Here is a 57,671-nt window from a genome sequence, read left to right on the forward strand (position 1 = left end):
CTCCGCCGCGCGATCGAAGCGTCCGCGCTGGCGGTCGGGGCGATGACGCAGAAGCTTGGCGCAGAGCATCGGCGCGAGCGAGAGAGAAACGAAGGCGGAGATGACGATGGTCACGGCCAGCGTGACGGCGAATTCATGAAAGAGCCGCCCGACGATATCGCCCATGAACAGCAGAGGCACGAGCACCGCGACGAGCGAGACGGTGAGCGAGATGATGGTGAAGCCGATCTCCGCCGATCCGTGCAGCGCCGCCTCCAGCGGGGCGACGCCCGCCTCTATGTGGCGGGAGATGTTCTCGATCACGACGATCGCGTCGTCCACGACGAAGCCGGTCGATATGGTGAGCGCCATGAGCGAGAGATTGTCGAGGCTGAAGCCGAAGAAATACATGGCGACGAAAGCGCCGACGAGCGACAAGGGGACCGACAGGCTCGGAATGAGCGTCGCCGGCAAATTGCGGAGAAAGGCGAAGATCACCAGGACGACGAGTGCGACGGCGAGAAAGAGCTCGAATTCGACATCCTCGACAGAAGCGCGGATCGTGGTCGTGCGGTCGCTCAGCACCGATATGTCGATCGCCGCGGGAAGCGACGCCCGCAGCTGCGGCAGCATGGCCTTCACGTTCTCGACAACCTCTATGACATTGGCGCCAGGCTGACGACGAATGTCGAGGATGATCGCCGGCGTCGAATTGGCCCAGGACGCGATGCGGTCGTTCTCTGGACCATTGCGCACCTCCGCGACATCAGAGAGACGAACCGGATTGCCGTTGCGATAGGCGATGACCGTCTTGCTGAACTGCTTTGGATCGTCGATCTGATCATTGGCGTTGATCGTCGACGATTGCTTCGGCCCGTCGAAGCCGCCCTTGGGCGCATTGGTGTTGGTGTTTGCGATGACGGTGCGCAGATCGTCGATGTTCAGCCCGTATTTGGCGAGCGCGGTCGGATTGAAGCTGACGCGAATCGCGCGACGCTGGCCATGGCCCATCGCCACGAGCCCAACGCCCGGCAGCTGCGAGAGCTTTTGCGCCAGCCTCGTCTCGATAAAATCCTCCACCTCGATCAGCGGCAGCGATTTCGATGTGACGGCGAGCGTCATGATGGGCGCATCGGCCGGATTGATCTTGGCGTAGATCGGCGGCGCCGGCAGATCTTGCGGCAGAAGATTGCCTCCGGCGTTGATCGCCGCCTGCACCTGCTGCTCGGCGACGTCGAGGCTCAATGTGAGATCGAACTGCAAGGTGATCATCGAGGCGCCGGCGGAGCTCGCCGAGGTCATCTGCTTCAGCCCGGGCATTTGGCCGAACTGCCGCTCGAGCGGCGCGGTCACGGCGGAGGTCATCACCTCCGGGCTCGCGCCGGGATAGAATGTCTGCACCTGGATCGTCGGATAATCGACGGCCGGGAGAGCGGAGAGCGGCAATTGCCGATAGGCGAACAATCCCGCGAGCAGGATGGCCGCCATCAGCAGGGTCGTTGCGACCGGACGCAGGATGAATATCTTGGATGGATTCATGTCTCAGCCTCGGCTCCGCCGAATGGATGCGCGTCGACGCGCGCTCACTGCGTTTCCGAAGGCGGCCGCTGCTGACGGCGTTCGCGCGCGCGTTCAGAGCCGTCACGGCGCTTCTCTTGGGATGGCGCGCCCGCTTCGGTCGGCTCGGGCCGCGGGCGCCGCGTCGCATCCGGCGCGCCCGCGCCATCGCCGCCGGCGACGATCCTGACATCCGCGCCGTCACGCAGACGATCCGCTCCGTCAGTGACAACGCGCTCGCCCTCGGTCAGCCCGCGCGCGATCTCGACCATTCCGCTGTTGTATCCGGCGAAGTCGTCGTAATGCTCGCCGGCGGACGGCGTTATCTGCTGCATGACGACGCGATTTTGATCCGTCACCTTGTAAACGAAGAGGCCGGAGGCGCCCGATCGGATCGCCGTCTTGGGAACGACCAGCGCCTTCTCGTGAATATCGACCAGCAAGTGAACATTGACGAATTGATTGGGATAGAGCTTGTCGTCGGCGTTGACGAATTCGGCGCGGCCGCTGACCATGCCGGTCGTCGGATCGATGGAGTTGTCCAGAGTCTGCAGCCGCCCCACAGCGATCTGCCTGGTGTCGGAGCGGTCGAAGACGGTCACCTCGAGCGCGCCGCGCTTCTTCTGCGCGCTCGCGATCTCGGGAATATAATCTTCGGGAACGCCGAAGATCACAGAGATCGGATCGATCTGCGCGACGAGGGCGATGGCGTCGCCCGTCGACACATAGCTGCCCGCGTCGATCTTCCTCAGTCCGACGCGTCCGCGAATCGGCGAGACGATGTGCGCATAGGTCAAATTCAGGCTCTGATTATCGACCAGCGCCTGATCCGCCTTGACGGCGCCTTCATATTGCTTGACGACCCAGTTCTGGTTGTCCGCCTGCTGGCGCGCGATCGAATCGAGCTTCTTCAGCGATTGATAGCGGCGCAAATCGTCGCGCGCCTGATCGAGAAGGCCCTGGTCGCGGAGCAGCTGCCCCTCATATTGCGCCTTGGACGCCTCATAGGGCCGTGGATCGATCTGCGCGAGAAAATCGCCTTTTTCAACGAGCTGGCCTTCCTTGAAGCCTATGTCGAGGAGATAGCCGCTGAGCTGCGTCTTGACGGAGACATTGGCGATCGGCGTGACGGTTCCGAGAAGGCCGTGGCGAACGATCTTCACATCGAGCCGCGCCACATCCGCCACTGCGACCGGCTGCGGTCCGGCGAGAGCGCGCCGCGCGGCCCGTGGCGACGCCGGCTCCTTCGTCCCGATCACGCGATAGGTCGCGTAGCAAGCCGCGACGACGAGCAAGGCCGCAGCGCCATAGAAGATCCGCGAGCGACACAAGGCGGCGAGGCCAGCGAGAATCGCAGTCTTGCGTCTACCGGGCGACGCCGCGTCGGGCTCGAGGGGAGAGGCGTTCTCGTGCATTTTCAACTCGTTCATTGCGCGGCCTCCAATGCGGCCGGAAGCGCGCTCGCGGGAACCGGAAGCGGCGGCTCGATAGCGGAGAGCGCGTCGATGGCGGGCAGGCGCGAGGCGTCCCATCCGCCGCCGAGCGCCCCGATCAGATTGACGGTCGCGACGAATAGATTCTGTCGCGCCGTCAACGCCGACTCGATGCTGGAGAGCAAAGTCGCCTGCGCGGTGACGACCGATGTGAAGGCGACCGTGCCGACCCGATATTGATTGAAATAGACGTCCACCGCTTCCCGCGCCTCGACGACCGCCCGATCGAGGCGCTTGACCTGCGCAGAGAGCGCGCGGATCGCCGCGACATCGTCCTCGACCTGCTGAAAGGCCGTGAGCACGGTCTGTCGGTAGGTCGCGACCGCTTGCCGGTAGGACGCCTCGGCCGCCTTGTGCTGCGCATCGAGCAGGCCGCCGTCGAACAGAATCTGCGTCGCGCTTCCGGCCAGCGACCAGGCCTCATGCGCCGCCGTCACCGGCCAGGGCTTGGCGGCGGCGAAACTCAGCGCCGGAGACAGGCTGACGCGCGGATAGAAATTGGCGATCGCGACGCCGATCAACGCATTCTGCTGCTGCAACTGCCGCTCGGCCGCGGCGATGTCGGGCCGGCGCTCCAGCAGTTCCGAAGGCAGGCCCGCCGGAACGGCGGGCGGCGTCCGGCTCGCCCAGCGGCGCTTGCGAATCGAGAGCTCCGACGGGCTGCGCCCGATCAGAACCGCGATCGCATGCTCATATTGCGCGCGCTGCAATCCCACATTGAGCGCGGTCGCCTCGGTCGACAGCACCTGATTGTCGGCGGTGACGAAATCCGCGCGCGAGGTGGTGCCGATCGTATATTGGTTCTTCAAAATATCGCGCGTTCGCCGAAACTGAACGAGCGTGCTTTCGATCGAGGCCAGCAGCTCATCCGAAGTCCGAAGGTTGAAATAGGCGATGGCGAGCTGAATTTGCGCGGAGAGCTTGGCATTGGCGAGATCCGCGGCGCTGACCTGCGCCGCGGCGGCGTCGGCCTCCACTGTGCGGCGTATGCGGCCCCAGACGTCGATCTCCCAATCGAGATTGGTCGCCACCGACACATTGCTCGCATAGGCCGCCGAGCCGCTCGACACGGATCGATTTCTCGATGGCGCGTAGCTGGTCGTAACTGTCGGAAACAGGCCCGCCTGGCCTTCTCGCACGAGCTGACGCGACTGATCGTAAGCGGCGGCGGCCGCCGCCACCGTCTGATTGGAGATTTCGACCTGCGCGAGAATCTTGCCGAGCTCCCCGTCCGCGAAGACGCGCCACCATTCGCCGCGATCGGCGACGTCGAGCGGCGAGATCGGCTTCCAACGCTCACGCGCGCCAGGGGCCGCGCTCTTATGATCGCTTTCTTTGAATTTGGCGGGAACGGCGTCCGTCGGTCGCGCATAATCCGGGCCCGCCATGCATCCCGCGAGCGAGGCGATCAGCGCTCCGGCCGAGCCCGCGCCCGCGAGCCGGCGCCATAGGCGCTGCGCCATTCGGCGCCTCGGCGGCGCCGACGAACCGACGTCGCGCTCGATCCATCGCCTCGATTGCCCGCATTCCATCTTCGACCCGTTCACCGACGACCGCCCTTCGCCCCTTGAACACACTGGCGGAAGCTAGACAGGTCTACAGAAACGGTCGAGTTAAAATTACTTAATTATCCCCAGGCATCGACGCTCAACGGCAGAATGCTCGGCCGAATCGGCGGAAGTTGCAGGCTCGATTGCTCTTTTACAAATAACGCAACTGAACTGATGGTGTGGACGCCCCCTTCGGCCGGCGTCGGATGATGTCGGAGAGCGCCCGGAAGGAAGCCGCGACGAAGGAGGTCATTACGACAGTTTCGCGTTCGAAACGCTTGCGAACGCGACTTCGAAGGTCGCTCCGCCGCCGGGCGTCGACGTCACCAAAATCGTTCCCGCATGTAAGTCGACGAGTTCTCGCACGATCGAGAGTCCCAGCCCGGTTCCTCGGGACTGTTCGTCCTTGCGCCAGAAGACGCCGGAGAGGGAAATCAGAAAGGTGAAAAGCGGGATGGCGCCGAACGCGATCACCTGCGCGCTCAGCAGAACGACGACGAGCCGAAGCGAGAGCGAACTTTTCACGTCGATTTCTTCAAAAGATAGCCGATCCCGCGCGCTGAATGACTCTCGACTCCGGCGCAATGATCGGACAGCCGACGGCGAAGGCGCGAGACGAGAATGTTCAAGGCGTTGCCCTGGAAGACGGGCCACGCTGCCGAGCAGGAGCGAGACGATGTCGCCGCGGCGCGAGAGGAATGGTTCGCGAGCGAACTCGATCTCAACTCGGAAAAGCTCGTCTTTATCGATGAGACGAACCTCTCGACGAACATGGCGCGGCGCGTCGATCGCATCGACGCGCCGATGACGATCAACGGCGCGCTCGGGCCAGAAGCCCAGACTCGCACACCGAAATGCTTTTGTGAATCCTATGTCGGCGTCGTTGCAATAGCTGGTCGACGGCTCGGTCGCCTGCTCCATATCGCCCGGAATTGGCTACGCCGACGTAACTCGACATCACCGTCTCGAGGCCGGTTCTCCGTGCCCATCAGAGCCTGTTGACGAAGAATAAACTGGGATGGGCAATATTCGAATTGCGCAGCTGTCACGCTGGCGATCGCTTACATCATTTGATAAGGGGGCCGAATTGATTACCGACCCAGTTGCGCGCGGCTCAGCAGCGAATGCTCTCACTCCCGGCGGGACTTCCGGCCAGCTTCAATATAACAATGGAGGGGTGCTCGACGGAGCGGCAGGGACTAATTTCGACGGAACGAATGTCAGCGCCAACAGGTTTTACGCCTATGGCTCCGGCGGCATTATATCCAATTGCGCTTACGGGAACGATTCTCTTTTGGCCAACACGACGGGTGATTATAATACGGCGATCGGCGTTTCGGCGCTCTCCTCTAACACGACCGGACAGAACAACACCGCAAATGGCTGGAGAGCGCTCTACGCCAATATAACAGGCAGCGGAAACAGCGTGTTTGGCATGCAGGCGCTCTACTCTGCCACCACGGCCTCCTATTGCAGCGCCTTCGGCGCTAATGCTGGGAAAAACAATACTAAAACCAGCTTCACAGGAATGGGCTACGGCGTCGGATTCAGCAATACAGGCGATGGATTTGTTGGCGTCGGCACCTCTGCCGGCTACAATAATACCGGCATTGATTTTGTAGGTTGTGGAAATTATACTGGCTTCAACAACATAGGAGACAGCGTAACCGCAGTCGGCAATTATGCAGGCTTCAACAACACAGGCGCTACTTCTACCTGTATTGGCGCATATGCCGGCTATAGCAACAACACCGGGTCTCTTACCGCAGTTGGGTTTAGCGCCGGAAATAGTGTAACTGCCGCAAGCTGGGGCGCTACCGTTGTTGGGGCTTATTCTGGATATTCCAATGACGGCAATGATGTAGCTGCAGTTGGAAATTACAGCGCATATACGAACAAAGGCCATAGCCTCACTGCAATGGGGACGCAATCTGCTGAGTATAATACGGGCAACCAAGTTTCTGTTATTGGTCAATACGCCGGACGAAATAACACAGGACAAGGGCTCGTCGCTGCCGGCTATCAAGCAGCGCTCGATCTCGGCTTGCCGTCGATGGCCGGTGACTTTGTCACAGGGCTAACCTACCAGATTGTTACGACGGGGACCACGGACTTCACGTTGATTGGAGCGTCGAATAATGCGGTAGGAACCGTCTTCCAGGCCACCGGCCCCGGCACGGGCACGGGCACAGCAACGGTAGTCGTCGGCGCGCCACAAACGGCGGGAAGTCTTGTCGCCGGCCTGAGTTACGTAATCATTTCTGTAGGGACGACTGACTTCACACTGATCGGAGCTAGCAGCAACGCCGCCGGAACTCTTTTCATCGCGACAGGCCCCGCGGCAGGAACTGGCGCCGCTGTCACCAGCACGAGTCCGCCGGAGTATGCCAACAGCGGCGGCATATTGGGCTTCACGAACGGCGTGCGATATGTCATCGTCACTGCGGGAACTACAGATTTCACATTAATTGGAGCGGCAGACTCGAATCCTGGAACCGTTTTTATATGCACGGGCGCCGGAGCATCCGGACCAGGAACGGGAACAGGAAGCGCAGTATCGAGCACTCCATCGGGCAACACCGCAATCGGGTGTAACACCGGTCGGGGTATAAGCTACGGCGCAAACAATACGATCGTAGGCGCTGGAGTTACCGGTCTTCCCGCTGGGCTCACTGGCGCTATCATTCTCGCGAGCGGCGACGGGGCGATCAAATACGATTTCAACGGGACAACCACCAACGTACATACGTTTGCCGGGGGTCCAATAAAAGTTTCATCCTATACGGTCGCAACACTCCCCTCCGCCGTAGCAGTTGGCGCTGGCGCGTGCGCATATGCGACCGACGCTTGCAACGTCGGCGAAACTACAGGAGCGGGCACTGGCTCTCTTGTCACGAGCAATGGAACGATTTGGAGAATCCCCGGCGTGGCGACGGCAGTGACAGCATAAATTTGGCGTGAACGGTCGATCAGACGGCACTGGTGCGAACGGGCGCGAGCGAGACATAATTCTCGGGCGCAAGCCGCGCATGGTCGCGGCCGTCGCATTGGCGAACAAGATGGCTCGTATCATCCATGGGCCATGATGACGCGCGAAAAGAATTATCGGATGGCGTGATCCGTTCGCTTTTGAAAGGAGCAAGGTGTGAAGCGCTGACAGGGCTGGCTCGACGAGGAGATCGACCGACGACATGAGGACCGGAGGCGCTCGTCGGCGACCAGGCGCGCGATCTGCTGTTGATCGTCGAGGACCGCTACGACGTCGGCTCCCTCGTCATCGCCAGCCAGGTTCCGGTGGATCATGGGAGTGTCAGGAATTTCGTGTGTGGGCGGGCATGATGGAGAAGAAGGAGATCTCCCATGGCCCGACGCAAAGAGCCCCGCATCCCTGACGCGCTTCTGGACCAGTTGCTGGCCGGCGCCGATCCCAAGACGGCCTTCGACCCGAACGGCCTGCTCGACGATCTGAAGAAGGCGTTGGCCGAGCGCGTCCTCAACGCCGAGATGGATCACCACCTTGCGACCGGCGAGGCGGCGAACAGCCGGAACGGCTACGGTCGGAAGTCGGTTGTGACCGACACCGGCAAGATCGATCTGGATATACCTCGGGATCGGCAGGCGACCTTCGATCCGCAGTTGATCGCCAAATACCAGAGGCGGTTCCCCGGCTTCGACGACAAGATCATCTCGATGTATGCGCGCGGCATGAGCACGCGGGAGATCGTCGGCCATTTGCGCGAACTCTACGGCGTCGACGTCTCGCCCGATCTGATCAGCGCTGTGACCGACGCCGTTCTCGACGAGGTCGCCGCCTGGCAGGCGCGACCGCTGGAGACGACCTATCCGCTGGTCTTCTTCGACGCGATCCGGGTGAAGATCCGCGACGAGGGCCTGGTCCGCAACAAGGCGGTCCACGTCGCCCTCGGCGTGCGGGCCGACGGCGTCAAGGAGATCCTCGGGCTGTGGCTGGAGCAGAACGAGGGGCCCAAATTCTGGCTGCGGGTCATGAACGAACTGCGCAATCGCGGCGTCGAGGACATTCTGATCGCCGTCGTCGACGGTTTGAAGGGCTTTCCCGATGCGATCCAGGCGGTCTTTCCCGAGACGATGGTCCAGACCTGTATTGTCCACCTGTTGCGGCTCAGCCTCGATTTCGTATCCTGGAAGGATCGCAAGGCCGTGGTCGCCGAGTTGAAGCCGATCTACCAGGCGCTCGACGACGAGGCCGGCGCTGCGGCCCTCGGCGCCTTCGAAGCGAGCGAATGGGGACGGAAATATCCGGCGATCGCCCAGAGTTGGGCGCCGCGCCTGGGGCGAGGTCGTCCCGTTCTTCGCCTTCCCGAAGGAGGTTCGCCGGCTCATCTACACCACGAATGCCATCGAGGCGCTGAATTCGAAGCTGCGGCGCGCCGTCCGCGCCCGGGGACACTTCCCCACCGACGAGGCCGCGCTGAAGCTGCTGTTCCTGGTCTTGAACCGGACCGAGAATGAGTGGACGATGCCGGCACGTGAGTGGAGCCTGACCAAGGCGCAATTCGCCATCCTCTTCGGCGAGCGCTTCACAAGAGCGATGGTCTGACGATGTTCAACCCGCCCGCCCACACACGAAATTCCTGACACTCCCTGGATCATTGGCACGAGATGATCGGCATACCAACAATCGCCGGGGCCCTCCTCAACCGCGTCATCCATAAGGCCTATTGGCTCGAGCTCGCTGGCGACAGCCTCCGCAAGCGCCGCTCGGCGCCCGCAAAGCTCGTACAAGCTTGACCGCCTCCACGCGACGCTCGACGCCGGTGGCCGACATCAAATCGGAATACATGGCCGGCTTCGTCAGAAGCACGCTCGACGGATATCGGGCGTCACATCGCGCGGCGCGCGAACTTTTCGCACAGCATCGAGGCCGCGCACGGACGCGAATTCGATCTGCGAAATACCTGCACAATCTCATTGAACAGGATCAAGCTCGCAAACTGCCTGACTGATGATAGGGACTCCACTCACTTGTTCCCAATGATCGGACATTGTACCAAAGACTCGCTACAAATTCGATATCGAGGGGCAATAAGGTCGCGTCTATTCTGTTGCAAGGTCGACAAGCCCTTCAGACCGATTTCGACGAGGAGTTCGAACGAATGCAGCGGATTTTCGACATTCTGCTGTCTGCTTCGGCGCTGGCGCTACTTTCACCCTTTTTGATTCTGCTCGTGCTTTTATTGAGGTTCACCGGCGAGGGAAAGGTCTTCTTTCGACAAAAGCGGATCGGCAAAGATGGCGCGCCCTTCAACCTCTACAAATTCGCGACCATGCTCGAGAATAGTCCGAACATCGGCACAGGAACCGTCACGATAAAGGACGATCCGCGCATTTTGCCAATGGGAGCTATGCTACGCAGAACAAAAATCAATGAGCTGCCGCAGCTCTTGAACATTCTGCTCGGAGATATGAGCTTGATAGGTCCTCGTCCGCAGACCGAGCGATGCTTCGACGCCTTTCCTCTCGCTCTACAGACCATCATCGTGAAGGTGAGACCTGGCCTCTCTGGGCTCGGCTCGGTCGTGTTTAGAGGAGAGGAAGACATCCTTCCGGGCGAACCCGAGAAGCTCTGCATTTACGATCAGGTCATCGCACCGTACAAGGGACAAATCGAAGCCTGGTACGTCGAGCACGCAACGCTCGACACCTACTTCGCTATTATCTCTGTGACGATTTGGACTGTGCTTTTCCCAGGCTCGGATCTGGTATGGCGAGTATTCGCTCACCTCCCCGAGCCTCCCGACGAATTGAAATCGGCGCTACACTATCCCCCCACCGCTCCGGCTCGCGTCGCCGGCTGACTGCCGTTGCGCCAATGATCACCAGCATGCATTAGGTCTGCGGCTCCATCCGCGCTTGCAAATAGACGCCGTCGGCCCAGATATGCACGGGTCATGGCGTAACGCTCCTCCGGGAGGTTTGGTCGCCGCCCCCGTTACACCGCCTTCCTCACGCCGTCATCGCCCACTTTCGTCCATAGCTCCGAGGTTATCGGCATCTTTCCGAACGTGAAGGCGATCAAGCGCCTCCTCCGCGCGTTCCTGTTGGAACAAAATGACGAATGGGCCGTCCAGCGCGACCGCTACATGACCCTGGAATCGATCATCGCTTTGAGCGATGATCCGATCGTCAAGCGGCCCGCCGTGGCCGCCTGATCAAACCGGCTGCCGCCGGAGTCCGTCGAACGGGACCGAGCTGAGCTACACCAGGTTCCGGGACGCGATCCTCAAAAAGCTATCTGACTGACGAGGGCCAGCGGCCGGTCCAGGCCTGCAGACGACGTCGCAATTCGTCGACCCACTCGGGTTCTGGGAGGCACTTAGACGATCCGCTTCTGAGTTCTGATTCGGACAGGAGACGGAGACAAGGGGATCGCGGCGAGCAAGGTCGCATCGCCGACACCATGGCAATATCCATTCCTTGGCTGGCGACCCATTGCTCCAGATCCGTGAGATAGGCGTCGAGAGCCACCATATCTATACATATAGCAAGTATTGCACGATGAGAATCGCCGTCGACCTCGCTCAAATAAGCCTGTCGTAGCTCTTTACAGGCCACATAATCCTGAGGATCAAAATAATATATGGCTCTGCTTTTCATCTATATGCTCTGCCTGGCCGCTTTCGGTGAAGCTTTAGTTAATTGGAGAAAGCGAAAAATGCGTTGCGAAAATACGACCACTTTTTCGTTTCGAGTCGATGCCCGTGCGGTCCGAGGAAAAAATGCGTGATCCGCTCTACCGACGCCGTGAAAATCAACCCAAGTCGCGGCGTAGCTGTTGATCGGCGACGGGCTCCAGGCCGACAATCAAAGTTCCGGCCCCCAGAGCGATCAAGCTCCCGTCGGGCGCTTGTTCTCACCCTGGATTTGGCCCTGCGCCGCATCTCCGCGTAGTGCGAACGACATTCCTTTTCGTCGAGGGCGCGCTCAGGGAGGATGGCGCCTGCGGTCGACAACATTGCTGGACGGGGAGCTTGCTCCAGGCAGCCCGCCAGCCTGTGCGAGCGCGAAGACCAGATCGACCCGGACATGCTTCGCCGCCCAGCGGACATGACCGTTGTCGAGAGTCTTTTTCGGCCGGTATTTTAGCGGCGTGTCGAGCCAGCGGCCGTCGGAGTTGAGCGCATGGACGACGCCGCCGATCACCCGGCTTTCGTCACCACGCGCCTTGCCTCTCGTATCGATCGAGAGGTGAGGCGCAATCTTCGAAAGCCGCGCGTCCGTCAGCCTGAATTGATTATGCCAGCCAGCGCTCTTTGGGCGCGTTGCAGCCAAACTTGCGACGGAACCACCTCGCGAACTCGTCATCTCGGCGTGTTCGACGCTCGATCTTCTGGAGCGATGACGCCTCGTCGTAACAGTTGCGTAACCTCCTCGGCAGGCACAGGACGACTGAAGTAGAAACCTTGAACGCTCTGACATCCCGCCTGAACCAGGAAATCGAGTTGCCCGACGGTTTCGACGCCCTCGGCGAGCATTTCACATCCGAACTCTCGCACGAGGCCGATCGTGGCGCGAACGATGGTTCCGCTCACCGGATCGTGCGGCAGTCCGCGCACGAATTGCTGTGCGATCTTGATTCGGTTCACGCGATAGGTGAGCAAATATTCGAGCGAAGAATACCCGGTGCCGAAATCATCGATCGCGATGCGAACGCCCAAGGCTCGAATTCGATCGATTGCCGTCGTCTCACCGCGGGAGGATTGCATGAGAACCGATTCTGTCAGCTCGATCTCGATCGTTCCCGGATCGAGATCACGCATGTCGAGCTCACGCGCGAGATCGGACTCGAATCGCGACGCAGTGAAGAGCTGGGCGGCCGAGACATTGACGCCGACGATCGGCGGACAGATTCCGAGATCGCGCCAGAGTCGGGCCTGGCGACAAACATTCGCGAGCGCCCATGCGCCGATCGGCGTGATGAGGCCCGTCCGTTCGGCGAGCGGTATGAAACCGCCCGGTCCCAGCAGCCCGCGACTGGGATGATTCCATCTGAGCAGCGCCTCGACGCCGATGATCCGTCCAGACGGCCATTCGATCTCCGGCTGATAATGGAGCTCGAACTCCTCCCTTTCGAGCGCCGAGTTGAGCTCCTCGAACAGGGTCACGCGCTCACGCACAGCGCGGTCGTGCGCCTCCGAATAGAAGCGGCGCTGATTATATCCCGCGGACTTTGCTTCATAGAGGGCGAGATCGGCGCGCCTCAACAATTCTTCCGGCCCAACGATAGCCGCTCCGAATACCGAAACGCCGATGCTCACGGAGACAGGGACTTGCTTTCCCATTATCGTGAACGGCGCCGCCACAGAATGGATTATTTTTTCCGCGACCTCCTCGACCGCCTCTCGGCGTGCGGCGTCCTTGATGAAAATCCCGAATTCGTCGCCGCCGATGCGCGCGATCGAGGCCGTATCGCCTATAGCCTGGCCGATGCGCTCTGCGGCGGCCCGTAGCAACTCGTCTCCGAACGAATGACCGAGCGTCTCGTTCACTTCCTTGAAGCGATCCAGATCGAGATACAGAACAGCGAATGACGCGCCGTCTTTTTCGCCGCCGTGAAACGCTTCGGTCACCCATTCCTTGAAGGTCTCGCGATTGGGCAGGCCCGTCAGGAGATCGGTGCGCATCGCACGCGCCATTTCCTGCTCGGCCTTTTCACGAACCTCGATCTGCTTTTCGAGATCGGCGGCGAGCGCGGCCTGCGCCAGCTCGCGTCGGGCCAACGATACGATCCAACGATTGGCGCGCACGCCCAGTAGCAGAAGCGCTAGGACAAAAGCCGCGGACATGAGGCCCATAGTGCTGGACGTCGGCTCCGGCCGGGCGAAAAAAGCCAAAATGGCCGGCATGGCCGTCGGCGTCCCGAAGCCGAGCATAGCCGGCAGAAACGCCGCGTCGATCGTCACGGAACCCGCGATCATGCCGCCCAGCACGAAGGCGATGAAAACGTGAAAAGATGGATCGTCGGTGAGCAGGAGGATCGACGCAGACAGCCCCCATAGGCAACCCGTCGCCGTAGCCCCGGCGGCGAAGCGCAGCGCCCAGCGGCGCGCGGCGTCGTTCGGCTGCGGCTCGCTCTTGTAGAGCCACGAATTGTAGAGCCGCAAGGAGATGACGACGGTCAGCGAACCCACCCATAGAAGCAATACCCATCTCGGGTACAAACCCTGCGCTACCCAGGCGGTGAGGACGGCGTTGAGTAGATTGACGGGCAATACCGCCGTGTTTCCATAAAGGACGCGAACCTGTTCGCTCAGCACCGCCGGATCGAGCGCTCTGGGATCGGCGATCTGCGCTTGCTCTTCGTACGTCATCCATCCTCCGCCAATTCGACCGCCCCCTTCCAAAATCGTCATTTGTCAGGCGAATCCTCGTCGAGGAATCGAAAGACGCTCGTCGAGCGCACGCTACTTATCTTTCATGAAAACAACAACTCCCTCTCCACAACGATGTGCCATAGTATATCTATAGTTGCAATCAATGAGCTACTATCGCCGATTAGAGGCTCTTCGCTGCTCGGCGATGACTAAAATTGGCTCATCCTCATTTTCCGTGCTGCGGATTGCCGCTTCGAATTCGAACCACTCGGAAAAGGCATGGGATATTGAAATGCGTGTCGCTCGAGAAACATGAGAACCGCGGAGGTAAGGTCAACGTGACAGCCGGAGCCGGCCAAGGCGCTGTCGCGGGTGCGATGCGACGACGTGTTCATGATGGCTCGGCTCGACCGATTGGCGCGGTCGCTGTCGCCACGATCGGAACCCCGGCGTCACGCGCTCGCTCATGCTTTCGTGAGAAGGAACCTCCAAGGACGCGTGTCCGAGCAGCCCCTCTCACGCGCGAGTGCGAATAGCTCCGGCCTTATGCGCGGAGCCAAATTTCTCACGGGCCCCGACAATCGCTCGATGATGCGCCTCGGCCCAGCCGATCAGCGCCCTCAAAGGTTCTAGCGACGGACGTCGTGCTTTGGTGGCCCCGGAACGGCAAATGGCGTGACGCCTTCACCCGGAAATGGCCAGCGAAATCGGAACGGCTGAACTACGATATCCCCCGCCTGTCAGGAGTCTTCCTTCTGCCTGTCGCTCTCGCCGTGCTGCTGTCGGGGGGCTACTTCAATCTGCCGACGCAGTTTGCTCAGTAGTCGAACTGTTCTCGCCGCTTACGAACGGCGGGTTGATCGTCAGCCAGGCGCTGACGCTCTACACGACGCCGGTCGTATACCGCGCCAGCTTGTCAGCGAACCATCTCGCTATGGCGCGGTACGGGCGGGACGGGAGGAAGGCAAGGGGCGGGATCCTACACGGCCCGTCGCTCTCAATAATTCAGCGTCGTTCCAGCGATGTGGAAGATCAGGAAGACATAAGCGATGACAAGTCCACTCGCCGCAAGTCCGCTCTGGTGGAGACACGTCCAATTCCCGCCGACCCGCCTGCGCCAGAAATCGATGGCCACGAAAACGGCGAATGCAGCGCCGACGACGCCGAGCCAGGCGAAAACATAGATCGCGATCAGCGCCGGATCGAAAGAGTCGTTCAAAAGGCTGGCGTCGTTTCGCACGGCGAGCATGATGAGAGCCCCGACGACGAGGAGATCGACGAGCAGCGCCGATCTGACGAAAGCGAGCCGATGACGATCCGCGGCCGGCAGGCGGGACGATCGCTTGCGCCAGCGCCGCCATAGGGCGGCGAGAGGCCAGACCAGCAGCGACAGCAGCGCAAATACGACGCTAGCCGCGAAGGCGGGGACGATCCAGCGAGCGTCGATCGGCCAGGGGGCGCGCTCCAGCCGCTGTGCGCCGCCGTTGAAGTAGGGCTCGGACCCGAGAACGGCCGACAAGCGCCAGCCGCTCGATCCCTCGAAGACATTGGCGCCGACGGGCTTCATCGCGCGGCCGGCGCCAAACGGCCAAAAGGCCGTCCGAAGCGTCAGGCCGCCGTCGGCCTCGACGCGAATGACCTGCTGCTCCGCCAGCGCCAAGACGCTCAGGAAATTGGTCTGCGCCCGGCGGCTTCCCTGATAGTCGCCGGCGAGACGCGGATCGGCCGGAGAGACGGCTGAGAACGCCTCTTGCGGCCCGATGCGATCCGCCAAGGCCCGCGCGATGTCCTGGGGCTGCGGCTGATCGCTGAAACCGTCGCGCGAGACGAAAACGCCGAGGCCCTTGTCGCGGAACAGCTCCAGATCGCTGAAAAAGGCCTGCGTGCCGCCACCATGGCCGGTGGCGTCGACGCCGCCAAGGCGTCGCAGAAAGAAGACGAGTCCGACCTCGGAGCCCGGCTCGGCCAGCGTCAACATCTGCTCGAGCCGAGCAGACGGTAGGATGCGCGCGCCGTCGAGTTCCCCGCCGTTCAGCAGCGCCCGCATGAATCGGCCCATATCCTCGCCCGTCGCCGTCAGCGCGCCGGCCGGGGCGGCGGCTATGGTCTCGAAATAATCGACCGGCGGCAGGCCGCGGCTGCGATAGCCTTTCGCCATCATCGGCCCGAGCGCTTCCGGCAGCGGTTGGCGGAAAGTGGCGCGCTCCATGCGCAGCGGCGCGAGAATGTGACGCTCGACATAATCGACAAAGCTCTCACCCGAGACACGCTCGACGACATAGCCGGCGAGCGCCACGCCGTAATTCGAATAGGCGGTGACGTCGCCATTAGGAAAAATTCGCGGCGGCAGAGATTTCGTGACCCAGGCGGAGAGCGGCATGGGCTCGACCGAGCGGGAAAAGAGATCCTTGAAATGCTCTTCGAAACCAGCGCGATGCGTCAGCAGGAGACGCAATGTGACGGGCCGTCCGCCCGGCGGCGTCGGAATGGAGAAACCGACATAGTCGGAGACGTCCTTATCGAGATCGAGCTTTCCTTCGTCGATGAGCTGCATCACCGCTATTCCGGTGAAGAGCTTGGAGATGGAGCCCGGACGAACCAGCGTCCGATCGGCGGTGAAGGGGCGGCTCGCCTCCTTGTCGGCGACGCCATAGCCCTTGGAAAAGAGCGGGCGTTCGCGATCCACCACCACCACGACGGCGCCCGCGCCGCCATGGTCGAGCCATTCCTTCATGATCGGATCGACGACCTCAGCGATATCTCTTTCCTCGACAGTGGCGGGCTCGGCCAAAACGCTGAGACCGGCCGCGAACAAAAAGCCAATGGCGAGCAGGAAAAGCCCCGCCATCCGCGCGAAACGAAAACGCCGCATTTTGCAAATCCCTTCTACGAAATCATGGCGGCATCACCGCTCGAGGACGACCGTGAGCCCCGCAAGCAAGGATGCTCCGACAAAGTCGAGCGTCGGCGACTTCTCGGGCGCGATTCTGGCGCGAAACGCCATACGACACAAGTTACGGATTCGACAGCATCTGGCGCGATTTTCACGTTCCTGAGCTTGAACGAGTTCATCGGAATTGGAAAATGCAAATAGGCGTGCAATCTCATTCTAAACGGCGATGCTCATTATGCGCGACCCGCCACTGCGCGCATGCCCAGTCGACCTACGGTACGCGTAGGTCGAACGGCCGATATGGCGGAGTTATCGGCTTTCATGGGGCGGTTCTCATAGGGTAGGCTGCGGCGCGGCCCTGGAAGCCGGCCACGCCGCAAAGCTCGATCAGAATTCCACTTTCAGCGAGCCGGTAAAGGCCCGCGGCGATTGCGGAGACACATTCCAGCCGCCGCCGAAGACCTGATAGTAGGTTTTATCGAGGAGATTGTTGATGTTGAGCTGCAGAGTGAGCCGCGTTCCCTGCCAAGCAAAGGAATAGCGCGTCATGAAATTGACTGTCGCATAGCCGGGCACGAGGAAGGTATTGCCGTTGTTGATCGGCGTGTCGCCGCGCGCATAGACGCCGGCGCCGATCGCCAGACCACGCAGGGGCTCATATTGCGGCTCATAGACGCCCCAGACGCTGCCGCTGAAACGCGGCGCGCCATAAAAGCGATTACCCTTGTTGCCGGTGTCGTCCTTGACGATCCTCGCATCGAGATACGAGAAGCTGCCGATGAATTTCAGCTCCGGCGTCAATTGTCCCGAAGCGTCGACATCGACGCCGCGATTGCGAACGGCGCCAGTCGGAACCTGGATGCCCAGCGCTGCGGAAATCGGATCGGAGGCGGGTGACGGGACGTTGGTTTTCTCTATGTCGAACCAAGCGACCGTGCCGGTCAGTCGGCCGTCCCAGAGGCTCGTCTTGACGCCGGCCTCCCATTGGCGGGCTTCCTCCGGCGGCAGATTGTACTGATAAGGCGAGTCATTCGAAAAAATATTCGCCGTGAAGCCTTCGACATAATCGCCGAACAGGCTCACTTCGGGAATTGGCTGCCATAATAGGCCGACGCGCGGCTTGATCACCGCCTGCGCCTCGCGCCCGCTCGATATCTGCAGCGAGGGCGCATAAACCGTCTGCGTGCCGAGCGAGCGCACATTGTCGTAGCGAAAGCCCGCCAGCACATGGAAATTATACGGCAGCTCGATCTGGTCCTGGAGATAGAGTCCGAAAAGGCTCTGATGCTTCTCGAGAGAATAGCTCCAATCGGGCGCGCCGAGCAGATAGAGCGGCAGACCGGTGTGAACCGGATTGTAGAGATCGATCGACGGAGCGGAGAAATTGAACGAACGCGTTCCAGTGCGATGATAGAGCGAGAGATCCGTTCCCGCGAGCACAGTATGGGCGAGGCCGAAGGTCGAGAAATGTCCGGTGACGTCGACGCTCGTGTAATAATTCTGCTCCTTGCTGTCGGGGTTGCTGATCATGCGCTCGACCGTGCAGGACGTTGCGCCGCAGGCGTTGAACGGGCCGATCGCAAGGAGGGCCACTCCCTTGTTGTCGATGAAATTGGCGTCGAAACGATGGGTGAGCGACCAGTCGGCGGAGAAGTCATGCGTCCATTTGAAGCCGACACGGATATTCGTATTGTCGAATTGGCTTCCCGACTCTCCGTAATTGCGTGAGCGCGAGACGGGCGCGATCGCTCTCGGCGTTCCATTCCCGTCGACGAGCAGCGGCGTGCCTAGCTCGAGCGGGCCGGAGCCGTCGAGATAGCGTAGATAAAGGTCGAAACGTGTGTCGGCGGAAGGCTCCCAGTGAATGCGCGGGGCCAGGAATATATGGTGACTATGGACGTATTCGCGGAAAGACTGATCGTTCTCATAGGCGGCGTTGAAGCGATAGAGGATGCTCTTGTCGGCGGTCAGCGGGCCCGTCGCGTCGAGTGTGGTGCGATAATTGGCAAAAGAGCCGATCTGCTGCTGAATGCTGTAATAGGGAGCGTCGAGCGGCTTTTTGGTGGTGAGCTCGATGATTCCGCCGGGATTGATGCGACCGTAGAGGATCGACGCCGGCCCTTTGAGCACTTCCACCTGCTCGACGTCGGCGGTCTCTTCTCTTATCGGCGTGTTGTAATTTTCGACGCGGACGCCGTCGATGAAATATTTATATGTGTCGAAGCCGCGGATCTGATAGCCGGACTGCAGGCCGCCGATCGATGTCGCATAGACGCTGCTGACGTTCTGGACCGCGTCGTCGATGGTGATGACTTGCTGATCCTTCAGCACCTGTTGAGGCACGACGACCACATCGACCGGCGTTTTCATGATCGGCGTGTCTGTGCGCGTCGCGAGGCTCGTATCGGTCCGCGTGTAGGACTGCGGTCCATTCGCCTCTCCTCCGGCGGCCCGCGGGCGAGCGCTGTCGCGCGCCGCCATATCCTTGCCGATTTCGATCGTCGGCAAGGATTCCTGCGCGAAGGAAAAGGAGGGTGAGGCGAGCGCTATCGTCAGCGCGCCAAAAGAGGCGGAGACCCGTCGTTTGGAACGTAGCATGAAATTCTCCTTGAGCGGCCGCTCTGGGCCGTCTCGACCGAAGTAGGGAATACGCAGCCGCAAGGCCGCGCCGTCGGTTCAGGAGAAGAAGGGAGGCGCGCGCGAGCACCAGCCGCCACCCCAACCGAGCGGGGGGCCGCCGGCTCGCTCAGAGGGCATATTGGCGATACGCGTGAGGTCTCGCGCGGGAGCGGGAAGTTCGGCGTCCGAACGAGCGGAGACGAGCGGAAGGCCGGCCGCCGCCGGACAGGCGAGACAGCAAGTCTGACAATCGCGCCGATGATCGTGCTTATGCCCGCGCTCGCCGTCGCATTGTCCGGAGTCGCTCGCCTGCACGGCGCTCGTGCGCAGAATCTCCGCCTCGGCGGAGAATGGCGCGGGAGCCACGGCCTGGGCGACGAGCAGCCAAGCGGCCGCGAGCACGAAAATCGCGCGCGTGAAGAGCCGCAGCTGTCGAAAACATCGCATCAGCGATTTGACCCATGGAGGCCGGACCGATCGACCCGAGCATCGGTTCCTCGCATGTGAATATCTCACGAAACTCTCACCCGAGCGCCGGGCCCGAAATTCCTACGTGCTGTGGCGCCTTTGCCACATGGACGTGACGCTTACGGCGCAGATTCGGGGCGCTTGTCAGCGGAGGCCGGATCGGGAAGAGTCGGACGGTCCTGCTCGTGGCGAGCCTATAGGATTGTAGACGCAGGGAGCGGCGCGTAAAGGCGCAAGTATCCGTGATAACTCGCGACCTGCGAGACGTCGTGCTCGTAATATCGAAAGGCGAGGCGCTTCTCGCGTCGCTCGCGCCCCCAATATTCATTCACGAAATCCGTGCGCGAATAGATCAGGCCTCGAGGTCGAGGAACCTCCACCCTATCGAAGCCGCGCTGGATGGCCAGCCGCTTGGCGACGCGAAACGCCTCGCAGTGCGGCTGCGAAGATTCCGGCGTGATCTGGCCCGAGGCGGCTCATGGCGCGACGGGCGGCCATTCGCGTGAGGCGTCGCTCGAGGCCGCGTCAGACATACCCGAGCCTCTCACTCGGCGCTGAGTGTCTCGTCGGAACGATGACGCGCCGACTTCGCCATGAGGATCGGCGTGATCGTCTCGATCTCGCAGCCTTCGTGCTCGAAGGCGATGCGTTTCAGCGGCGCGCGATAGAGCGAGCAGAGATTGTCCTCGGTCAAAATCTCGCGCGCCCTGCCGCAAAGATAATCGCCTTGCCCGCGCATCAGCAGCGCCTCGTCGGCGACCGCCAGAGCATGATGCGGATGATGCGTCGTCATCACGATCGTCAGCCCGTCGTCGCGCGCGAGGGCGGAGATGCGCTCGAGGACGAACGATTGGTTCTCGAGGTCGAGCGCCGATGTCGGTTCGTCGAGAACGAGAATATCGGCTTCCGCGACGAGCGCCCGCGCGAAGATGACAAGCTGACGCTGGCCGCCCGAGAGCTCTCCGAAGGACCGCTCCGCGTAGTCGGCCATGCCGAAGCGATCGAGCGCAGCGAGCGCCGCCGCCTCGTCGGCGCGCGAGGGCTGCGAGAACAAGCCGATCTTTCGGGCGCGCCCCATCAGCGCCATGTCGAGCGCGGTATAGTCGAAGGTGACCTCGAAGAGCTGCGGCACGAAAGCGATGCGCCCATTCACCGTGAGGGCGCCCTCGCAGGGCTTCAGCGCGCCGATGAGGAGATGCAGCAGCGTCGTCTTGCCCCGCCCATTGGGGCCGAGCAGCGCGAAGACGCGGCCGCGCGCGACGCGTAGGTCGCAATGGCGCAGCACCCATTGGTTCGGCCGATAGAAATAGCCGAGGTCGGTAAGGGCGATCGCCGGCTCACTCACGCATCCAGCCTTTCGATTGCGTCTTCCAGAACAGGAAAGCGAAGATCGGCGCGCCGACCGCGCTGGTCAGCAGACCGATCGGAATCTCCTGCTCGGTCGCGCTGCGCGCGATATCATCCATGGCGAGGAGATAAATGCCGCCGAGACAAGCGGAGGTGGGCAAGAGGCGTGTATGCTCCGGCCCGACCAGCATGCGCGCGAGATGCGGCACGATGAGCCCGACCCAGCCGACGCCGCCCGAGACGGAGACTTGCGCGGCGACGAGCAGGGCCACGAGACCCATCAGCCCCCAGCGCAAGGCTTCGACATTGGCGCCGAGCGCCGCAGCGTCGGTCTCGCCGAGCGAGAGCAGATTGATGCGCCAGCGCAAAGCGAGCAGCGCCGCGCCCGCAAAGAGCGTGACGCCGGCGACGACCGCCACCTTTTCGTAAGTGGCGCCGGCGAAGCTGCCGAGCAGCCAATAGACGATGGAGGGCAGCTTCACCAAAGGATCGGCGAGGGTCTGCAACAGGCCGACGAGCGAGCCGCAGAAGCCGCCGACGATGACGCCGGAGAGCACGAGAGCGAGCGTGCTGGCGCGTCCGGTGAGCCGAGCGAGCGCGAAAGCGGCGGCGAGCGCGCCGAGGCCGGAGCCGAAGGCCAGACCGACGATGGCGAGCGGCGGCCAGGACAGCATGATGGCGGCGACGCCGCCGAGCGCTGCGCCGGAGGAGACGCCGGCGATCTCCGGCCCGACGAGCGGATTGCGAAAGACGCCCTGCATCGCCGCGCCCGACATCGCGAGCCCCATGCCGCAGAGCGTGACGAGCAGAATGCGCGGCATGCGCACGATCTCGACGACGACCCAGGGGGCGTTCTCGTAATCGCCGACGGCGTTGATCGGGAAGGTGGTGAAGACAATGCGCGCGACATCGGCGAAGGGGACGGGATAGCGGCCCAGAGTCAGCGAAAACAGCATGAGGAGAGCAATGGCTATCGAGAGAAGGATGGAAACATGATCGGTGCCCGGCTTGTGAAGCATTTCCGACCCGATCCCCATCATAAGGTCCTGCCTGCGCGCTGAAATGCGCTGTCTATGTAATTACGTTATATTGATTTTTCGACGAGAAAAAGCCGTTTCTTCGAGCGCCCGTGGCCTCGACATGCGGCGCAGGCGCGCCGCCCGCTTCGGCGCCCATGGTCGACCGCGCGAATTCGGACAAATAACGGAATAGCGAGATCGAATAGGATCCGAGGTCCAATATCTTTATCTGGAACGGCTTCGATAAAGAGAGGACGTTTGGGGAGAAGGGATGCCGTTCTGCGTCCGTCGAGAGCAGCCGGGACAGTGGGCGGCGGCGGCCGGCCTCCAATATCGATTCGTGCAAATATTGTGTTACATAACGGACAAAATTTCTATTCGTTTCCAGACAAATAAAAAAGCGTTGACTGCTTTCAGCTATTCTGTTGGCTATATGGCGTCGCCCTTTCGTTCGAGCTCGCCGTGCCTCGCAACCCGCTGCTTCCGAAACTGCAGAAAAAGCCGATCCGTTGGCGCATCGGAGCCCTCAAAGGCACGATCGGAGTCCCTTCGATGGCGGCCGCGGCGCCTCTCGCGACAATCGAAGCGTCCTGCGAGCCCTTTTACAAAAAGGATCCTCGCGGCCGGAAACCAAAGCCGCCCGCGAAGGCGCGCCCGACTCGGGATCTTCGACGAGATTCGGGTCATTTCGAGACGATCGAAACGCGCACGCCGCCCTCCTATCCGAACGCCGGAAAAATCGACTTCTGCTCTGGCGGTCTGCTCGGCCATACGGTCGCGAGCTGGGCGTCGGCGCTGGACATGATCCCGCTCGATCACGGCCCGGTCGGCTGCGGCGCCTATGGGCAGACCATGCGCCTGACGACGCCCGGCCAGCTCCAAGGGGTCGAGAGCTTCAGCGCGCTTCATGCCTGCACCGATCTTCGAAGCGAGGATATCGGCGACGCCGGTGATCGCCGCCTCGCACGCGCGATCGACGAAATCGCGGAGCTATTTCCACTGGCGCGCGGAACTGTCATCGCGAGCGAAGAGCCGATGCCCGCGCTCGGCGCCAATATCGCCGGAATTGCGAAAGCCAAAATGGCCGAGCAGCGAAGGCTGATTCTGCCGCTCTGCGGCTACCGATCCTGGGTGGTCGAGACCGCGGCCACGCTGCGCGCCGCCGAGCTGCTGCATCCGCTCGCGACGAGCAACAGCAAGCGCGTGGTTCTCCCCTATTCCCGGGAGGCGACCGCGCTCGTCTGGATCGTCAGCAAGCTGCTGATGGAGATCGGCCTCGAGCCTGTTCATGAAATGACGCAATCATCTGCGATCGATCTCGCCCGCGTGAGCGATTGCAAATTGGTGATTGGATTCGCGAGCAAGGCGGACGCGCTCGACGAGCGATTGCGCGGCGGCTACGCCGATCTGCTGCATCGATGGTTCGCGACGCCGATCGTCTGGACATGCTTCGAGAGCCCATCCATGACGACGGCCTCTTTGCGCTCCATCGCGAAGCGCTTCGATCGCCGTGTCGCGCGTCGCGTCGACGAGGCGATCGTGAAGGGCGAGGCGCTCGTAGCGAAGACCATCGAGCTTTATCGGCCGCGGCTAGAGGGAAAGCTGGTTCTGTTCTTTCGGCCGATGACCGAGGCGCAGCTCGAGCCCTATCGTCTTCTCGGGCTCCGCATCGGCGACGCATCGGGCTGGACAGGCAAGACCGGCAAGCAGCGCACGCCACGCCTGAAATGCGACGGCGACGATCCAGACGAGAGAGCGATCGACTCGTACATATCCGAAGCGAAGCCCGATCTCGTGATGCATTTCGGCAATGGCGAAACGCGCGGCGAATATGAGTGGCGCAAGCGCGGTCAGGTCGCGCTTCCCTTCTCGCCTTTCTTCGACCGAAAGGGCAACGCCTTCTGGGGCTATGATGGCTTCGCGTGTCTCGCGGCCGCTCTCGACCGCGCGATGAATGCGACTTGGCGGGATCTCGTTCAGCCGCCTTGGTGACGTTTCTGCGTCGATATTTTCAGCCATGACCGGAGCTTTGAAAGTCGCACCTTCGCGGCGCGGGGACGCGCGTCCGTGCGGCTCTCATCGACGAGCTCCGTGTCACGGCTAGCGAACTCAGTCCGGCCGCCGAGCGGCAACCACGGGGGTGCTGAAGGATGAAGACCACGACACATTCTGCGAGCTGCATGATCGCTCGCGCTCTGCTGGCCAGCGCTTCGGTCGTCGCCATCATGGGCTCGTTCGGCCGAGCCAGCGCGCAGGAAGCGACGACGCTTCCTCCAATCGATATCGCCGCCGCGCGCGCCGCCAGCGATCACCGAGGCGGTGGCGCGAATGGCGGCGCCGCGGCCGGCTATCGTTTCGACGCGACATCGACGACCGGCCCTTGGGGCGAAAGGGCGTTACAGGATACGCCTTATTCGGTCTATTCGGTGAGCACTCCTTATATAGAAAACCGCGTCTTCTCGACGACGGACGAGGTCTTCCGCGTCAATCCGCTCACCCAGCTCAATATGGGGCAGGGGCGCGGCTACGGCTCGGCGATCTTTATTCGTGGCGTCAAGCAGCAGAGCGGCTTCAGCCAGATCGACGGCCTCAACATGTCGGGCGTCACCGATCTCGTGCTGTCCTTGGAGGACAAGGAGCGCGTCGATGTTCTCTCCGGCCTCTCCGGCTTCCTCTATGGGCCGGCGCATGTCGGCGGACTGGTCAATTTCGTCACCAAGCGGCCGACGCCGACGCCATTCTCGAGCGTGACTTTCGGCAATTACGGCGGCTCGCAACCTTTCGTGCATGTCGATCTCGGCGGCCCGTTCGAGAAGGGAAGCGACTTCGGATATAGGCTCAACTTCGTGAAGAGCAGCGGCGAAACGGCGATCGACGACAATTTCGTCGACAGATGGCTCGTCAGCGGCGCGCTCGATTGGCGGCCGCTGCAGGAGCTGCTGTTTCAGATCAATTATTCGCATCAGCATATCTATGAGAAAGGCACGCTCGCCGATTGGGGATCGTTCAACGGAACCTTTCCGCATTTCAGCGCGAGCATTCTCGATCCCGCGAAAAATTATGGCCAGCCATGGACGTTCAACAAGAACGACATGGACGTGCTCGGAGCCAATGTCACCTATGACGTGACGCGCAATGTGAAATTTCGCGCCGCCTATCAATATGTCGACATCGAGAGCGAGAACCTCTATGCGGGCGATAATATCGCATATAGCAATGGTTCATACTCCTATTCCCTCGCGTCTCTTTATAATGCGCCGCATGTGCAGCGAAATCAGGCATGGTACGCCTTTACCGACTATGACCTCGACCTTCTCCCGATAAAAGCCAAGACGACATTCGGGCTCTATGGATCCAGCTACTCGCTACGCCAGCATCAGGACAACACGCTGTTCAAGGGCCTCGGGACTTTCCCCGTTGCCGCTGATCCCGTCTATGTCACGCGTCCGATCTTCACGAATGGCGCGCAACCGTATTTCCGACAGCAGCAGCTGGATCAAACGAATTGGATCATCGGCGAGGACATCGCTTTCAACGATCAGTGGTCGCTGCTCGCCGGCGCGAGCCTCGCCAATATAAAGGCGACGAATTTCAATACCAATGGAACGGTGTCGAGCTATTTCGACAAGACCAGGCTCACGCCGACCGCCTCCCTGATCTATAAGCCGCTGCCCTGGCTGACAGGCTATGGAACCTACATCCAATCGCTCCAAAATGGCGGAACCGCCTCGACCAGCTTCTCCTCATTGCCAGTGACCAACGCCAGTCAGGCGCTCAGTCCGACGACCAGCGAGCAGGTCGAGATCGGCGCGAAAGCCAATGTCTCGCAAATTCTTCTGACTGCCGCTCTGTTCCAGATCGACAAAGCCAACACCTTTTACAAAGCGAATGGCGCCAGCTACACATTCACCAATGATGGGCGGCAGCTTCATCGCGGTCTCGAAATGACGGCGACGGGCAAGATATTCGATGATCTCACCGTCACCGGCGGCTTCACGCTGCTCGATGCGAAGATCACCCAGACCAACACATTCTATCTTCTCGGCCAGCCTCCCGCAGGCTCGGCGAAAAACATGGGGAAGCTCTATGTCGAATATCGCCTGCCCTTCGTGCCGGGGCTGACATTGACAGGCGGCTTCAACTATGTCGGCCCACAGGTCGGCAATGTCTTCGCGCCGACGAATGTGCGCGCGATCGAATGGCTGCCCTCTTACGTGACCGGCGACATCGGGCTACGCTACGAGACCCGCATTTTCGATACGGAGACGATCTGGCGCGTCGACATGACCAATATCGCCAACGCATCCTATTGGCAGCAGACTGAAATGCTGGGAGCGCCGCGCACCGTCGCTTTTTCGGCGACCGCGAAATTCTAAAGGGACGGAGATTGCGTTCTTTCACGACTGTGAGCCTCGCTTTCCTGCCGATCCTGGGCCTGGGATTGGCGGCGGCAGGCCCGCATGTCGCATCGCCTTCGCCACATAGATCGATCAAGGATATGAGAGGCCGCGACGTCACCGCCGCGGTCCCGGCGCGCCACGCCCTCATCTTTGCGCCAGTGGCCTCGATCTATCTCACGGTAGACGGAGATCCCGGACATATCGCCGCTACCAGCAGTTCACGTTCCAGCGGAAACGAATTGAGCCGCGGGTTGCTGCGTCGCGTGTTTCCCTCGGTGCGCGACCTCGCGCCGGCGCCGACGTCAGGAGGCGACACCGTCGTGCCCGGCGACCCGGAAGCTATTCTGATGACGCGCAGCGACGCGATCCTGTCATGGTCCTGGTTCGCCGCGCCCTTGCTGAGAATCGGCGCGCCATTGGCGCAGCTCGATAGCCGAGCGTCTGGCGATGTGTCGCACAGCGTGGAACAGCTCTGGCGCTTGATCGGCGCCCTCGCCGATAGGCGAGAGCGTGTGGATTTCCTGATTCGTCGTCACCAGGCGGAGCTCGGCGCTTTTTCGAAGGAGCGCCCCGCCGCGCCAATTCGTCGCAAGGTCGCTTATCTCTTCCAGATCGACCCGCTGATCATGGCTTTCGGCGGAACGGGCATCGACGCCGACCTCGATCAGGTGAATGCGGAAAATGTCGCAGCCTCGCTCCATTCCCCTCATATGACGATCGAGGAGCTGATCGCGCGCGCGCCGGATGTCATCATAATTTCCGGCTATCCGAAAGACGACGCCGTTCATCGCTTGCTCGACAATGCGGCGTTACGATGCGTGCCCGCGGTCCGATCACGACGAGTCTATCGCGAGCCGCGTGGTGGAATGCGCATGGAAGGATTGGTCGAGGAGCCGATCATGCTGCAATGGATGTCCGAAATCATCTATCCAGAGACGGAGCGACGATTTCGCAGTAAGCTGCGGCAGGCTTATGCGGATGTCTATGGCTTCAGCCTCACGGACGATGCGATCGACGAGACCCTGGTTTTGCGAGAGAATGCGGACTCTGCGGATTACGCCCGCTTCCTCGCTTCGACCGACACGGAGCGACGCTGAGCCATGCCGCGAGAAATCATCGTCACCGGCGTTCATCTTCACGCCAACGCCGCGCCATGCTTCCATCATTGCCGCTATTGCCAGCTGAAGAGCTACCGGCTGCGACCAGCGCCTATCGAACGTTTTGTCGCCCTGGTCGAACGCTTCATCGAATGGCGCAATGCCGGACACCAAGATTTCGAGATCGCGCCTTGGTATGGGAACAGCCATGATTATTCATTGGCGACCACCAAAGCGCTTCGCGAGCTGGAGAAGAAGCTCGGCTGGACAAGCCATGTCGTTCTGCTCGGCGGCGTCGCGCATCGATCGCGACAAGAGATGAAGCAATGGCTGCTGGAGCGGCGTGATCTCGGGATCGACACAGTGGTCGCGACGTTCAGCGGCCATGGCGCTCGCCACGATCATTGGAACAATATGGCCGGCAACTACCAATTCCAGCTCGACGCCCTTCACTTGGCGGCGGAGATCGGCATGAAGCTGCAACAGCGTATTTTGTTGATCCGCGACAGTGTTCCGAGCTTGGACGAGCTGCTGGACGATCTGGACCGCGGTCCAGCGACGTCTCGCGAACGCTGGGCCGTCCCGCTTTTCTATTCCGGCGTGGCGCGTGGTCTCGAGGAGCAGCGTCTGACCGAGGTGGAGATCGATTCGCTTCCGGCGCGCGTCAAGGATTGTCTTCGTGATGATAGGCCCAATTGGCGATCCGAAAAAAATTGGATCGAGCATGTCCGCCAGTCGCCCGATGACGAAGCGGAAGCGATGGCCATCAGCCTCCCGCTCGATGAGCAAAGTCTCGATTGGGCGGATGCGCGCTCCTGCGATCAAATCATCACAGAACTCATAGCGCGCTGGCGTGCGGCCCATCTCGCCGCGCCCTCTCGCAAGGAATTATGCGAAGGCTATGGCGACGTCGCCAATGATAGGCTGTATTTCAACGTGCAGCAGATGGAAAAAGCTTGGTTCGATCGCTACAAGAAGGACAACATCTGTCGGTTCGATATCAGTGCCACAAAATTTTCGTGAATTCCACGACTCCATTGCCGCCCGCGCGGGAGGGCCGCCGAGCATCTCGAATTTGAGGCGTAGGCCCGCGAAAAACAAAATTCGATCGACATATTTCGCCGCGCGTCAGCCCGACGGATCGTTACGCAGCTTCGACTCGACGACCGCGGCGATGTCGCGGAGTCGCGGATCGGCGCGTCGTCGCGGACGCGCGACGTCGATCGCGACCGAGGCGCGAACCTCGCCCGGCTTGCCGCCGAGCGCGATCACGCGATCAGCGAGATAGACCGCTTCGTCGATATCATGCGTCACGAAGAGAATCGTCTTGCCCGTCTCGCGCCAGAGCATAAGCAGATCATCCTGCAAGCGTTGCCGCGTCGGCGTGTCGAGCGCGGAGAACGGCTCGTCCATCAGCAGCAGGTCGGGCCGCACTGCGAGCGCGCGCGCCAGAGCGACGCGCTGCCTCTGTCCGCCGGAGAGCTGATGCGGAAAGCGTTCGCCATAGCCCTCGAGACCGACGCCGCGCAATGCCTCCAGCGCGCGGATGTGGCGCTCCTCTTTCGAGAGCTTTGTCTTCTCGAGGCCGAGCGCCACATTGGCCTCGACGCGTCGCCAGGGAAGCAATCGCGCATCCTGGAACACCAGCGCCATCGCGCACTCGGATCGCGAGTCGAAACGCAGCACGCCGGCCGAAGGTTCCGCGAGGCCGATGAGCACGCGCAGCAAGGTCGATTTTCCGACGCCGGAGGCGCCGAGAATCGCGATGAATTCCCCGCGCGCGATGGAAAGATCGAGCCGCTCCAGCACAGCGACATGAGCGCCGTCATGGTCATAGCCGAGCGCCAGCTCCTCGATCTCGATGAGCGGCGGCGGAGGCGTCACGCCTTCCATGTGAGAAGCCTCGATTGTGCGAAGATGAAGGCCATGTCGATCAGGCCATAGAGCGCCGCCATGGTCAGCATGTAGACGACGACGATATCGGTGGCGAGCAGGCTGGATGCCTGATTCATGCGCTGCCCAAGGCCGGCGACCCCGAACAATTCGGCCGCGACCACCGCCATCCACGCCTGGCCGAGCGAGGTGCGCACGCCGACGAGAATGCCAGGCAGGCTCGCCGGAAACTGCACCTTCACCAGTTTCTCCCAGCTGGTTCTGAAACCGAATGCGGCCGCCACCTCGACGAGATCGCGATCGACATTGCGAATGGCCCCGTGAGCCGAGAAATAGACGATCCAAAACACGCCGACGGCGATGATGAACACCGCCGCCTTCTCCTCGACGCCGAACCAGAGAATAGCGAAAGGAATCCAGGCGAGTCCGGGGATGGGACGAAGAATGCGCGTGATCCAGGCAGTCGCCCATTCGAGCGGCGGATGCGCGCCGGTCGCCACGCCCGCCGCAGCGCCGAGCGTCACGCCGACGAGCAGCCCGGCGAGATAATGCGAGAGGCTCGCGCCGACGCAGGCGAGCCAGACGCCATTCTGCAGCTCGCGCCAGAAGGCGCCGGGCAATTGGCTGGGCACGGGCAGAAGCGCGCGCGCTCCCGGCGTGAACAATGGCGCCAGCTCCCATGCGCCGAGGAATAGCGCGAGACCAAGCAAGGAGGCGAGGCGCTGTTTCACTTCGCCTCTCCTGCGTCCTGTCCATCGCCGAAGGTGATGAACAGCGCCGACGACCACACTTTCGCGTCGTCGCGCTGACGGCCGAATAGATAGATCGGGCGGAATCCGAACGGGCCGTTGCGCGGCTCGAGCGTGAATCGTCCCGCGATGTCGCGTGGAAGCGGCGCGTCTGTGAGACGCTCGAAAGCAACGAACATTTCGGCCCCGCCGAGCTCCCATCGCAACTCGCCCTTCTCGAGCAGCTCGCTTCCCGTCGCCTCGAAGCGAAACTCCGGCGCATGGACGAAAGGCGCGGGAAAACGCGGATCGCCGACCTTCACGAAACCGCCGATCGTTCCCTCGATGATAAAGCGCGCGGCGGAAAGATCATCGATCTCGAGCTCCAACGCGTCGGAGTCGCCATAGGTCTCCGAGCGAAAAGCGATGTCGGTCGCTCCCGAGCGCCAAGCGCTCTCCTCGTCATGCTCGAAGCCGACGCTCGCAAAGCTGCGCACGACGGCGCCCTGCACGCGCAGACGGCCGTTCCAGCTCGCCCAGCGATAGCGATCCTTTATTCGCGCGCCGCCCCAGCGCAGCCGCACACGCTTGCGCGAGAAGCCGAGCTCGGCATGGAGATTCCGGCGCCAGAGCAGCCCCTCATGGTCGAAGGCGGCGATCTCGTCGAAGCCGACGTCGCCGAGGAAGCGATAGTCGATCTCGGCCGGCCCTCGATGCGCGAAGGCGTCGCCTTGGAGGCGATCGCCGCACCGGACGATGAGCGCGACATGTTCCCCGGTCGTCGCGAAACTATGACGCGCGCGCAAGGCGCGGCCGATCGTGACACGGTCGAGGCTTTCGGCGAAAACGCCGGTCAGCCCTCCGCGCACGCCGAACACTTGCACGCCGGGCGCGCCGCCGCCCGGCCGACCGCGATGCTCGTCGCTGTTCGCGCAGACGCCGAGCCGATAGCCGCGGGCGATCACGTCATGATAGAGCCAGGGGAAATGCCCCCACGCCGAGGCGATCTCGACGAGCCGCTCGAGCTCGGGGTGGTGCCAATCGGCGATATAGCGCCGCCCGCCGACATGTGGCACGACGAGATGGGTCTCCGGCGAATGGCCGTAAGCGTCCCACAGCTCGTTCACCGGCCAGCGGCCGAGCTCGACCTTCGGAGACTTCATGTCCTCGTTCCAGGACAGGGTGCGATTGTGCCGCCCTTGTGCGTCATATGGAAAGTCTGGCTCGTCGTCGCCGAGGAAGATCACCTTGTGATCGCCTCCCGCCGTCGAGCTTCCGCACCATTCCTGCACCGGATAGGTCACAAAGCGTCCTGGCGCGTCGAGCGCGTTCACGGCGGCGACGCCGTCATGCCAATTGGCGTCGGTGATCTGAAAATCATTCGCCGTGTAGCCGAACACATCGACGCCGCCGACATCGCGCGCGAAGGCGGCGTTGTAGGAGGGGCTGTTGGTGCCGACCGTGTCATGCGCATGAACATGCAGATCGGCGTAGAAGCCGCGCGGCGCCGGCGCGTCCGCGAAGACCGTGAGATAGGCCCGAGCCGTGGGAATCGCGTGCGCCTCCGGCTCGGCGGCCAGCGTCACGTCTCCCCGATCGGTAGGAACATCCTCTATTGCGACGCTCGCCCAGCCTTTTTCGGGAAAGACGAGCTCGCGGGACGCGATCGTGTCGGCGCCCGCGAGAATCGAGAGATGGATGCGGCCGGGAAAGTCGCTGACGATATTACCCCAGCGATCGAGCGCCGAGAGCCGGAATGGCGCGCGAGCGCCCGGGCGCGCGAAACGCGGGCCGACGAGCGACAGCCGCGCCGGCGCGCCGGCGACGACGCGCAGCGAGACATCCCCCGGCACCGCGACGTAACGTGACGTGCCGAGCGGGTCGACATAGGCGCGAAAGCGAAAATCATCGTCGACGAAGGTCTGGACCCGCGTGCCGGGTCCGCCGGCCCGTCGATCGCCCAACCGGATGACGATATGGTCGCCCATGTTGAGATAGCCGTCGATCACATCGACGATCAGGGCCTTCTGATAAGGCCGCTCATGTCCCTTTTGATCGAAGCGGACCGAAAGATGCTGCACGCTCGCCGGTGATTGTCCGGGAGCCAGCGGGCCGGCCTGATATTCGACGCTGAGATAATCGGCGCCTTTCGGGTCGACGGTCTGGAACAGCGCCCAGTCCGAATAAAATTTGAACGTGGCCTTGAAGGTCGCGCCGTCGGCGACGCCGCTCGCGCCGACTTCATAGTCCAGAAGGATTTCCTGCCAGGATCCGGCCTCCGCTTCGTCGAGGCTGCAAGTGAGCTGGCCGGCGAAGGGAGCTTGCTTCATCTTCTCATAGAGCCCTTCCGGCGCGACCGGCGCCGAGGGTCGCGCTCCCGATGGCCGGGTCCGCGCGCTATCCTTCTCATCCGACAATCCGGCCCTCCTTCTGTTCTATTTCGACCATAGACTAAATCATCATATTGACGCAAACTCACCCCGTCACAATTCGAGACGGAGGAAAATCAGTGTCGAAGAAGCTCGTCGCGATGGCCATGGCTTTCGCCTTCCACGCCAGTTGCGCCGCGGCCGAAACAGTGACCGCGCGCGTCGGGGTCATCCCGGTCATCGGCGCGGCCCCCCTGTTCGTGGCGGAGAAGGAAGGCTGGCTCCACGAGAGCGGACTCGATCTGCAGACCAAGGTCTTCGAGAGCGGCCCCAATATCGTTCAGGCGGCCGCGAGCGGCGGCATCGACATTTACATCGGGGGCGTCGCGCCGGCCGCCGCGGGACGGGCGAAAGGCATCGATCTGCGCGTCGTGGCGGCCCTCGCCGTCGACGAGAATGTGCTCGTCGGCGGCCCCAAGCTCAAAGCGTTCTTCAAAAAAGGGGTCGCGCCAGCGGCGGCTTTCAAGGCCTTCCGAGTCGCCAACGGCCGGCCGGCCAGAATCGCCACCCAGCCGCCCGGCTCGGTGCCGGCGGCCAATTTACAATATTGGCTGCGCGAGGCGACGCATACCGATCCGTCCGACGTCGAGATCGTCTCCATCGGCATAGACGCGACGCAGCAGGCTCTGCTCGCGAACGCCGTGGAAGCCGCGACGGTCCGCGAGCCGACGCTGACGATCGTGCAAAAGGCCAATCCCGAGATCACGCTGATCGCCGGAGGCTCGGAGCTGTTTCCCGGTCAGCCGGGCACCGTTGCGGCGATCTCGAAGGATTTTCTCGAGAAGCACCCGCAGCAGACGCGAGCGCTGGTTGACGGGCTCGTCCGCGCCGTGGAGGAACTGCAGAAAAATCCCGATCGCGCCGCGCCCCATGTCGAAGCGGCCTTGTCCAAGGGAATCGTCGACGGCGCGACCATTCGAAAATCGCTGTCGTCGCCGGCCGTCCATTTCGTGGTCGATCCGAAATCGATCATAGAATCGACCAAAGCGCTTCTCGCCTATCAGGTGAAGCTCGGCGTCGCCGACAAGGCGCCGAGCGTCGACGGTCTCTTCGATTCGAGCTTCTTCGACAAGGTGACGAGCGAGAAATCCTCGAAGAAGTGAGCCAATGTCGCGCCGCCGTCGATCCGCGTCGCTCCCGGATCGAAGCTATGGGCGCAAGTGAAAGCGGTCAGCGCTGCTGAGCGTAGAGAGATAATGCGGGCCGGATCGCGGCAAGCCGCCGGCGCCGCGGACGCTCACCAGCCGCCGCCCAGCGCGCGATAGAGCTGGATAGTCACGGCCGACTGCGCCATCTGTGTTTCGAGCAGATCATTCTCGCGCTCGAAGACATCGAGCTCGGCGTTCAGCACGTCGCCGAACGTCTTGCGGCCGCCTTCGTATAGGCCTCTCGAGGCCTGATGATTGCGCCTAGCGCCGATGAGCGCGGCGTAGAGACGCTCGCTGCGCCGATCCAGTCCACGGCGTCGGCCATAGGCGTTCTCGACATCTTCGAGCGCCTGGAGGACGGATTTGTCGTAGTCGGCGACAGCGGCTTCGAGACGCGCGTCATTCGCCGCTATATTGGCTTCGATGCGCCCGGCCGTGAAGATCGGCAGATGCGCGGTGAGGCCGACCAGGCCGCCCGTGCCTTGAAGGCCAGGGATTCCCTGAAAGTGCAGCCGGCCGTCCTGACCGAGGAACTCGATCTGGAAGCGCGGCAGCAGATCCGTCTTCGCGCTGGTCAGGCTGGCGATGCGAGCGCGCACGACATCGACGCGGGCGCGCACGTCGGGGCGACGCTCCAGCACCTCGCTGGGGAGCTGGCCTCGCGGAGGCGACGGGATGAGGAAAGGCCCGGGCGCCGGCAACGAGACGGGCGGCTCCGGCGGGCGGCCGGTCAAGACCGCGAGCCGGCGCTGGCGCGTTTCGAGCGCAGAAAGCAGGTCCGGCCGCTTGCTTCGCTGGGTTTCCAATCGCTCTCGAACCAGCGTCACATCATAGGCGAGCGCCTGCCCCGCCTGATAGCGAGCCTCCACATAGCGGAGAAGCTTGCCGAGAGTCTCGACGGAATGGTCGAGAACCAGAAGCCGTCGCTGCAGCCCTTTGGTGTCCTGATAGTTCTGGGCGACCTCGGAGACGACGATCATCCGCGCCCCGTTCGATTGCTCCTCGACTCCCGCGGCGTTGGCGCGGGCGGCTTCGGCGTCATAGCTGCGGCCGCCGAAAATATCCGGCTCCCAGCTCGCCGTGAGGCCGCCGATATGGGCATCGACGCGGCGCGCCTTGCCCGGGATGAAATCAACGACCGGATTGCGCCATTTCACATCCGCCTCCCAGAGACCGGCGTCGGCGCCGAGCGTCGGATAGAGAGCGGATTCCGCGACCGTGACAAGGGCGCGCGCTTCCTCGACGCGCGCCTTCGCGATGCGCAAATCAGGATTGCCGGCGAGCGCCTCGGCGATCAGACGATCGAGTAGCGGATCGCGCCAGACAATCCACCAATGGGCGAGGTCGAGCGAAGCGGAGGGAGCGCCGATCGACGACGTCTCGTCGAATGACGCTGGCGCCACGACGGTCGGCGACGGCGGCGTGACGTCGAGCTCACGACAGCCGACGACGAGAAGGGAGATGAAGATGGCGGCGCGCCTCATCCCTGCCTCGCCAGCATGGAGCGGAAGCGTGAAAGCGCGAGAGACAGAAATATCGCCCCCGAGACAATCACCACCGCGATCTGCGGCCAGACCGTGTCGAGCCCGGCGCTGCGATAGAGGACCGCCTGCGTCATCGAGACGAATTGCGTGGTCGGCGCGAATCTCACCAGTCCCTGCACCGCCTCCGGCATGCTCTCGACCGGAGTCGCAGCGCCCGAGAGGAGGTAGGCGATGGCGTAGACCGGGACAGAGAGCAGGCCGAATTGCGGCATCGTCGGAGCGAGCGTCGCCAGCCACATGCCGAGCGAGGTGACGGAGAAGAGATAGAGCAGGGCGCCGAAGGCGAAGAGGCCGATGGAGCCTGCGATCGGCACGCCCAGCCATTTCTGCACGACGAGCCAGAGGGACAGCATCGTCGCCGCGAGAATGACGAGGCCATTGGTCATGATCTTCGCGATGGCGATCTCGCTCGCCCGCACCGGCATCACCAGCAGATGCTCGATCGTCCCATGCTCGCGCTCGCGGATCACGGCGGCGCCGACCAGGATGATCGACAGAACGGTCAGATTGACGACGATCTGCATCACGGAGGTGAACCAGAAGGAATCGGTATTGGGGTTGAATTCTATGCGGCTGACGACGCGGATCGGCAAGCTCGACTCTATGCTCCGCGCGCCGAGGAATTTTTGCGTCTCGACGACGAATATCTCGTTCAGATAGCCGGCGCCGAGACCGGCTTGCGTCATCGCCGTGGCGTCGACCAGCACCTGCACGGCGGGCTTGCGCCCTGCGAGGACGTCGGCCTCGAAGCGCGGGGGAATCTCGATCACGAAAATATAGCGGCTCTGGTTCATCGCGGCCGCGACATCCTCCCGCGCGATCTCTTCGGGCGCGATGAAATAGGGGGGAAGGATCGCGTCGCGCAGGCGTCGCGACAATTCCGAATGATCGCCGTCCATCATGGCGACGGAGGCGTGCGAGACCTCCGCCTTCACGCCTTCGGACATCAGCTGAACGGCGGCGGTGAAGGCGAAGACGATGAGCGCCATCAGCGTCACATCCTGCAGCAGGCTGCGGAGCTCTTTTCCGCTGAGCAGAGCGACATTGACGAGCCAGCGTCCCATGGATCGCTACGCCTCCTGCTTGCGGAGGAGAAGCCGCGCGCCGATGAGATACAGCGCCGCGAAGCCGCCGAGCGCGAGATAGTTCGGAGCAAAGCTCGAAAGGCCGAGCCCCTTTGTGAAGCAGCCGAGGCTCACGATCTGAAACCAGGAGGAAGGAAAGCCGATGCCGACGGCGTAGGCGCCGCCGGTGAGCGTCGAGATCGGATAGAGCAGGCCGGAGAAATTCACCGAGGGGATGAGGCAGATGATCGCCGTGCCGAATATCGCTGCGACCTGCGAGCGAACGAAGGCCGAAATCAAGAGCCCGAGCGCCGTCACTGCGAGAATGAACAGCAACGCGCCGAGCGTGAGCGCGAGAAAGGAGCCGTGCAGCGGCACGCGGAGAATGAAGATGGTGATGAGCGTCAGGCTCAGATAGGAGACCATCGCCACGCCGACATAGGGCAATTGCTTGCCGACGAGAAACTCGCCGATCGTGGCGGGCGAGGCGTAGAGATTGACGATGGAACCGATCTCCTTTTCGCGGACGACGCCGAGCGCCGTCAGCATCGTCGGGATCAGGATCAGCGCCAGCATGACGACGCCGGGCGTGATCGCATAAATGCTGCGGAACTCCTGATTGTAGATGAAGCGAGGCTCGACGGAAATCGGCAGCGAGGCCGCGGCTCTCGCGCGATCGAGGCTCGTGACATATTCGAGGACGACGCCCGTCGCATAGGCGCGAATGTTCGAGGCGGTGAAAGGCGCGGCTCCATCGATGAAGAAGCCGACCTCGGGTTGCCGACCGGCTTCGAGGTCGCGGCCGAATGAGGGCGGAATCTCGATGGCGAGCTGGGCCTCGTGGCTGCGCAGACGCACCTCCATCTCCGCATGACTGCGCGAAGGCGCCATCTCGACGAAATAGCGCGAGCCCGCGAAGCCGCGCAGAAATTCCCGGCTGGCGAAGGTCTGGTCGCTGTCGAAATTCGTGAAGCGAATATTCTCGACATCGAAGGAGATGCTGTAAGCGGAGACCAGGAGAAGAACGATCGGGCCGAGCAGCGCGAAGGCGAGGCGTGCCGGATCGCGCGCGAGCTCCATCGTCTCGCGGCGCGCAAAGGCGAGAATGCGTCCCGCCCAGCCGGTCGCGCGATCGTCGAACATATCGGTCGGCTCCGGCTCGGGCGGCGATGCTTCGGCCAACGACGGCGCGGGGCGTGGAGCTACAGCCGATGCGCTCTCTTCCGCCTGCTCGAGATAGAGGATGAAGGCGTCCTCCAATGTCGCCGCATCCTTCTCGCGCCGCAGCTCGTCCGGCGCGCCGACGGCCAGAACCTCTCCGCGATGCATCAGCGATATGCGATCGCAGCGCTCCGCCTCGTTCATGAAATGCGTCGAAAGGAAGATCGTCACCTGCTTCTCGCGCGAGAGGCGGATGAGATGACGCCAGAACATGTCGCGCGCGCCCGGATCGACGCCGGACGTCGGCTCGTCGAGGATCAGCACCTCGGGCGAATGCAGGCAGGCGGCGGCGAGCTGAAGCCGCTGACGAATGCCGAGCGGCAGAGACGCGGGCGAATGGTCCGCATGTTCCGCGAGCGCGAAATCGATCAGCGCGGCGTCGACGAGCGACTGCGCGCGATTGCCGCCGACGCGATAGAGCCGCGCGTGCAGCGTCAAATTCTGCCGCACCGTCAATTCTTCGTAGAGGGAGAAGGATTGCGACATATAGCCGACGCGCAGCCGCGTCTGCATGTCGCCGGCGTCGATCGTCCGGCCGAGCAGCTTCGCCGTCCCGCTCGTGGCGTCCAGCAAGCCGGTCAGCATTTTCATCGTCGTCGATTTGCCGCAGCCATTGGAGCCCAGAAAGCCGAATATCTCGCCGCGTCCGATGCGGAAGCTCACATTGTCGACGGCGACGAAATCATCGAAGCGACGGGTCAGCGCCTCCGCCTCGATCGCCGGCGCGCCGCCAGGGTCGCGATAGGGCGGAATCTCGACTCCCGACGCCTGCGCGCGTCGGCTCTCCGGCAGCAGCGAGACATAGGCCTTCTCGAGCGTCGCCGCGCCCGTGCGGGCGAGCACATCCGCCTTGGCGTCCGCGATGAGAATGCGGCCATTATCCATCGCCACGAGATATTCGAAGCGCTCGGCTTCCTCCATATAGGCGGTGGCGACGATCACCGTCATCTGGTCGCTCTCGCTGCGCAGCTCGTCGACGAGCTCCCAGAACTGACGACGCGACAGCGGATCGACGCCGGTCGTCGGCTCGTCCAGGATCAGGAGCTGCGGATCGTGCACGAGCGCGCAGCAGAGCGCGAGCTTCTGCTTCATGCCGCCAGAGAGCTTTCCTGCGGGGCGATCGGGAAATGGATCGAGGCCCGTCGCTCGCAGCAGCCTGCGAATGCGCGCGTCGCGCCGCCCTGCGCCGAGGCCGAAGAGACGGCCGAAAAAGTCGATGTTCTCATAGACGGACAGCGTCGGATAGAGATTGCGGCCGAGCCCCTGCGGCATGAAGGCGACATGGGGGAGAAAGGCCTCCCTCTCCCGTCGCTCGCGCAGATCGGCCCCCAAGACGTGGACCGCTCCCGTCTGAATCTTCTTCACCCCCGCGATGACGCCGAGCAGCGTCGACTTGCCGACGCCGTCCGGGCCGATCATCGCGATCGTCGCGCGCGCCGGCAAGGACAGTGAGACATTCTCGAGCCCGCGAACATCGCCATAGTCGTGGTAGAGGCCCGAGATTTGGATGGCGGCCGGCGCCTTCGTCTCCTCGGTGGCGGTCATTTGGCGTATCCGAGAGCGAGCGAGGACGGCCAGCGGCCCGTCGGGTCGACGCGCACATAGCCATTGCCGGTCATGCCGGCCTTCAGCCTGCCGTCGAGACGGCGGGCGGCCTCGACCGGAATTCTCAGCTTCACGCGATAGACGAGCTTCTCGCGCTCGCTGGCGGTCTCCACATATTTCGGCGTGAATTGCGCTTCGGCCGCGACAAAGGAGATGGTCGCCGGCAAAGGCGGCCCGTCGAACGCGTCCAGGGCGACGCGCGCCTCGTCGCCGATCGTCAGCCGTCCCGCCACGGCCATTGGGAAGAAGACGGTCATATAGACGTCGTCCGTCTCCAGCAGCGAGGCGATCCGCCCGCCGGAGGGAAGCACAGCATCCTTCTCCACGATTCGATATTCGATGCGCCCGTTCACCGGGGCGCGTATCGTCGTCTCGTCGAGGATCGCCTTCAACCGGGCGATTTGCGCCTCGACCTCCGAGAGCGCGTTGCGCGCCTCCTTCACGGCGGCCTCGGCGGCGGCGGCGCCGGCTGTCTCCGCATCCTTGGCGATACGCCGCCGATCGAGCTCGACCTGCGAGACGAGCGCCTTGCCCCGCATCGTCGCGGTCTCGGTCATCTCGAGGCCGGCGAGCCGCAGATTGTTGCGGCGGACGTCGAGCTCCGCCTCGGCGCGTCCTATGGCGCTGATGGCGCGCTGACGCTGCGCTTCGGCTCCGGCGATCTGCGCTTTGATCTCGGCCGCGTCCTGGCGAGCGAGCACGGCTCCAGGGCGCACGACATCGCCCTCGCGGATCGGCAAATCGATGATGCGCCCTGCATATTTGACGGCGATGTCGATGCGCGTCATTTCCAGCCGCCCATTCGCGCGCGAGACATAGGCCGGCAGAGCGGGCCTATGGCTGCGCCACCACCAATAGCCCGCAGCGGCCGCGCCGATGACCAGCAGAGCGAGGAGGGTTCGGGCGATCCCACGGTTCATCGAGAGCGCCTCAACCCTTCCTCCGGCGGCCGGCGGGGGCAATGGCCGAACGCAACATTCGACGAACCCCACGGCCCGACTCTGCGATACGCATCGGCTTGCTCACGTCTACACAATGGGTTCGAGCATAGCGAAAGCTCAGAGGGAAGCCGTCTGATGGGCGGTGGCCGAAATTCCTGTGGAAGTCGGAAAGCATCGGCGAGCGGCGAGAGGATGCGGCCTCACATGGCGACGACCTCACATGTCGGATGGCGATCTCTCGACGAAAAGTATGAGACTCACGCGCCTTTGGTCGGCGCCGCCCGATAGGCGCTCAAGAATACGAACACTCCCGCCTCCATCACTCTCTCCGCCTCCGCCTCATTCGGCAGGTCGAGGCCCAGAGCGACGCGCATCGGCAGATCTGACAATATGAGATTGAGGAACTGATTTGCCGCGAGATGAGCGTCGCCAAAGGTCAACCAGCCTTGCGCTTTGGCGTCTTCGAGAAAAGCGGCGACAAATTCATTCGCCTTGTTTTGGCCCGTGCGAAAATAGAGTTGGCAGAGTCCAGGAAAGCGGAGCCGCTCGCTGGACACGGTCTGGAAGAATTTGGTTTCGTCTTGTGAGAGAAAATGGAGAATGAATTCCTTTCCCAGACCTCGAAGAGCCGAGTCGATGCAGCTTCCGATCATCGGCGCAGGCTTGAACATGCGCTTCTCATCGCATTCCGACTCGATCAAATGGCTGAAGAGCGCTTCCTTGCTTTGGAAATAGGCGTAGAGCGTCGTTTTCGACACGCCCGCAGCGCGCGCGATCGACTCCATGCTGGTTTCCCCGAATCCGCGCTTCAGAAACTCGTTTCGGGCCGCAGAGACGATCTGGGTCTCTTTCCGACCCGCCGAAGATTCCAGCGCTTCCGCCGGCGCAAGGGGTGAGGGTCTCATAGCGATCGATCCAAAGCCCCTTTGCCCCGTGGACTAGACTGAACGGTTTAGTTTACCACTGCAGCCGCTGTCGTAAAGCCTCGAACGAGGCGAGAGCGCGCGACCGAAGGGTCTCCACACCTCAAATTCGACGCTCAAACTGCGTCGACACGGGTTTCGGCCGCCTCGGGGCGCCCCGCCCGACGCCTTCGTGACCACGAATGATGGCAGGTCTCCTGGCTCGCGGGTCAGACGACTTCCGATCGATCCATTCGGATGAAACATCCGTCCCTCGCCCCGAGGAGCCCGCGAAGCGGGCGTCTCGAAGGGTCTCGCCGCTGTGTGTCGCTGGAACGTCCTTCGAGGCTTTTTGCGCGCCGCAAAAAGCGCCTCACGACGAGGGGATTGTATTTGCCGCACCGAAGCAATCAGCCGGAAGCCGTATCACTGCCTTGGACCACCTTCCCAGGGAACGATTCGAGAACGACGCCGCTCTTCGTCAGCGAACTTCGAAATCTCACGAAGACCGACATCCAGTCGGCGGAAAAGACGCTCCCGATGGAATTGCGCACGCGCTATTTCAATCCGAAATGGCGACAGGAAAATCAAGCTCACAGCTATGACGCGCGCGGACGCCGCCTCTCCAGGATTCCAATTTGCACCGAGAGTAAAGCAGAGCCCAATAAGATTTATCCCGACAGTGGATTTAAGGGCAACGTGACTTCTGCTGTGTCGCTGGAAAGCAGAGCATGCGTCCACTCCGAAAGCGGCCGACGACATCGCCGCTTAAAAATTCCAGCCGCGCCGGAAATCTCTGTGGCCTTCGTCGGAAGAATACGCAGGACGTGAGGAAGAAGCAGTTCATTCTCCCTCCATCGTTTCGTCTAGCTCATTTCGAGCCATTCGCGGAGCGGTTCGCCCTCATGCTTTTCGGAAGAGCTGGATCTCGAAAGCGCAGCCCATGTCGCTGTCTTTGATTTCGACGTGGAAGCCATGCAGCCGAATAATTGCAGCGACCAGAGTCAAGCCGAGGCCGCTGCCTGTGACGTGTCTCGCTTCCCGAGATCGGTAGAATCTCTCGAAGACTTGATTGCGTTGATCTGCGGGTATGCCAGGGCCGGAGTCGTGAATTTCGACGATCGGACCCTGAGAGCTTTTCAACACGCGGATCTCGACCGTTCCGTGCTCAGGCGTGAATTTGATAGCGTTGTCGAGCAAATTCGCGAAGGCCTCCAGCAGCAGGTCGCGATCGCCGCGCGCAAATTCCGCCGTCTCACTCCGAACGACCAGCTCCATGGCCTTGCATTCTGCCGCAGGCTGGTAGAGATCGACCAGTTCTCGCAACATTTCTGAAACGTCGAATTCAGTGAAGTGAGCGTCGGTCGATCCAGCGTCGAAATGAGCGACACGAAGCAATGCCGTCGTTGCATTCAAGCTCTGATCTAGACCGCTCATCGCGAGCTCGATCCGGTCTTGCGCTTCGGGGGGGAGAACGAAATCGGATTGCACTTGCTCGAGATGAGCTCTGACGCGACTGAGCGGCGTTCTCAAGTCATGGGCTATATTATTGCCGACGTGTTCCAGCTCGTGCATCGCCGCCTCGAGCTGAGCGAGCATCTCGTTCACAGAATGCGCCAAGCTGTCCAACTCGTCGTTCGAACCGCTGATCGTCAAGCGCTCGTGCAGCACGCCCCTTTTGATGTTGTCCAATTGCTGCTGGGCCGATCTGAGGCGCCGGCTCATCTTGCGGCTGCCGAAGGCGCCGATCATCAGAGCGCCGAGCGACAATGGAAACACGCCCTCCATAAAAATTCGCTTCATAGCCTCTTCGAGAACAGCGACCTCGGGCGTTTCTCGGCCGATCACGAAAATCCGCTGATCTGGAAGCCGCGCTCCGACGAAGAGCGTCTGCGTCGCAAAGCCGCGTTTGGATCGGACATTGGGATCGAATATGAGATGCGCCTTCCCATCCAGAGGCAGGCTCGTCGGAATCTGGCGCAGATTCCCTTGCAAATAGGATCCGTCGCGTTCGAACAGGCCGGATACAGACAATCGATATGCTTGATTATAGGCCTTGCTCTCCAGGTTCAGATTCTGCTGCCCTTCGAGATAGGCCGAAATTCCCAAAGCCTGAAGTTCTAGATGGGAGCTGAAGCGTCCGACTTCCCAGGTCGAGAAGTTCCAATACAGGAACCCGAGCAGCACCAGCGCGCCCGTGACATAAGCCGTCACGCTCACGATCGCTCGACGAAGCGACGGCCAGGATATTTTAGCCGTGGTGGTCAAAGATATGTCCCTGACCTCTGACATTGACGAAAAATCGGCAGCTGCGTCCCCCTTCGATTTTGTGCCTCAGCTTGCTGATGTGTTGGTCGACGACATTCGTCTGCGGTAAAAAGTGGAATTTCCATACATCTCGGAGCAACATTTGCCGCGTCACCAGGCGGCCGGCGTTCGACATGAAATATTCGAGCAGCTGGAACTCGCGCGCCGACAGCTCGATCTTTTCCTCGCCCAGATAAGCGGTGCGTCGCAACAAATCGAGCGTCAATGGGCCAACTTGCAGCTTGGTGGCGCAGCTCTGCAACGGTCTTCGCAGAAGCGCATCGACCCTCGCTCCAAGCTCCTCCAGACTGAATGGCTTGATCAAATAATCGTCCGCGCCGGCCTCGAGGCCGAGAACGCGCTCATCCACCGCGTCCAGCCCGCTGATAATCAGAACCGGAACATTGAAATTTTGTCGGCGCAGCTCCTGAACGATGCTAATTCCGAAGACTTCCGGCAAAATGCGATCGATGACGAGGATGTCGAAGCCTCCTTCGCCGACCTTGCAGAGCCCCTCGCTGCCGTTGCAGATATGAAGGACCTCATACTGTCGTTTCCCCAGAGCGTCGATGATCGCGCCCGCGAGCTGCTCGTCGTCTTCGACAAGCAGCACTTTGGCGCGCGGCGAAAAGCCTAGGTCCGAAACTTTATCGACGCTCAACGCTTTTCGTCCCTTTCCACGACCATCGGCGCTCGCGGAGCGTCCATCCATCGCGAATGGACGCCGCAACGGCGCTCTCCTCGACGCTGTCGGACGAGGAAGACCCGGCATTGCAGCTTCGACGTCCATCTTTCAGCGCTAAAGATTATGATTTGTACCACCTGGAATGGCCGCGCACAAACCAAACAACGAATTGCAACCATGTCACTTCGTCGCGCGTTACGCGACGAATGGCGCCGTTGAAGCCAGGATATATATTCGATATGTCTGTGAACGATATTTTCAAAGATAATTGTCGGGCTCGTTTCTTCATGAAAGCTCATGTCATATGTAGATCGATGCATCGGCAGGTGGAGTTGCGCGTTCATTTTACGTATGAATCCCGAAGGTCCGTCGTACGGCTCGCTGCGAGCTCGTAGATCACCGAGCGGCTCCATCGAAACAGCCGTCAGCTTCGTGAGTTGCACGCCAGAACGCCCTGTTGCCGGGCTGGCCGTCCGGCGACGGCGCTAGGCGAATGCAGCGACCCGCGTGAGCCCACCAGTCGTGCGGCTGGTCTTTGCGGTCGACTGGGCTCATGCCGTGCTCGGGCTGCCGCCAGTAGACGCAGGCTCCACAGTATAAGGTTACGATCGACCCGTCGGCGTTCCATTCGCCACATGCATCGTTGTCGTGGGTGCGCGGCCAATGCGCAATCTCGTCGCTGCTGGCGCTCGCGCTCGGAGCCCGTCGGTGGCACGCTCCTCCGTCGCTGTCCGTGCGCCTCCAAAAGGTACAGCTGTTGCAGCGCTGCTGCGATCGTGACCGATCCGTCACAGCTGGCCTCCTATTCTCTCATTGTCGGACCGGGTGGCGATCAGCGAACTCTCGGGATGCAAAAGCTCGGCCGAGGACCAGCCGCCACCGAGCGAGAGCATCAGCGCAATCGCCGCCTGAAGCCTTTTCCCTTTGAGGGTCAGCAAAGCCTCTCGCGCGTCGAGAGCCGCTGTCTGAGCTGTGATCACATCGAGATAATTGGTGGCGCCGTCGCGATAGAGGACGAGAGAGATGTCGAGCACCTTTTGCGTCGACGCAACCGCAGCGCTGATGCTTTTCTCTTGCTCGGCGAGCCAATGCAGATTCGAGAGGCTGTCTTCGACCTCCTGGAAAGCGCGCAGCACAGATCCGCGGTACTCGGCGACGGCATGAGCGTGACTAGCCTTCGACGCGTCGAGCTCGGCGATCCGCGCATCGCCGTCGAAGAGAGGCAGGGTGATCGCCGGGCCGACCGACCATAGGCTGTTTTTGAAATTGAGCAGGCTGAGGCCCGTGTCCTGTGTTCCGCCGGAAAGATTAATGGTCAGCCGCGGGAAAAACGCGGCCGTGGCGACTCCGATCGTCGCATTTGCCGCCGCCACCCGTCTCTCGGCCGCCGCGACGTCGGGCCGGCGCTCGAGCAAGGTGAGCGGAGCGGCTCGCGGAACCGTCGGCTGAGCAATCGACCGAGACGAAGGCCGAATGGAGAGTGAAGAGGCTGCTCTGCCGAGAAGCGCCGCAATGGCGTGTTCATACATCGCCCGTCTCGCTTCGAGATCGGCTCTGCGCGCGCGCGCGACCTCGAGCTGAGCTCTTGCGCGGGGCTCATCGGAAGGGGCGCCGACATTTCCATTCACGAGCGTCCTGGTGAGATCAAGCGCCAACGCATAGCTCGCGACGACATGATTGTACAAGTCGATCTCGCTGTCAGTAGTCCGCAGCGCAACATAATCACGCGCGACTTCGGCCTGCAGGCCGAGGCGAGCCGATTCGACATCCGCCGCGCTCGCCTGGGTCTGCGCCTCTCGCGCCGCGATCGAATTCCTGACCCTGCCCCAGAGGTCGACCTCGTAACTCGATTGCAGGCCCAGCAAATTGTTTCCATAATGCGAGGGCTGATTGTATGGCCTGCCATCGATCAACGCCTGCTCGAGCCCTTGGGCCGACGCCACGCGATTGGAATTTCGAAGTGGTCGATGCGCAGACTGCTTGTTCGAGGAATAGCTGTTGCCGAAATCGATCGTCGGCGTCAGCCCGGCCTCCGCCTGCGCCGCGAAAGCGCGCGACTGATCCAGCAAGGCGACAGATGCAGCCAGGCTCTGATTTCCGACATCGATTTGCTCCTCGAGCTCATTCAATGTTCGATCGTTCAAAGTGCGCCACCATGCTCCTCTCGATTGGTCGTCGCGCGGGCGCGCTTCGCTCCACGTCTTGTCCTCCTTGAACTTTGCAGGCGTTTCGACGACAGGAGGAGAATAGTCCGGCGCGAAGCTGCAGCCCGAGAGGCCGAGAGTCAGGAAGGACAGCATCGACAGCAAGCCAGAACGCGCCTTCATTTTCTCCGCTCTCCGCGGGCCGACGACCCTTCCTCGCCCTTGACCATCGACTGCGAAATCTCGACGACATCGCCGTCTCTCAGAAATTCGGACGGATAATCGATGATCTTGTCTGTCGCCTTCACCCCGGACGTCACCAGAACCTCGGTCCCCAGATCTCGATCCACGGAAATCTTTTCGAGAGAGACCGTGTTGTCCGCTCCGACCGTGGCGACTCGCAGCTCGTTGCGCCGAAACAGCAAAGCGGTCGCAGGAATCCGAATTACATTGGGGGCATCGGGAATTTGAAAATGAACCTCGGTGAAAGAGCCGGGCAATAGCGCGCCGTCGCTATTGTCCATGAGCAGCTGAACGAGCAATGTCCGCGAGCTTCCCGCGATCGCTTCGGAAGTGGCGACCACAGAGGCGTTGAAATTCCGGTCGGGATATTGTGAGAGCTTCAATGTCGCCGTCATTCCTTGCTTGATCCGGTTCGCAAAGGACTGCGGAACGCGCACATAGACGCGCATCTGATGAATGTCGGCGATATCGAAGAGTTCTATCGGATTTCCCGGACCGACCAGCACTCCGACGTCCACCTTTCGCGCCGTCACGATGCCGGTGAATGGGGCTGTGATCGAGGTGAAGCTTTTCAGCGCCTTCAGCCTATCCATATTTGCGCGGGCGGCCGCGACATCGGCCAATCGCGTGTCGACTTCCCCGCCCTTTTCGTCGACGCTCTGCTGCGACACGGCCGAAGACGCCCGTAGCGCGGCCCATCGCTGCGACGTCAATTTGGCGAGCCTCGCCTGAGCCTCGGCCTTTCCCAGCTCGCTCTTTGCCTGCTCATATTGCTGATCCAGCTCTGGAGCGTCGATCGTCGCGAGAACAGCCTCCGCTTTCACGCGTGCGCCGATGTCATATTTCCAGCTCTTCAAATAGCCGTTCACTCGCGCGCGAATTTGCGCTTCGTTGAATGCTTTGATCTCTCCGGGGAGAATCAGCGCTTCTCCGCCGCTCTCCGTCTTGATCGTCGCCAATTGTACCGTCGGAGCGGCCTGTCTCTGCGTCCATTCTGTCAACCGTGCTTCTTCACGCCAGCGCAACGCTATGCCGCATGCGCCCAACGTCACCGCCATCAGCGCCCCGAGCGTCGGCCACAGCATGCGGCGCCCCATGGTCAGCGGCGCAGTCCCGGAGACCTGCGTGGGCTGATCCGATATCCATATGGGCTCATTACTCATCGGAGGTCCTCGATCTGCGTGCTTCAGAGTGGATAAGCGAGAAAACGACAGGAACGAGGACGAGCGTTGCGACGGTCGACCACATGAGTCCGCCGATCACGGCGCGTCCGAGGGGCGCATTTTGCTCGGCGCTGAGCGCCATCGGCGCCATGCCGATGATCATCGCGAGCGATGTCATCAGAACCGGTCTGAAACGGGAAAAGCCGGCGTCCGCCGCCGCGGTCAGCGCCGCGGCCCCTTCCGCAATGCGGCCGCGGGCGAAGCTAACCACCAGAATACTATTCGCTGTCGCGACGCCCATGCACATGATCGCCCCGGTCAAGGCAGGAACAGACAGCGTCGTAAAGCTGAGGAACAGGATCCAGACAATGCCCGCCAATGCCGTGGGAAGCGCGCACACTATGACGAAGGCGTCGAGCCAAGACTGAAAATTCACCACGATCAGAAGGTAGATGAGCACGATTGCGAGAGCGAGCCCACTGTACAGCTGCGCATAGGTCATCGTCATGGCCGAGACTTGTCCACGCAGCGCAACGGTCGAACCGGCTGGACGCTGCGCCGCTGTCTCGTCCAGAATTTTCTGCACATCGTCGGCGACCGCCCCCAAATCGCGTCGATGAACGCTCGCATAGATATCGATCGCTTGCTGAACATTATAGTGCGAGACCACCGCCGCGCTCTGTCCACGAGAAATATCGGCGACGCCTTGTAGGATTTGTGGTCCTTTCGAGGACGACATCGGGGTCGTCCGCAACGCATCCATGCTGTTCAGCCACATTTGCGGCGTCTGCGCCACGATAGGATAGGACACGCCATTCTTCGGGTTGAGCCAAAACGTCGGCGCGGTTTGCACGCTTCCTGCCAAATTCACCTGCAGAGTGACGGCGATATCGCGTTCTGTCAGCCCAACGTCGAGGGCGGCGGGCCGGTCTACGTCGACGTTGAGAGTCGGCGCGTTGAATGCTTGTTGAATGCGCGCATCGGCGACGGCCGGAACTGCGGCGATCTTGCGAAGCAGCTGTTCCGAATAGGCGCGATTGGCTTCGATATCGGGCCCGCTGACCTGCACATCGATCGGCGCCGGCAGGCCGAAGTTGAGAATCTGCGTCACAATGTCCGCCGGGAGAAAAGCGAAGGAGACGCCCGGAAAAAGTCGCGGAAGCCGTTCCCGAAGAAGCTCGAGATAATGTTCTGTTTCTTGCTCTCGGCCTTCGCGAAGCGTGATCATGACGTCCGCGTCTGCGGCGCCGATCGTTCCAGAATTGCCATACGCGAGATTGATGCCGCTGATCGGCAGGCCGACGTTGTCGACGATCGACTCGAGCGCTTTTGGCGGTATGAGCTGGCGGATCGCCCGCTCGACCCTGTCGCAGACCTTCGTAGTCTCTTCTATTCGAGCGCCGGTCGGCGCCCGAAGATGCAGCTTCAGCTGCCCGGCTTGAACTGTCGGAAAGAAATTGCGTCCGAGGACCGGGGTCAGAACGAAAGAGGAGAGGACAACCGCCATAAAAGCGGCGACGAAGGCGCCGGGTCGCAAGAGAGCGGAATCGAGAAATCGCTTGTATCGCGCTCGCGCCGATTCGAAACTTCGCTCGAAGGCATGCTGAATGCGCGCGAAGAGGTTGGTAGGCCGTGCGATCGGCTCGCGATCGTGAGCAGGAGTGGCGAGCAAGTAGTGAGCGAGAGTCGAGACGAGCGTGCGGGAAAGGATATAGGAAGCGAGCAGCGCGAAGAGAACGGCTTCTGCCATCGGCCGGAAAAGATAGCCGGCGACGCCGCCGAGACCGAACATGGGAAGAAACACGATGCAGATGCAAAGGAGAGAGATCGTGGCGGGAATGATGATCTGGCGCGCCCCGTCCATGATCGCGTCCTCGATCGCTTTGCCTTGCTCGAGATGCGCATTGATATTTTCGATAGTCACTGTGGCGTCATCGACGAGAATTCCGACGGCGAGCGCCAGTCCACCGAGCGTCATGACATTAATTGTCTCGCCGACGAGCGAAAGTGCGACGATAGAGGAGAGGATTGCGAGCGGAATCGACGTGATAATGATGACCGTCGAACGCCAGCTGCCGAGAAACAGCATGATCATTAGTCCGGTCAGAACGGCCGCCATCAGCCCCTCGGTGATGACGCTCGAGACAGCGGAATTGACGAAGGTGGACTGATCGCCGACGGCGACGAGCTGGATTTCGGATGGCAGCCCTTCGCGAATTTTCGGCAGCAGGGAATTTACGCCATTGATGACATCCAATGTCGAAGCCGAGCCGGACTTTTGGATGGCCATGAGAACCGCCGCCCCGCCGTCGACGCGAACGACATTTGTCTGTGGCGGGCTTCCGTCATGGACAAATGCGACATCTCGTACGAAGATAATCGCGCCGTCGGCGGCCTTGATCGGTAGATCGTTGAGCTCATCGATTTGCCTCGGGGCGTCATTCAGCGACACGACATATTCGTAGACGCCGATTTTCTGTGTGCCGACCGGCAATATCAAATTCTGGCGCGCTATTGCATCGACGACGTCTTGCGCCGAGAGACCGTAGGATTGCAGCTTGCGTGGATCGATATCCGCCTGAACCTGTCGCGCCTTTCCACCAAAGGGAGAGGGAACCGCGGCTCCGGCGACGGTTGCGAGCTGTGGCCGAATGAAGTTTTGCGCATAATCGAATAATTGCGTCTCGGACAGAGTTCGACTCGATAGTGCGAGCTGGAGGACCGGAACGCTGGAGGCATTGAATGTCAGCACGTAAGGCGGCGTAATGCCGGCCGGCAAAAACTTCAAAACGGTCTGTGACGCCGCCGTCACCTGTGAGAGGGCCGTGTCGATTCTCACCGTGGGCTGGAAGTAGATTTTGACGATGCCGTATCCCGCCAGAGACTGCGATTCGATGTGCTGGATATCGTTGACCTGCGCGCTCAACGCGCGCTCGTAGAAGTATATGATGCGACCGGACATGTCCTCAGGCGGCAGTCCATTATAGGTCCACACGACGCTGATTACGGGAATGCCGATGTTCGGAAAAATGTCGGTCGGCGTAGATCTCCACGCCTTCACGCCAAAAATCAGTATGAGAAGAGCCACGACGACGAATGTGTAAGGGCGTTGTAGGGCGACGCGAACGATACCGAGCATAGCGGCTTGCATACCGGGCGAAACTCCGACCTTGAGTCGTAATGTGGGCGGAGCCATACGCCCCTATGAGTGGTGGCCTTTGAGCGGCTTTTCGATTCATTCGCAACGCCAATTCGAGATGCGTTTGCAAAAGGAAAAGCAGCTCTTCTCCCGCGGGGAATGTCGACTCAAAGCAGCCGGACAGCAAGCAATCTAATATAAAAAATAAATTAGAGTTCAGGCGATTGTCGGCAGGCGCCGACTAAATTTTTTTTTAGTAACTCGTTGCGATGGGCGAGTGTTAGGTAAGCCTATGCCTGAACGTGAGCCGAATTGGGCCGGGCTCTGGCGCCCCAACGGTCGATCTGCAGCTGGGCCCGAACACTAGAGGCCGAGGCGGCGCTTGCCTGTCGATATGTCGGCCTCGAGAGCGAAGCTCTAACGGCTGAGAAGACTTCCACCCGGCGAAGACGGGGCGGAACAGGATGGTAGGCCACGACTGTCTCGCTGCCAGGTGCCGCGGCCTCCGTCCGTCAGGGGCGAACTTCGCTTACAATGCCTGATGGGGTTATCATGAAGTCCGATACACGCCCGACATTCGCTTATATGCCGAACCATTCGAACATGGATGCGGAAGCGCCCGCCGCGGCATCGAAGCGGAACAACGTCGAGAAGCCTTATGTCGGCGCCAAAAAGCTCATCGATCGGGCGGCGCGGGCTTTCGAGCGGCAAGACTATACCCGTTCGAAGGCTTTGCTTCTCGAGGCGCTCGGCGACGACGAGGCGACAAAGCCATCGAGCTATCGGGAGCAAGGCGACATTCTGCTACGTCTTGCGTTGACGGAAGGCAAGCAAGGCAATTCACTGGAAAGCAGAGAGCTTCTCCGTCGCGCGCTCGCGATCTTCGAGGAGAACGCAGGGACGACCGAGGTCGAGACGGCCGAGCGCTTGGCTGAAGCGGCTATCGTAGCGCATGCGTTGAATGAGCGAGTCGATGCGAAGATCTATAGCGAACGCGCTTTGGCAATTTATAATGAGTTGCTGAACGAGCGACGACCGGAGGCGCTCGCCAGCCTCGACGGCTGTGTCGTTCTTCACCTTTTGTCGGGGAATCACAAAGAAGCGGCGGAGCTGCTCGAGCGCGCCTTGGCCTATCGCGAGCAGATCGCGAGCATGACGCGTAAAGATATAGTGGCGTTCCTCGATCAGTTCATAGATTTGTTCCTCATGCACGGCGGCGGCGGCGTGATCGAGCCGTTTTTGAGAAGATCGCTTTCAATCCGTGAGAGCATGCTGGGTCCCGAGCATCTGCAGACGCTGATGACGTTGAACAAGCTCGGCTCGGCGCTGTTCGAGAAAGGCGCTCACAAGGACGCTATGCTGATATTGGAGCGCGTCTATACGACCTGCGAAAAAACAATGGGGTCGGCGCATCCAGACACGGCGACATCTTTGAGCAATATCGGTGATCTGTTGTGTGCGATGGATCATTTGGCGGAGGCGCAGCTCTGGTTCGAGCAAGCGATCGGCGTGCTCGAGAGAGTTCTGGAGGTCGAGCATTCGACCGGTAGGCGTATGCCGCGAAATTTGCGACGGCTGAACGCGAGCGCCGATAACGAAGAATACCTGAGTCACGAAGGTCATTGAGCATCGACGGGTAAGCGTCGATCGAATGGCGGCGAGAGGGAGGGCCCTCGCGTAGCCGATGCAACGCGAGTAGAAGCCGCCTCCATCGGCGTTTTCGGGAACGAAAAGCGCAGCTTCGAAAAACTCCACGCCTTCGGCTGCCCTCTTTCGCTACGATCGCTATTTGCCCCAATAGTTCGGCGCTGGCCCGAGAGCTCGATCCTATCGGGAAGGAAGCGAACGTAACGTTTTTTGGTGCATGCTACCGGGTCCGGCGCAAGGACTGGAGGATTAAAGGCCTTTCGTCTTATTGACCGTGCGCCGATGCGATTTGGCGTCCGAAAGCGTATTGGACTTCGTGAGAGTTGGTCGAGAAGGGCCAGGAAAAAATTAGCCGCCCGGTGCGTCGCCGGGCGGCGTTTGTCGTTCGAAGATGGCGTCGCATTATAGTGGGCCCTGTTTGCCACAAGCCGAGACGCAGCACTTTTTTCTCGGCTTCGAAAGCGAGGGCTCTAGACTTTAGCGCGACGGGCGCCCGAGTCTCAGTTGAACGGCATGTAGCGGAGGCTCAAGAAAATCATGTTCTCCGTGCCCTTGGGCGCGCCGCCGACGCCAATGAAGGAGTCTTTCACCGTGTAGGAATATTGGGCGCCGACGCGAAGCTTTCCGCCAGGGCCGTCATAGAAGTTATGCCAAACGCCACCCGTCAGCTGGCGTAGCGATTTGGTCTGTCCGACGCAGGACCCGATAAGCCCGTAGGGGCCGCCGGTGTAGGAGCCTTCAAAGTTGCAGCCGCTATTCACAAAGCCGGGATTTCCGTAGCCGAATGAATAGACGCCGCCTGCGAGATACGCCGTTTTCGGCAGGAAGACGGTCGAATATTGGGCGCCGGCGAATTCGCCGCCTGCGAAGGCGTAGACATCGGTCTTCGGAGTCGGATGGACCGTCACGCCGACGAGCAGCTGTCGCTCGTGAATGGGTTGCGGAGCGCCCGTCCAGTCGAATGTGGCGTCGGCGATCGAGGCCGAGCCGTAACGGCCGTTGGCTCGGCCCCTGACGCCGGACAACTGGAAGTCGATCAATTTCGGAATGACAGGAACGGTCACGCCGATGAAGCCGCTGCCAGCCCATACATCATGGCTGCCGCCGAAGGTGCGGTCATTGAGGTTGCGCAACATACCTCCGCCTTCGACGTGTATCTTGCGATCGAGGATCGTCGGATCCCATGACGCTTTCGACATCAGATCGGGAACATGATTGAATGTCACCGCATTGAGGCTGTTGTAGAGCGATCCTCCGATCGGGTTTTGCGTGTAGGCGCCGGGATAATATGTCCCGGGAAGCGTTTGCGACACCCCATTTGCAGGAATGGGCGCCACCGCGCCGGCAAAGTTGACGCCCGGCGCTGCGAAGTTGGTGTAGGCCGCCTCGGCGCCTACGGCGATTTGCAGATCATATGGGAGATCTTTGCTGATGCGCAGGCCGGGTTGGCGAGACCATGTGTAGCCGGGCAAATACTGGTCGTCGATCACCGGCGGAACAAGGAACGTGTCGGGAGTCGTGCCGCGAGAGTTCAGCGACGCGAGAGAATACATCTGGCCGGCGGAGACGTGGAGCCCGTAATCCGAACGATCGAGGCTCGTGTAGAGCTCACGGAAGCGCAGATTGAAGGAGTCGCTCTGTGTCAAATTCGCGGTTTGGGCCGCCGAGAGAAAGTCGGCCGCGAAATAAAGTCTCGCATGCGTTTCATCGTCGAGATGTGCGTCTGTTTGCAAAGTGAAACGGCTGCGGCGGGCCGTGAATCTGGTTTCGCCGTCATGGGCGGTGGGATTATTCGCGTAAGGGATATTGCCGAACGGCGTCGCCAGATCTGCGCCCATGAAACGATCGCGGTGCACCGCGCCGAATTCGAAAAAGCCGCCGGGCTTGAGCGTTATGTTTTTGTAATGGAACACGTCGGGCCACAAGGCGTCTGATTTCGCGGAGCCCAGGTCGCTCTTTGCAGCGTGCTCGAGGTCGTGATTGGGTCCTTTGTGGTCTTTTGTGCGAGATTCGAGGCGATGCTCGAGGCGTCGAACTTGAGCCTTCAACGCCTCCATCTCCGCTCTCATTTCGGCGTCGGAGGCAGACGCTACGGAACTCCAGGAGGAGAACAAAACCGCCAGCAGAACGGAGCTCGTGTCTCTCGCGATACGCGAGCGACAATTGCTACGTCTCACCCATTCGACCGGCATTACTTTGTTGAGCGCATTTTTCATGCGAGCACCTCCAGACTTGACCGATGCTGGACTAACGGTAGCCGAATGACGCTTCAGTGAAAGAATACTAAATTATTTTTTAATATCAAAATTAGATATTATTGCGTAATAGGCTACTCAATGTCCGCCTGCTCGAGAGGGATGAGGTTGCAATGCAGGCGCATTGGACCGGCATAATTTGATGAGTATATTTTAAAAATATGGCATTAGTGTAATTTAATATAATTTTGAATCTGGAAAGCGGCTGGACAGGCCTCCACTTTTCTATGTACCCGCGTTTGATATACGAGTAATTGTTAGGGCGGACACGGTCGGGCTTGGGGCCGAGCTAATAGCTCATAGGCTCGAATATTTACCGTAGCATATATGGGCACATGTACAAATAGATAGAAAATATATATTTGTACATGTGTCCGCATATATGTATTGATATATGTAGCTCGTATATATATGCACGCCACAAGGCGATCGCGCGCAGTTCTTTAACTGTTGTACTATTGCAACGGCCGTGCAATAATCTGTAAAATCCATGCTGACACAGCATTAAACAGCTTCTCATTCGATATAGCATGTAAATATATTGCGATGCGCGCCGCGCAGGCAGACTCCTTAGAGGATCGTCGAACGCGCGATCGGCGCATTGCCGCTAGATCGGAAGTGAGAAAATGAAAAAAGGATCGAGATTCCGCTCCAACCTCATAAATGAAAGCGCCTTGCTACTCGTGCTCGGGGCCAGCGCGCTGGTCGCGCAAGGCGCTCGGGCCGACGCCGGGCAGCAGTCCGCAGTTCGATCTCCGCCCGAGGAGGACGCGGCGCCTTCGTCGCCTGTCCCTGTGCCTCTCGGGGTTTTCGGCGACAATTTGCCGGAGCCCGGTCGGACGACGCTGTCGATCATTCCAAAGTTCATCATCAACGCCAATTCGCTGATCGGCACAAAGTCAGTGTCGTCGCAATATATCGCTGGGACGATTCCCTGGTACTGGAATCCATTCGCCGCGACCTTGCGCATCGTCCCGCAATATCAATTCATCGAATCGCAGACTGTGACTTTGGCCTATGGCTTCGCGAAGAATTTTTCCATCGTGCTGTCCGCGGGCGTGGTCGAGAAGCACTCGCATCTGATGGTTTTCGACGGTGCGTCCGGCGTCACCCCACGCAGCATGAGCTTTCCGGGCACCGATAGCCTCGAGGATATGACCGCGTCGGTCGTCTGGCGGGCCTATCAAGATCCGATCAACCGGATCAAGGTCAATCTCGGAATGTCGTTTCCGACCGGGAGCACCTATAATCAAGGCGGCGCCGTGTCGAGGACCGACGGCACCTACAATATCGGCCGAGCGTTCTATGGGATGCAATCGGGGACCGGCACCTTCGACGTGCTGCCTGGCGTCCTCTACGCGGGCTCGATCGCTCCATGGTCATGGGGCGTGTCCTATCGCGCGCGCCTTCCCCTCGCGGTCAATAATGAAGGCTACATGTGGGGTCATTATCAGGAGGCGAACATTTGGGGAGGCTATAGCTGGATACCGGGCCTGACGACGACCGTGCGCGCGAATTTCAACATTCAAAGCCCGATCGACGGCAAAGATTACTGGATGAGCGGGAAGCTCCAGAGCGCCAATCCGAATTATTACGGCGGCAAAAGGATCGAGATGTACGGCGGGGTCGACATCGATGGAAAACTGTTCGGCGCGCCGGGCTATTCCGTCGGTCTCGAAGGCGGCCTGCCGGTCTACCAGAATCTCAATGGTCCTCAGCTGGCGCGCGCGTGGCAGGCGATGGCGGCCATGCGTTGGAAGCTCGGCGAGCACGGACCCGCCGTCGCCGCTCCGGGCGTCGGCGTGTTCGAGCGCCCGATCGGCGCAACGGCCACGCCTGTCGCCGATTGGAGCGGGCTTTATCTCGGCGCGAACGGTGGCTACACTTGGGCCGGCGACACAGAGACGGCCTTCACTTATGGAGGCTCGGGCGGATTCGCTGCGCTAGCGGCGGCGGGCGCGCTGGCGCCCAATGTCGCGCTCGACAGCAGAGGCTTCATCGGCGGCATTCAAATCGGCTACAATCTCAATCCGAGCGACAAGATTCTCGCCGGGCTAGAGGCGGATTTGCAAGGGCTGACGGTCGGCAATAGCACCCTCAGCGCGTGCCGTGGATCAGGCGTCGATTCGACCTTCCTTCAGGCGCAACGCAATCAGCACTACCTCGGAACAGTCCGCGCCAGATTCGGCTATCTCGTCACGCCCGCCATTCTGGCCTTTGGCACGGGCGGCCTCGCATTCGGCGAAGCCATTCTCAACCCGAGCTACTTCGCCCCACTCCATTCGCCGATTCTCAACTTCGGCGTCGGCAATAATGGCTTGGTCGGCTATGTCGACATGCGCTCGGGTTGGACGGCTGGCGCCGGACTGGAATGGATGCCAAGTCCTTCTTGGAGCATCAAGACGGAGTATCTGCGTTACGATCTCGGTACAGCGAACACGGCCAATATCGGTCCATTGTACTACGCCGATAAAGCGGGCCTTTCGAGCGTCGCCTGGAAAGCTCATATCAACGGGAACATTCTTCGGGCCGGCCTGAACTATCACCTCTGATCTCGAATCGTTCCATTCTCCCGTTTCGGTCGAAGCGGGAGAATGGCTCGCCATGCTTTGCGATCGAAGATTTCGTCCGCGGCCGCGGCCTCGTGATCTCGGCGACGCCGTTCGATTTGGCCGGCGGAAGTCCAGGAAACCAGAGTGTAGAGCTTCCGCTCCACAGAATGCGCCGCGATCCCGCCCCAAGTTTGAATGGATGGCCTGCCGAAATTAAGTCTGATAAAGCCCTCGCATTGCTAAATTATAATTTAATGAACACGTCGATTTAACACGCCCCTACAAA

Annotated in this window: 38 protein-coding genes and 4 pseudogenes (1 of these 42 only partly in view); 17 read left to right on the forward strand and 25 right to left on the reverse strand. The window is 61.2% G+C overall.

The window, feature by feature from the left end:
- From METLW4_RS0121880 to METLW4_RS28045, 4 genes are all read right to left on the reverse strand, one after another.
- Nucleotides 1-1,518, reverse strand: partial view of a multidrug efflux RND transporter permease subunit gene (locus METLW4_RS0121880; protein WP_018268377.1) — the beginning only. 1,602 nt of this gene lie to the left of the window's left edge; the window shows 1,518 of its 3,120 coding nt (coding positions 1-1,518); its start codon is at nucleotides 1,516-1,518; the stop codon falls past the left edge of the window.
- A 44-nt stretch (nucleotides 1,519-1,562) separates the two neighbouring features.
- On the reverse strand, nucleotides 1,563-2,966 hold the full coding sequence (locus tag METLW4_RS0121885) for an efflux RND transporter periplasmic adaptor subunit (RefSeq protein WP_018268378.1): 1,404 nt from the start codon (nucleotides 2,964-2,966) through the stop codon (nucleotides 1,563-1,565).
- The gene (locus METLW4_RS0121890; protein ID WP_157235578.1) at nucleotides 2,963-4,492 is read right to left on the reverse strand and encodes an efflux transporter outer membrane subunit; all 1,530 of its coding nucleotides are present in this window, start codon (nucleotides 4,490-4,492) and stop codon (nucleotides 2,963-2,965) included. The genes METLW4_RS0121885 and METLW4_RS0121890 overlap by 4 nt, the downstream gene beginning before the upstream one ends.
- A gap of 339 nt (nucleotides 4,493-4,831) precedes the next feature.
- Complete coding sequence (locus METLW4_RS28045) at nucleotides 4,832-5,233, reverse strand: ATP-binding protein (RefSeq protein ID WP_444849023.1); 402 nt, start codon at nucleotides 5,231-5,233, stop codon at nucleotides 4,832-4,834.
- Here METLW4_RS28045 and METLW4_RS28420 point away from each other — a divergent pair.
- The 7 genes and pseudogenes from METLW4_RS28420 to METLW4_RS28060 form a co-directional block, all read left to right on the forward strand.
- A pseudogene (locus METLW4_RS28420) lies at nucleotides 5,225-5,359 on the forward strand (IS630 family transposase); the annotation flags it as partial. The gene METLW4_RS28045 and the pseudogene METLW4_RS28420 sit on opposite strands and share 9 nt — an antisense overlap.
- A gap of 238 nt (nucleotides 5,360-5,597) precedes the next feature.
- The gene (locus tag METLW4_RS28050; RefSeq protein WP_157235579.1) at nucleotides 5,598-7,529 is read left to right on the forward strand and encodes a beta strand repeat-containing protein; all 1,932 of its coding nucleotides are present in this window, start codon (nucleotides 5,598-5,600) and stop codon (nucleotides 7,527-7,529) included.
- Nucleotides 7,530-7,774: 245 nt separating this feature from the next.
- A pseudogene (locus tag METLW4_RS29015) lies at nucleotides 7,775-7,879 on the forward strand (AAA family ATPase); the annotation flags it as partial.
- Between the two features lie 60 nt (nucleotides 7,880-7,939).
- A pseudogene (locus METLW4_RS25780) lies at nucleotides 7,940-9,158 on the forward strand (IS256 family transposase).
- Between the two features lie 44 nt (nucleotides 9,159-9,202).
- Nucleotides 9,203-9,349 (forward strand): ATP-binding protein, encoded by a 147-nt coding sequence (locus METLW4_RS28940; RefSeq protein ID WP_371212339.1) that lies wholly within the window; start codon nucleotides 9,203-9,205, stop codon nucleotides 9,347-9,349.
- 365 nt (nucleotides 9,350-9,714) lie between these two features.
- On the forward strand, nucleotides 9,715-10,416 hold the full coding sequence (locus METLW4_RS0121930) for a sugar transferase (protein WP_043333556.1): 702 nt from the start codon (nucleotides 9,715-9,717) through the stop codon (nucleotides 10,414-10,416).
- A 180-nt stretch (nucleotides 10,417-10,596) separates the two neighbouring features.
- Nucleotides 10,597-10,770 (forward strand): annotated as a pseudogene (locus tag METLW4_RS28060) (IS256 family transposase); the annotation flags it as partial.
- Nucleotides 10,771-11,542: 772 nt separating this feature from the next.
- On the opposite strand, the gene METLW4_RS28065 reads toward METLW4_RS28060, so the two are convergent.
- Nucleotides 11,543-11,923: a transposase gene (locus METLW4_RS28065; protein WP_157235580.1), complete on the reverse strand. Its 381-nt coding sequence runs from the start codon at nucleotides 11,921-11,923 to the stop codon at nucleotides 11,543-11,545.
- Complete coding sequence (locus METLW4_RS0121945) at nucleotides 11,920-13,929, reverse strand: putative bifunctional diguanylate cyclase/phosphodiesterase (protein WP_018268389.1); 2,010 nt, start codon at nucleotides 13,927-13,929, stop codon at nucleotides 11,920-11,922. Before METLW4_RS0121945 ends, METLW4_RS28065 begins: the two co-directional genes overlap by 4 nt.
- 647 nt (nucleotides 13,930-14,576) lie before the next feature.
- On the opposite strand from METLW4_RS0121945, the gene METLW4_RS28945 reads away from it, so the two are divergent.
- Nucleotides 14,577-14,756 carry a PepSY domain-containing protein gene (locus tag METLW4_RS28945; protein ID WP_157235582.1) on the forward strand — a complete coding sequence of 60 codons (180 nt, stop codon included), beginning with the start codon at nucleotides 14,577-14,579 and terminating at the stop codon, nucleotides 14,754-14,756.
- A gap of 173 nt (nucleotides 14,757-14,929) precedes the next feature.
- On the opposite strand, the gene METLW4_RS26730 is transcribed toward METLW4_RS28945, so the two are convergent.
- Nucleotides 14,930-16,666: a serine hydrolase domain-containing protein gene (locus METLW4_RS26730; protein WP_157235583.1), complete on the reverse strand. Its 1,737-nt coding sequence runs from the start codon at nucleotides 16,664-16,666 to the stop codon at nucleotides 14,930-14,932.
- Here METLW4_RS26730 and METLW4_RS28070 point away from each other — a divergent pair.
- Nucleotides 16,646-17,026 carry a hypothetical protein gene (locus tag METLW4_RS28070; protein WP_157235584.1) on the forward strand — a complete coding sequence of 127 codons (381 nt, stop codon included), beginning with the start codon at nucleotides 16,646-16,648 and terminating at the stop codon, nucleotides 17,024-17,026. The two genes, METLW4_RS26730 and METLW4_RS28070, sit on opposite strands and share 21 nt — an antisense overlap.
- Before the next feature lie 186 nt (nucleotides 17,027-17,212).
- Here the strand turns inward: METLW4_RS28070 and METLW4_RS0121965 are convergent, their stop codons facing one another.
- The 4 genes from METLW4_RS0121965 to METLW4_RS0121985 form a co-directional block, all read right to left on the reverse strand.
- A complete protein-coding gene (locus METLW4_RS0121965; protein ID WP_018268392.1) occupies nucleotides 17,213-19,423 on the reverse strand; it encodes a TonB-dependent siderophore receptor in 2,211 nt (736 codons plus the stop codon).
- Between the two features lie 78 nt (nucleotides 19,424-19,501).
- Complete coding sequence (locus METLW4_RS0121970; RefSeq protein ID WP_018268393.1) at nucleotides 19,502-19,891, reverse strand: hypothetical protein; 390 nt, start codon at nucleotides 19,889-19,891, stop codon at nucleotides 19,502-19,504.
- Between the two features lie 565 nt (nucleotides 19,892-20,456).
- A complete protein-coding gene (locus METLW4_RS0121980) occupies nucleotides 20,457-21,257 on the reverse strand; it encodes an ABC transporter ATP-binding protein (protein WP_018268395.1) in 801 nt (266 codons plus the stop codon).
- On the reverse strand, nucleotides 21,250-22,278 hold the full coding sequence (locus tag METLW4_RS0121985) for a FecCD family ABC transporter permease (protein WP_018268396.1): 1,029 nt from the start codon (nucleotides 22,276-22,278) through the stop codon (nucleotides 21,250-21,252). Before METLW4_RS0121985 ends, METLW4_RS0121980 begins: the two co-directional genes overlap by 8 nt.
- An 801-nt stretch (nucleotides 22,279-23,079) precedes the next feature.
- On the opposite strand from METLW4_RS0121985, the gene METLW4_RS0121995 reads away from it, so the two are divergent.
- From METLW4_RS0121995 to METLW4_RS0122010, 4 genes are all read left to right on the forward strand, one after another.
- Entirely contained in the window at nucleotides 23,080-24,270 is a 1,191-nt protein-coding gene (locus METLW4_RS0121995) for a nitrogenase component 1 (RefSeq protein WP_245258520.1), read from the forward strand.
- A gap of 188 nt (nucleotides 24,271-24,458) precedes the next feature.
- The gene (locus METLW4_RS0122000) at nucleotides 24,459-26,654 is read left to right on the forward strand and encodes a TonB-dependent receptor (RefSeq protein ID WP_018268399.1); all 2,196 of its coding nucleotides are present in this window, start codon (nucleotides 24,459-24,461) and stop codon (nucleotides 26,652-26,654) included.
- Between the two features lie 11 nt (nucleotides 26,655-26,665).
- On the forward strand, nucleotides 26,666-27,775 hold the full coding sequence (locus METLW4_RS0122005) for an ABC transporter substrate-binding protein (RefSeq protein WP_245258521.1): 1,110 nt from the start codon (nucleotides 26,666-26,668) through the stop codon (nucleotides 27,773-27,775).
- A 318-nt stretch (nucleotides 27,776-28,093) separates the two neighbouring features.
- Nucleotides 28,094-28,798, forward strand: coding sequence for a hypothetical protein (locus tag METLW4_RS0122010; RefSeq protein ID WP_245258522.1), 705 nt, complete (start codon nucleotides 28,094-28,096; stop codon nucleotides 28,796-28,798).
- A gap of 105 nt (nucleotides 28,799-28,903) precedes the next feature.
- On the opposite strand, the gene METLW4_RS0122015 is transcribed toward METLW4_RS0122010, so the two are convergent.
- From METLW4_RS0122015 to METLW4_RS0122025, 3 genes are read right to left on the reverse strand one after another with little or no spacing between them, the layout of a single operon-like run.
- Nucleotides 28,904-29,668: an ABC transporter ATP-binding protein gene (locus METLW4_RS0122015; protein ID WP_018268402.1), complete on the reverse strand. Its 765-nt coding sequence runs from the start codon at nucleotides 29,666-29,668 to the stop codon at nucleotides 28,904-28,906.
- Nucleotides 29,656-30,399 carry an ABC transporter permease gene (locus tag METLW4_RS0122020; RefSeq protein ID WP_018268403.1) on the reverse strand — a complete coding sequence of 248 codons (744 nt, stop codon included), beginning with the start codon at nucleotides 30,397-30,399 and terminating at the stop codon, nucleotides 29,656-29,658. Before METLW4_RS0122020 ends, METLW4_RS0122015 begins: the two co-directional genes overlap by 13 nt.
- Nucleotides 30,396-32,813, reverse strand: a complete 2,418-nt coding sequence (locus METLW4_RS0122025) for a hypothetical protein (protein WP_018268404.1) — start codon at nucleotides 32,811-32,813, stop codon at nucleotides 30,396-30,398. The genes METLW4_RS0122020 and METLW4_RS0122025 overlap by 4 nt, the downstream gene beginning before the upstream one ends.
- Before the next feature lie 92 nt (nucleotides 32,814-32,905).
- Here METLW4_RS0122025 and METLW4_RS0122030 point away from each other — a divergent pair, with 92 nt between their 5' ends.
- Complete coding sequence (locus METLW4_RS0122030; RefSeq protein ID WP_018268405.1) at nucleotides 32,906-33,928, forward strand: ABC transporter substrate-binding protein; 1,023 nt, start codon at nucleotides 32,906-32,908, stop codon at nucleotides 33,926-33,928.
- 134 nt (nucleotides 33,929-34,062) lie between these two features.
- Here METLW4_RS0122030 and METLW4_RS0122035 read toward each other — a convergent pair whose 3' ends face one another.
- The 5 genes from METLW4_RS0122035 to METLW4_RS0122055 all read right to left on the reverse strand — a co-directional run bounded on the left by METLW4_RS0122035 (nucleotide 34,063) and on the right by METLW4_RS0122055 (nucleotide 41,253).
- Nucleotides 34,063-35,457: a TolC family protein gene (locus METLW4_RS0122035; RefSeq protein ID WP_018268406.1), complete on the reverse strand. Its 1,395-nt coding sequence runs from the start codon at nucleotides 35,455-35,457 to the stop codon at nucleotides 34,063-34,065.
- Nucleotides 35,454-36,581: an ABC transporter permease gene (locus tag METLW4_RS0122040; protein ID WP_018268407.1), complete on the reverse strand. Its 1,128-nt coding sequence runs from the start codon at nucleotides 36,579-36,581 to the stop codon at nucleotides 35,454-35,456. Before METLW4_RS0122040 ends, METLW4_RS0122035 begins: the two co-directional genes overlap by 4 nt.
- Nucleotides 36,582-36,587: 6 nt before the next feature.
- Entirely contained in the window at nucleotides 36,588-39,347 is a 2,760-nt protein-coding gene (rbbA, locus tag METLW4_RS0122045) for a ribosome-associated ATPase/putative transporter RbbA (protein WP_018268408.1), read from the reverse strand.
- Nucleotides 39,344-40,327 (reverse strand): HlyD family secretion protein, encoded by a 984-nt coding sequence (locus tag METLW4_RS0122050; protein WP_018268409.1) that lies wholly within the window; start codon nucleotides 40,325-40,327, stop codon nucleotides 39,344-39,346. The genes rbbA and METLW4_RS0122050 overlap by 4 nt, the downstream gene beginning before the upstream one ends.
- A 278-nt stretch (nucleotides 40,328-40,605) precedes the next feature.
- A complete protein-coding gene (locus tag METLW4_RS0122055; protein WP_026191731.1) occupies nucleotides 40,606-41,253 on the reverse strand; it encodes a TetR/AcrR family transcriptional regulator in 648 nt (215 codons plus the stop codon).
- 384 nt (nucleotides 41,254-41,637) lie between these two features.
- Here METLW4_RS0122055 and METLW4_RS28075 point away from each other — a divergent pair, with 384 nt between their 5' ends.
- A complete protein-coding gene (locus METLW4_RS28075) occupies nucleotides 41,638-42,081 on the forward strand; it encodes a cobaltochelatase subunit CobN (RefSeq protein ID WP_157235586.1) in 444 nt (147 codons plus the stop codon).
- Nucleotides 42,082-42,153: 72 nt separating this feature from the next.
- Here METLW4_RS28075 and METLW4_RS25795 read toward each other — a convergent pair whose 3' ends face one another.
- From METLW4_RS25795 to METLW4_RS25805, 5 genes are all read right to left on the reverse strand, one after another.
- A complete protein-coding gene (locus tag METLW4_RS25795) occupies nucleotides 42,154-43,518 on the reverse strand; it encodes a sensor histidine kinase (protein WP_198290244.1) in 1,365 nt (454 codons plus the stop codon).
- Nucleotides 43,502-44,287: a response regulator transcription factor gene (locus tag METLW4_RS0122065; protein ID WP_198290245.1), complete on the reverse strand. Its 786-nt coding sequence runs from the start codon at nucleotides 44,285-44,287 to the stop codon at nucleotides 43,502-43,504. The genes METLW4_RS25795 and METLW4_RS0122065 overlap by 17 nt, the downstream gene beginning before the upstream one ends.
- A 743-nt stretch (nucleotides 44,288-45,030) precedes the next feature.
- Nucleotides 45,031-46,569 (reverse strand): efflux transporter outer membrane subunit, encoded by a 1,539-nt coding sequence (locus METLW4_RS25800; RefSeq protein ID WP_018268413.1) that lies wholly within the window; start codon nucleotides 46,567-46,569, stop codon nucleotides 45,031-45,033.
- A complete protein-coding gene (locus METLW4_RS0122075) occupies nucleotides 46,566-47,792 on the reverse strand; it encodes an efflux RND transporter periplasmic adaptor subunit (protein WP_018268414.1) in 1,227 nt (408 codons plus the stop codon). The genes METLW4_RS25800 and METLW4_RS0122075 overlap by 4 nt, the downstream gene beginning before the upstream one ends.
- Nucleotides 47,785-50,931 carry an efflux RND transporter permease subunit gene (locus METLW4_RS25805; protein ID WP_018268415.1) on the reverse strand — a complete coding sequence of 1,049 codons (3,147 nt, stop codon included), beginning with the start codon at nucleotides 50,929-50,931 and terminating at the stop codon, nucleotides 47,785-47,787. The genes METLW4_RS0122075 and METLW4_RS25805 overlap by 8 nt, the downstream gene beginning before the upstream one ends.
- Before the next feature lie 552 nt (nucleotides 50,932-51,483).
- Here METLW4_RS25805 and METLW4_RS0122085 point away from each other — a divergent pair.
- Entirely contained in the window at nucleotides 51,484-52,557 is a 1,074-nt protein-coding gene (locus tag METLW4_RS0122085) for a tetratricopeptide repeat protein (RefSeq protein WP_018268416.1), read from the forward strand.
- Between the two features lie 521 nt (nucleotides 52,558-53,078).
- On the opposite strand, the gene METLW4_RS0122090 is transcribed toward METLW4_RS0122085, so the two are convergent.
- Nucleotides 53,079-54,794, reverse strand: a complete 1,716-nt coding sequence (locus tag METLW4_RS0122090; protein WP_245258523.1) for a hypothetical protein — start codon at nucleotides 54,792-54,794, stop codon at nucleotides 53,079-53,081.
- Between the two features lie 860 nt (nucleotides 54,795-55,654).
- Between METLW4_RS0122090 and METLW4_RS26735 the strand changes: the two genes are divergently transcribed.
- Entirely contained in the window at nucleotides 55,655-57,385 is a 1,731-nt protein-coding gene (locus METLW4_RS26735; protein ID WP_157235588.1) for an outer membrane protein, read from the forward strand.
- Nucleotides 57,386-57,671 lie beyond the last annotated feature (286 nt).

The sequence above is a fragment of the Methylosinus sp. LW4 genome (assembly GCF_000379125.1).
Classification (GTDB): Bacteria; Pseudomonadota; Alphaproteobacteria; order Rhizobiales; family Beijerinckiaceae; genus Methylosinus.

What these genes read in the sequence shown, in the direction of transcription:
- METLW4_RS0122000 (WP_018268399.1), top strand. Translation starts at nt 24,459, where the DNA reads ATGATCGCTCGCGCTCTGCTGGCCAGCGCTTCGGTCGTCGCCATCATG.
- rbbA (WP_018268408.1), bottom strand. Translation starts at nt 39,347, where the DNA reads ATGACCGCCACCGAGGAGACGAAGGCGCCGGCCGCCATCCAAATCTCG.
- METLW4_RS0121930 (WP_043333556.1), top strand. Translation starts at nt 9,715, where the DNA reads ATGCAGCGGATTTTCGACATTCTGCTGTCTGCTTCGGCGCTGGCGCTA.
- METLW4_RS28070 (WP_157235584.1), top strand. Translation starts at nt 16,646, where the DNA reads ATGGTCGAGCCATTCCTTCATGATCGGATCGACGACCTCAGCGATATC.
- METLW4_RS28065 (WP_157235580.1), bottom strand. Translation starts at nt 11,923, where the DNA reads ATGACGAGTTCGCGAGGTGGTTCCGTCGCAAGTTTGGCTGCAACGCGC.
- METLW4_RS0122085 (WP_018268416.1), top strand. Translation starts at nt 51,484, where the DNA reads ATGAAGTCCGATACACGCCCGACATTCGCTTATATGCCGAACCATTCG.
- METLW4_RS0122075 (WP_018268414.1), bottom strand. Translation starts at nt 47,792, where the DNA reads ATGAGTAATGAGCCCATATGGATATCGGATCAGCCCACGCAGGTCTCC.
- METLW4_RS0122090 (WP_245258523.1), bottom strand. Translation starts at nt 54,794, where the DNA reads ATGAAAAATGCGCTCAACAAAGTAATGCCGGTCGAATGGGTGAGACGT.
- METLW4_RS0121890 (WP_157235578.1), bottom strand. Translation starts at nt 4,492, where the DNA reads ATGGCGCAGCGCCTATGGCGCCGGCTCGCGGGCGCGGGCTCGGCCGGA.
- METLW4_RS0121965 (WP_018268392.1), bottom strand. Translation starts at nt 19,423, where the DNA reads ATGCTACGTTCCAAACGACGGGTCTCCGCCTCTTTTGGCGCGCTGACG.
- METLW4_RS0122015 (WP_018268402.1), bottom strand. Translation starts at nt 29,668, where the DNA reads ATGGAAGGCGTGACGCCTCCGCCGCCGCTCATCGAGATCGAGGAGCTG.
- METLW4_RS28050 (WP_157235579.1), top strand. Translation starts at nt 5,598, where the DNA reads ATGGGCAATATTCGAATTGCGCAGCTGTCACGCTGGCGATCGCTTACA.
- METLW4_RS0121970 (WP_018268393.1), bottom strand. Translation starts at nt 19,891, where the DNA reads ATGCGATGTTTTCGACAGCTGCGGCTCTTCACGCGCGCGATTTTCGTG.
- METLW4_RS0122010 (WP_245258522.1), top strand. Translation starts at nt 28,094, where the DNA reads ATGAAGCAATGGCTGCTGGAGCGGCGTGATCTCGGGATCGACACAGTG.
- METLW4_RS0121945 (WP_018268389.1), bottom strand. Translation starts at nt 13,929, where the DNA reads ATGACGTACGAAGAGCAAGCGCAGATCGCCGATCCCAGAGCGCTCGAT.
- METLW4_RS0122035 (WP_018268406.1), bottom strand. Translation starts at nt 35,457, where the DNA reads ATGAGGCGCGCCGCCATCTTCATCTCCCTTCTCGTCGTCGGCTGTCGT.
- METLW4_RS0121985 (WP_018268396.1), bottom strand. Translation starts at nt 22,278, where the DNA reads ATGCTTCACAAGCCGGGCACCGATCATGTTTCCATCCTTCTCTCGATA.
- METLW4_RS0122055 (WP_026191731.1), bottom strand. Translation starts at nt 41,253, where the DNA reads ATGAGACCCTCACCCCTTGCGCCGGCGGAAGCGCTGGAATCTTCGGCG.
- METLW4_RS0121995 (WP_245258520.1), top strand. Translation starts at nt 23,080, where the DNA reads ATGATCCCGCTCGATCACGGCCCGGTCGGCTGCGGCGCCTATGGGCAG.
- METLW4_RS25800 (WP_018268413.1), bottom strand. Translation starts at nt 46,569, where the DNA reads ATGAAGGCGCGTTCTGGCTTGCTGTCGATGCTGTCCTTCCTGACTCTC.
- METLW4_RS0122040 (WP_018268407.1), bottom strand. Translation starts at nt 36,581, where the DNA reads ATGGGACGCTGGCTCGTCAATGTCGCTCTGCTCAGCGGAAAAGAGCTC.
- METLW4_RS0122050 (WP_018268409.1), bottom strand. Translation starts at nt 40,327, where the DNA reads ATGAACCGTGGGATCGCCCGAACCCTCCTCGCTCTGCTGGTCATCGGC.
- METLW4_RS0121885 (WP_018268378.1), bottom strand. Translation starts at nt 2,966, where the DNA reads ATGAACGAGTTGAAAATGCACGAGAACGCCTCTCCCCTCGAGCCCGAC.
- METLW4_RS26730 (WP_157235583.1), bottom strand. Translation starts at nt 16,666, where the DNA reads ATGAAGGAATGGCTCGACCATGGCGGCGCGGGCGCCGTCGTGGTGGTG.
- METLW4_RS25805 (WP_018268415.1), bottom strand. Translation starts at nt 50,931, where the DNA reads ATGCTCGGTATCGTTCGCGTCGCCCTACAACGCCCTTACACATTCGTC.